At 68.2% G+C, this 57,671-nt stretch carries 51 protein-coding genes, 3 tRNA genes and 1 pseudogene (1 of these 55 running past the window's edge); 31 read left to right on the top strand and 24 right to left on the bottom strand.

The features are described from left to right. On the bottom strand, positions 1-446 hold the start of the coding sequence (locus ACFWAY_RS28945) for a helicase HerA-like domain-containing protein (RefSeq protein ID WP_378513010.1). It extends 1,291 nt beyond the left edge of the window; only the first 446 of its 1,737 coding nucleotides appear in the window; it begins with the start codon at positions 444-446; its stop codon lies off the left edge, out of view. A gap of 85 nt (positions 447-531) precedes the next feature. Here ACFWAY_RS28945 and orn point away from each other — a divergent pair, with 85 nt between their 5' ends. Together orn and ACFWAY_RS28935 are read left to right on the top strand one after the other, a co-directional pair. Then, positions 532-1,131, top strand: coding sequence for an oligoribonuclease (gene orn, locus ACFWAY_RS28940; RefSeq protein WP_378452258.1), 600 nt, complete (start codon positions 532-534; stop codon positions 1,129-1,131). Positions 1,132-1,217: 86 nt separating this feature from the next. After that, a tRNA-His gene (locus ACFWAY_RS28935) sits at positions 1,218-1,293 on the top strand. A gap of 62 nt (positions 1,294-1,355) precedes the next feature. Here the strand turns inward: ACFWAY_RS28935 and ACFWAY_RS28930 are convergent. After that, positions 1,356-2,591, bottom strand: coding sequence for an Ig-like domain-containing protein (locus tag ACFWAY_RS28930; RefSeq protein ID WP_378452128.1), 1,236 nt, complete (start codon positions 2,589-2,591; stop codon positions 1,356-1,358). Between the two features lie 289 nt (positions 2,592-2,880). On the opposite strand from ACFWAY_RS28930, the gene ACFWAY_RS28925 reads away from it, so the two are divergent. Further along, positions 2,881-2,953, top strand: a tRNA-Lys gene (locus ACFWAY_RS28925). Positions 2,954-3,107: 154 nt separating this feature from the next. On the opposite strand, the gene ACFWAY_RS28920 is transcribed toward ACFWAY_RS28925, so the two are convergent. Continuing rightward, positions 3,108-3,329, bottom strand: coding sequence for a DUF3618 domain-containing protein (locus ACFWAY_RS28920; protein WP_378452127.1), 222 nt, complete (start codon positions 3,327-3,329; stop codon positions 3,108-3,110). A 161-nt stretch (positions 3,330-3,490) separates the two neighbouring features. Here ACFWAY_RS28920 and bcp point away from each other — a divergent pair, with 161 nt between their 5' ends. Together bcp and ACFWAY_RS28910 are read left to right on the top strand one after the other, a co-directional pair. After that, positions 3,491-3,964, top strand: coding sequence for a thioredoxin-dependent thiol peroxidase (gene bcp / locus ACFWAY_RS28915; RefSeq protein WP_007296587.1), 474 nt, complete (start codon positions 3,491-3,493; stop codon positions 3,962-3,964). Between the two features lie 149 nt (positions 3,965-4,113). Then, positions 4,114-4,803 (top strand): TetR/AcrR family transcriptional regulator, encoded by a 690-nt coding sequence (locus tag ACFWAY_RS28910; protein ID WP_378452125.1) that lies wholly within the window; start codon positions 4,114-4,116, stop codon positions 4,801-4,803. Between the two features lie 68 nt (positions 4,804-4,871). Here the strand turns inward: ACFWAY_RS28910 and ACFWAY_RS28905 are convergent, their stop codons facing one another. Both ACFWAY_RS28905 and ACFWAY_RS28900 read right to left on the bottom strand, forming a co-directional pair. After that, complete coding sequence (locus tag ACFWAY_RS28905) at positions 4,872-5,264, bottom strand: holo-ACP synthase (protein WP_005248288.1); 393 nt, start codon at positions 5,262-5,264, stop codon at positions 4,872-4,874. A 9-nt stretch (positions 5,265-5,273) separates the two neighbouring features. Then, the gene (locus ACFWAY_RS28900) at positions 5,274-14,597 is read right to left on the bottom strand and encodes a fatty acid synthase subunit beta domain-containing protein (protein ID WP_378513009.1); all 9,324 of its coding nucleotides are present in this window, start codon (positions 14,595-14,597) and stop codon (positions 5,274-5,276) included. A gap of 454 nt (positions 14,598-15,051) precedes the next feature. Here ACFWAY_RS28900 and ACFWAY_RS28895 point away from each other — a divergent pair, with 454 nt between their 5' ends. The 5 genes and pseudogenes from ACFWAY_RS28895 to ACFWAY_RS28875 all read left to right on the top strand — a co-directional run bounded on the left by ACFWAY_RS28895 (position 15,052) and on the right by ACFWAY_RS28875 (position 17,154). Continuing rightward, positions 15,052-15,711, top strand: a complete 660-nt coding sequence (locus tag ACFWAY_RS28895; protein WP_378513008.1) for a hypothetical protein — start codon at positions 15,052-15,054, stop codon at positions 15,709-15,711. Beyond that, positions 15,708-16,122: pseudogene (locus ACFWAY_RS28890) on the top strand (HNH endonuclease). Before ACFWAY_RS28895 ends, ACFWAY_RS28890 begins: the two are co-directional and overlap by 4 nt. A gap of 48 nt (positions 16,123-16,170) precedes the next feature. Then, positions 16,171-16,253, top strand: a tRNA-Leu gene (locus ACFWAY_RS28885). Between the two features lie 137 nt (positions 16,254-16,390). Continuing rightward, positions 16,391-16,792 carry a transcriptional regulator gene (locus ACFWAY_RS28880; RefSeq protein ID WP_378513007.1) on the top strand — a complete coding sequence of 134 codons (402 nt, stop codon included), beginning with the start codon at positions 16,391-16,393 and terminating at the stop codon, positions 16,790-16,792. Then, positions 16,789-17,154: a DUF3817 domain-containing protein gene (locus ACFWAY_RS28875; RefSeq protein ID WP_005248298.1), complete on the top strand. Its 366-nt coding sequence runs from the start codon at positions 16,789-16,791 to the stop codon at positions 17,152-17,154. The genes ACFWAY_RS28880 and ACFWAY_RS28875 overlap by 4 nt, the downstream gene beginning before the upstream one ends. 136 nt (positions 17,155-17,290) lie before the next feature. Here ACFWAY_RS28875 and rdgB read toward each other — a convergent pair whose 3' ends face one another. From rdgB to clpS, 10 genes are all read right to left on the bottom strand, one after another. Next, complete coding sequence (gene rdgB, locus ACFWAY_RS28870; RefSeq protein WP_378452121.1) at positions 17,291-17,908, bottom strand: RdgB/HAM1 family non-canonical purine NTP pyrophosphatase; 618 nt, start codon at positions 17,906-17,908, stop codon at positions 17,291-17,293. 3 nt (positions 17,909-17,911) lie between these two features. After that, on the bottom strand, positions 17,912-18,700 hold the full coding sequence (rph, locus tag ACFWAY_RS28865; RefSeq protein WP_378513006.1) for a ribonuclease PH: 789 nt from the start codon (positions 18,698-18,700) through the stop codon (positions 17,912-17,914). 45 nt (positions 18,701-18,745) lie between these two features. Next, complete coding sequence (locus tag ACFWAY_RS28860; RefSeq protein WP_378452119.1) at positions 18,746-19,504, bottom strand: cyclic nucleotide-degrading phosphodiesterase; 759 nt, start codon at positions 19,502-19,504, stop codon at positions 18,746-18,748. 132 nt (positions 19,505-19,636) lie between these two features. Next, the gene (locus ACFWAY_RS28855; protein ID WP_378452118.1) at positions 19,637-20,311 is read right to left on the bottom strand and encodes a rhomboid family intramembrane serine protease; all 675 of its coding nucleotides are present in this window, start codon (positions 20,309-20,311) and stop codon (positions 19,637-19,639) included. A gap of 19 nt (positions 20,312-20,330) precedes the next feature. After that, positions 20,331-21,293 (bottom strand): PLP-dependent cysteine synthase family protein, encoded by a 963-nt coding sequence (locus ACFWAY_RS28850; RefSeq protein WP_378513005.1) that lies wholly within the window; start codon positions 21,291-21,293, stop codon positions 20,331-20,333. 8 nt (positions 21,294-21,301) lie between these two features. Beyond that, positions 21,302-21,574 carry a MoaD family protein gene (locus tag ACFWAY_RS28845; RefSeq protein WP_009474135.1) on the bottom strand — a complete coding sequence of 91 codons (273 nt, stop codon included), beginning with the start codon at positions 21,572-21,574 and terminating at the stop codon, positions 21,302-21,304. Between the two features lie 62 nt (positions 21,575-21,636). Further along, positions 21,637-22,113, bottom strand: coding sequence for a Mov34/MPN/PAD-1 family protein (locus tag ACFWAY_RS28840; RefSeq protein ID WP_378513004.1), 477 nt, complete (start codon positions 22,111-22,113; stop codon positions 21,637-21,639). A gap of 56 nt (positions 22,114-22,169) precedes the next feature. Further along, entirely contained in the window at positions 22,170-23,240 is a 1,071-nt protein-coding gene (locus tag ACFWAY_RS28835) for a P1 family peptidase (RefSeq protein ID WP_378452116.1), read from the bottom strand. Next, the gene (locus ACFWAY_RS28830; RefSeq protein WP_378513003.1) at positions 23,237-23,824 is read right to left on the bottom strand and encodes a DUF2017 domain-containing protein; all 588 of its coding nucleotides are present in this window, start codon (positions 23,822-23,824) and stop codon (positions 23,237-23,239) included. Before ACFWAY_RS28830 ends, ACFWAY_RS28835 begins: the two co-directional genes overlap by 4 nt. Before the next feature lie 36 nt (positions 23,825-23,860). Beyond that, on the bottom strand, positions 23,861-24,199 hold the full coding sequence (clpS, locus tag ACFWAY_RS28825; protein WP_378452114.1) for an ATP-dependent Clp protease adapter ClpS: 339 nt from the start codon (positions 24,197-24,199) through the stop codon (positions 23,861-23,863). Here clpS and ACFWAY_RS28820 point away from each other — a divergent pair. From ACFWAY_RS28820 to ACFWAY_RS28795, 6 genes are all read left to right on the top strand, one after another. Continuing rightward, entirely contained in the window at positions 24,198-25,577 is a 1,380-nt protein-coding gene (locus tag ACFWAY_RS28820) for a nicotinate phosphoribosyltransferase (RefSeq protein WP_378513002.1), read from the top strand. The two genes, clpS and ACFWAY_RS28820, sit on opposite strands and share 2 nt — an antisense overlap. Then, complete coding sequence (locus ACFWAY_RS28815) at positions 25,574-26,206, top strand: isochorismatase family protein (RefSeq protein WP_378513001.1); 633 nt, start codon at positions 25,574-25,576, stop codon at positions 26,204-26,206. The genes ACFWAY_RS28820 and ACFWAY_RS28815 overlap by 4 nt, the downstream gene beginning before the upstream one ends. A 9-nt stretch (positions 26,207-26,215) precedes the next feature. Beyond that, a complete protein-coding gene (locus ACFWAY_RS28810) occupies positions 26,216-28,264 on the top strand; it encodes an ATP-dependent DNA helicase (protein WP_378513000.1) in 2,049 nt (682 codons plus the stop codon). 56 nt (positions 28,265-28,320) lie between these two features. Beyond that, positions 28,321-29,241 carry an ATP-binding cassette domain-containing protein gene (locus ACFWAY_RS28805; protein ID WP_378512999.1) on the top strand — a complete coding sequence of 307 codons (921 nt, stop codon included), beginning with the start codon at positions 28,321-28,323 and terminating at the stop codon, positions 29,239-29,241. After that, the gene (locus ACFWAY_RS28800) at positions 29,238-30,830 is read left to right on the top strand and encodes an ABC transporter permease (protein WP_378512998.1); all 1,593 of its coding nucleotides are present in this window, start codon (positions 29,238-29,240) and stop codon (positions 30,828-30,830) included. The genes ACFWAY_RS28805 and ACFWAY_RS28800 overlap by 4 nt, the downstream gene beginning before the upstream one ends. Before the next feature lie 61 nt (positions 30,831-30,891). Next, the gene (locus ACFWAY_RS28795) at positions 30,892-31,884 is read left to right on the top strand and encodes a cupin domain-containing protein (protein WP_378452108.1); all 993 of its coding nucleotides are present in this window, start codon (positions 30,892-30,894) and stop codon (positions 31,882-31,884) included. 6 nt (positions 31,885-31,890) lie between these two features. On the opposite strand, the gene glgP is transcribed toward ACFWAY_RS28795, so the two are convergent. Beyond that, positions 31,891-34,488 (bottom strand): alpha-glucan family phosphorylase, encoded by a 2,598-nt coding sequence (gene glgP, locus ACFWAY_RS28790; protein WP_378512997.1) that lies wholly within the window; start codon positions 34,486-34,488, stop codon positions 31,891-31,893. Between the two features lie 160 nt (positions 34,489-34,648). On the opposite strand from glgP, the gene ACFWAY_RS28785 reads away from it, so the two are divergent. The 3 genes from ACFWAY_RS28785 to ACFWAY_RS28775 are packed head-to-tail and all read left to right on the top strand — an operon-like array spanning position 34,649 to position 40,333. Then, positions 34,649-36,667, top strand: a complete 2,019-nt coding sequence (locus ACFWAY_RS28785; RefSeq protein ID WP_378512996.1) for a maltotransferase domain-containing protein — start codon at positions 34,649-34,651, stop codon at positions 36,665-36,667. Then, positions 36,667-38,865, top strand: a complete 2,199-nt coding sequence (gene glgB, locus ACFWAY_RS28780; RefSeq protein WP_378452105.1) for a 1,4-alpha-glucan branching protein GlgB — start codon at positions 36,667-36,669, stop codon at positions 38,863-38,865. The genes ACFWAY_RS28785 and glgB overlap by 1 nt, the downstream gene beginning before the upstream one ends. 46 nt (positions 38,866-38,911) lie before the next feature. Next, a complete protein-coding gene (locus ACFWAY_RS28775) occupies positions 38,912-40,333 on the top strand; it encodes a neutral zinc metallopeptidase (protein ID WP_378512995.1) in 1,422 nt (473 codons plus the stop codon). Between the two features lie 34 nt (positions 40,334-40,367). Here the strand turns inward: ACFWAY_RS28775 and ACFWAY_RS28770 are convergent, their stop codons facing one another. After that, complete coding sequence (locus ACFWAY_RS28770; RefSeq protein WP_378512994.1) at positions 40,368-41,153, bottom strand: IclR family transcriptional regulator; 786 nt, start codon at positions 41,151-41,153, stop codon at positions 40,368-40,370. Positions 41,154-41,204: 51 nt separating this feature from the next. Here ACFWAY_RS28770 and ACFWAY_RS28765 point away from each other — a divergent pair, with 51 nt between their 5' ends. The 4 genes from ACFWAY_RS28765 to ACFWAY_RS28750 are packed head-to-tail and all read left to right on the top strand — an operon-like array spanning position 41,205 to position 45,359. Further along, on the top strand, positions 41,205-42,215 hold the full coding sequence (locus ACFWAY_RS28765) for a 2-dehydro-3-deoxygalactonokinase (RefSeq protein ID WP_378512993.1): 1,011 nt from the start codon (positions 41,205-41,207) through the stop codon (positions 42,213-42,215). Then, positions 42,212-42,838 (top strand): 2-dehydro-3-deoxy-6-phosphogalactonate aldolase, encoded by a 627-nt coding sequence (locus ACFWAY_RS28760; protein ID WP_378512992.1) that lies wholly within the window; start codon positions 42,212-42,214, stop codon positions 42,836-42,838. The genes ACFWAY_RS28765 and ACFWAY_RS28760 overlap by 4 nt, the downstream gene beginning before the upstream one ends. 53 nt (positions 42,839-42,891) lie before the next feature. Further along, a complete protein-coding gene (dgoD, locus tag ACFWAY_RS28755; RefSeq protein WP_378512991.1) occupies positions 42,892-44,040 on the top strand; it encodes a galactonate dehydratase in 1,149 nt (382 codons plus the stop codon). Between the two features lie 5 nt (positions 44,041-44,045). After that, positions 44,046-45,359, top strand: coding sequence for an MFS transporter (locus ACFWAY_RS28750; protein ID WP_378452099.1), 1,314 nt, complete (start codon positions 44,046-44,048; stop codon positions 45,357-45,359). 58 nt (positions 45,360-45,417) lie between these two features. Here ACFWAY_RS28750 and ACFWAY_RS28745 read toward each other — a convergent pair whose 3' ends face one another. From ACFWAY_RS28745 to ACFWAY_RS28735, 3 genes are all read right to left on the bottom strand, one after another. Beyond that, positions 45,418-46,344, bottom strand: a complete 927-nt coding sequence (locus ACFWAY_RS28745) for a tetratricopeptide repeat protein (RefSeq protein WP_378512990.1) — start codon at positions 46,342-46,344, stop codon at positions 45,418-45,420. Positions 46,345-46,462: 118 nt separating this feature from the next. After that, positions 46,463-46,834, bottom strand: a complete 372-nt coding sequence (locus ACFWAY_RS28740) for a DUF3817 domain-containing protein (protein WP_378512989.1) — start codon at positions 46,832-46,834, stop codon at positions 46,463-46,465. A gap of 64 nt (positions 46,835-46,898) precedes the next feature. Beyond that, positions 46,899-48,092 (bottom strand): acetyl-CoA C-acetyltransferase, encoded by a 1,194-nt coding sequence (locus ACFWAY_RS28735; protein WP_378512988.1) that lies wholly within the window; start codon positions 48,090-48,092, stop codon positions 46,899-46,901. 95 nt (positions 48,093-48,187) lie between these two features. Between ACFWAY_RS28735 and mce the strand changes: the two genes are divergently transcribed. Next, the gene (mce, locus tag ACFWAY_RS28730) at positions 48,188-48,661 is read left to right on the top strand and encodes a methylmalonyl-CoA epimerase (protein WP_378512987.1); all 474 of its coding nucleotides are present in this window, start codon (positions 48,188-48,190) and stop codon (positions 48,659-48,661) included. Positions 48,662-48,729: 68 nt separating this feature from the next. After that, positions 48,730-49,815 (top strand): hypothetical protein, encoded by a 1,086-nt coding sequence (locus ACFWAY_RS28725; RefSeq protein WP_378452094.1) that lies wholly within the window; start codon positions 48,730-48,732, stop codon positions 49,813-49,815. Here ACFWAY_RS28725 and ACFWAY_RS28720 read toward each other — a convergent pair. Together ACFWAY_RS28720 and nucS are read right to left on the bottom strand one after the other, a co-directional pair. After that, complete coding sequence (locus ACFWAY_RS28720; protein WP_378452093.1) at positions 49,812-50,138, bottom strand: ATP/GTP-binding protein; 327 nt, start codon at positions 50,136-50,138, stop codon at positions 49,812-49,814. The genes ACFWAY_RS28725 and ACFWAY_RS28720 overlap by 4 nt on opposite strands. A gap of 16 nt (positions 50,139-50,154) precedes the next feature. After that, the gene (gene nucS, locus ACFWAY_RS28715; protein ID WP_378452092.1) at positions 50,155-50,829 is read right to left on the bottom strand and encodes an endonuclease NucS; all 675 of its coding nucleotides are present in this window, start codon (positions 50,827-50,829) and stop codon (positions 50,155-50,157) included. Positions 50,830-50,865: 36 nt separating this feature from the next. Here nucS and ACFWAY_RS28710 point away from each other — a divergent pair, with 36 nt between their 5' ends. After that, entirely contained in the window at positions 50,866-52,467 is a 1,602-nt protein-coding gene (locus ACFWAY_RS28710) for an adenylate/guanylate cyclase domain-containing protein (RefSeq protein WP_378512986.1), read from the top strand. Here the strand turns inward: ACFWAY_RS28710 and ACFWAY_RS28705 are convergent. After that, positions 52,414-53,196 (bottom strand): TetR/AcrR family transcriptional regulator, encoded by a 783-nt coding sequence (locus ACFWAY_RS28705; RefSeq protein ID WP_378512985.1) that lies wholly within the window; start codon positions 53,194-53,196, stop codon positions 52,414-52,416. The two genes, ACFWAY_RS28710 and ACFWAY_RS28705, sit on opposite strands and share 54 nt — an antisense overlap. Before the next feature lie 89 nt (positions 53,197-53,285). Between ACFWAY_RS28705 and ACFWAY_RS28700 the strand changes: the two genes are divergently transcribed. From ACFWAY_RS28700 to ACFWAY_RS28685, 4 genes are all read left to right on the top strand, one after another. Then, on the top strand, positions 53,286-53,708 hold the full coding sequence (locus ACFWAY_RS28700; RefSeq protein WP_378512984.1) for a hypothetical protein: 423 nt from the start codon (positions 53,286-53,288) through the stop codon (positions 53,706-53,708). After that, a complete protein-coding gene (locus ACFWAY_RS28695) occupies positions 53,621-54,055 on the top strand; it encodes an SNF2 helicase-associated domain-containing protein (RefSeq protein WP_378512983.1) in 435 nt (144 codons plus the stop codon). Before ACFWAY_RS28700 ends, ACFWAY_RS28695 begins: the two co-directional genes overlap by 88 nt. Before the next feature lie 80 nt (positions 54,056-54,135). Beyond that, on the top strand, positions 54,136-55,071 hold the full coding sequence (locus tag ACFWAY_RS28690) for an SNF2-related protein (RefSeq protein ID WP_378512982.1): 936 nt from the start codon (positions 54,136-54,138) through the stop codon (positions 55,069-55,071). Positions 55,072-55,079: 8 nt separating this feature from the next. After that, positions 55,080-55,466: an SWIM zinc finger family protein gene (locus tag ACFWAY_RS28685; RefSeq protein WP_378452085.1), complete on the top strand. Its 387-nt coding sequence runs from the start codon at positions 55,080-55,082 to the stop codon at positions 55,464-55,466. Here the strand turns inward: ACFWAY_RS28685 and ACFWAY_RS28680 are convergent. After that, on the bottom strand, positions 55,432-55,806 hold the full coding sequence (locus ACFWAY_RS28680; protein WP_378512981.1) for a UBP-type zinc finger domain-containing protein: 375 nt from the start codon (positions 55,804-55,806) through the stop codon (positions 55,432-55,434). The genes ACFWAY_RS28685 and ACFWAY_RS28680 overlap by 35 nt on opposite strands. A 140-nt stretch (positions 55,807-55,946) precedes the next feature. Between ACFWAY_RS28680 and ACFWAY_RS28675 the strand changes: the two genes are divergently transcribed. Next, positions 55,947-57,557, top strand: coding sequence for a PucR family transcriptional regulator (locus tag ACFWAY_RS28675; RefSeq protein ID WP_378512980.1), 1,611 nt, complete (start codon positions 55,947-55,949; stop codon positions 57,555-57,557). Positions 57,558-57,671 lie beyond the last annotated feature (114 nt).

Here is a 57,671-nt window from a genome sequence, read left to right as displayed (position 1 = left end):
AGGCCCGACAGGTCGCCCTTCACGTCGGCCATCACCACGGGAACCCCTGCAGCCGACAACTGCTCGGCAATACCCTGCAGCGTCTTCGTCTTTCCCGTCCCGGTGGCGCCGGCGACGAGACCGTGCCGGTTGACCGTCGCGAGAGGGAAACGCACCCGGGCCGACCGATCCACGGCGCCGTCGAGAACCACGGTCCCCAGCTCCAGAGCCGCACCCTCCGACGAGTATCCGGCGGCGATGTCCGCGGCGGCGCCGGAGGGGGCCGCGACGCCTGCGGGAGCACGGTTCTCCGCAGCCTCCGCGTCCCGGGCTTCCTGCTCCGCCGTCTCTGCCGCTGCCGCGGCCTCCGCCGCGATCCTGGCAGCTTCGGCGGCTGCCGCCCTCGCCGCCGCCGCCCTTTCCGCCGGAGTCGAGGTCGCGCCGCCGTCCTGCGATTGCTGGGTCATCCAAGCCCTCCTCGGATCACGCACGTCGGGAGAAAGTGTCCACCGCAGACCTTATCCCGTCACTCACGTGACTACTGTGTTCCTGGTGCAGGACAAACTTGTGTGGATCGACTGTGAAATGACCGGGCTCCGGCTCGGCACCGACAAGCTGATCGAGATCGCAGCTCTGGTCACGGACAGCGAGCTGAACGTGCTCGGTGAGGGTGTCGACATCGTCATCCACGCCGACGACGACGCGCTCGCGGCCATGCCCGACGTGGTGACCAAGATGCACGAGAACTCGGGGCTGACAGACGAGGTCCGGAAGTCCACGGTCACGCTCGCCGAGGCCGAGCAGCAGGTGCTCGCCTACATCCGCGAGCATGTGCCGGTCGCCGGGACGGCACCGCTCGCCGGCAACTCCATCGCGACCGACCGCGGATTCATCGCCCGCGACATGCCGGACCTCGACACCTACCTGCACTACCGGATGATCGACGTCAGCTCCATCAAGGAACTGTGCCGCCGGTGGTACCCGCGGATCTACTTCGGTCAGCCCGAAAAGGGCCTCGCCCACCGTGCCCTTGCGGACATCAAAGAGTCGATCCGGGAACTGAAGTACTACCGGAAGACAGCGTTCGTGGCCGAACCAGGGCCGTCTACCAGCGACATCACCGCAGTCGTCGAGGAACTCGGACACGCCTGAGATACCGATTGGCGTTTTGCGCATCGAACGCGCTAATATCTTCCTCGCCGAAGTTACTGCCCTCGGGCGGTGACAGAAGCGCAATGGTGGGTGTAGTTCAGCTGGTAGAGCACCAGGTTGTGATCCTGGGTGTCGCGGGTTCGAGTCCCGTCACTCACCCCACACGGAAAGCCCCCGGCCTCGGCCGGGGGCTTTCCTCTTTGCGATTGGTCTGACGCCCGCTGTCAGGCGTTGGCGTTGCCGGCCTTCCAGACATCCCATGGGATGTTCCAGTCCCCGAGGCCGTCCGTGCCCGACAGCGTGCCGCCCAGCGTGTTCTCGACGATCACGATGTCGCCGCGCTTCGTGTTGTCGTACACCCACTTCGCGTTGGACGGACTGAGGTTCAGGCAGCCGTGGCTCGCATTCGAGTAGCCCTGCTGCCCCACCGACCACGGCGCCGAGTGGAAGAAGATGCCGCTGTAGGACATTCGCGTGGCCCAGTCGACGGGAGTCTTGTATCCCTGCGGGGAGTTGACCGGCACGCCGTAAGTGGACGAGTCCATGACGAGGTTCGCGAACCGGTCGCCGATGATGTAGACGCCGTTATCGGTGGGTGTGTCGTCCTTACCCATCGACGTGGGCATCGTCATGATCACTTCGCCGTTGCGCTCGAACGTCACCTGTTTGGTGTTGTCGTCCGCCGTCGCGATCACGGCGTCGCCGATGGTGAAGGCCGTGTGGACGTCCTCCTGGCCGTACAGTCCGTCACCGAGATCACGGCCGTACACGGCGACCTTGACGTCCACGGCGGTGCCGGGTGCCCAGTAGTTCTGCGGACGCCATCGCACCTCACGGTTGTTCACCCAGTAGAAGGCGCCCTCGACCGGCGGATTGGTCGTGACCGTGATGCCGGCCTCGGCGGCCTTGCGGTCGGGGATGTTCTCGTCGAACTGGACCGCGATCGGCTGACCGATTCCCACCACGTCGCCCTCGGACGGCATGACGTACGGCTTGGTGACGTTGCCGGGCGCGCTGGTGGTGAACGCGGATGTCGAGGTTGTGCCGCCACCCAGGCCGTTCGCCTTCACCTCGAGCCGGTATTCCTTGTCGTAGCCCAGCGGCTCCGTGTTGACCCAGGACAACCCGTCGGGGGCGATGGCGCCGTCGACCGGCACGCCCTCCGGGTTGAACATGGTGACCGCCGCCAGCGTGCCGTCGGCCACCGTCACCGTCACCGGTTGCCCGGGCGAGAACCCCACCGCACCATCGACGGCCGACGCCGTCAGCTTCGGCTTGATGAGTTCGGTGACCGGATTGGAATCGATCGGCGCCTCACCTTCCGTGACGCTGTCTGCACCGGAGACGGTGCACCCTGCGATCGACACTGCGAATACGAGTGATGCCGCCACAATCGTCGCCGTCTTCGAGACGGATCTCACCGATTGCGCACGCATGCGCCCGCCACGCCCCACACCCATGGATAACCCCACTTCACGTCCTCGCTCCGAATACACGTTCAAGCCGGCACGTCCCTCGCCTTCGCAAGACGAATCAGCACGTCGAGACCGTGTGGTCTCCAATGATGCCAGCCACTGGAGACCGGTTCCGACCAAGCGCCGAGCCGCTCAATAACGTTCGAATATCAATCGTGACCAGCGGCGCTCTTGTTACTCCCCACCGTGCGAATCGGGTCGCCACGGGCAGTCGCCACCAGGCGATTTGCATTCCCGAGAAGCGACCCGCTAATGTTCTGTCTCGCAAGAGCGAGCGCCTATAGCTCAGTTGGTAGAGCAAGTGACTCTTAATCACTGGGTCCGGGGTTCGAGTCCCTGTGGGCGCACTTGCACGAAGGCCCCCATCCTCTCACAAGGATGGGGGCCTTTCTCGTGTCACGATCTCAACGCACCGAGCGGGCGGTCAGATGACGAACGGGCCGCCGGAACGTGAAGTCACTACGAACTTCACATCCGACGGCCCGTTCCCACGACGGTCGTTCAGCGCAACGCTCTGCGGAGCACCAGGAGCCCTGCCACCGCACCCACGGCGATCAGTCCGTACTTGACCGCCGGCTCGTTCAGCTTCGCGATCAGCGTGCGCTTCGTGTTCTCCACGAGACGCTTCGGGTTGGTGCGGACCGTCAATTCGTCGAGAGTGCTCGCGAGCTGACTACGCGCGTTCTCGATCTCACGCTCGATGCTCTCGGTGTCCCTGGGCACGTGTCCTCCAACTTGTTCGACTTGTTCGATCAGCGAGAGCGACGCTACCGCGACGATCCCACACTTGCGTCAACCGTAGACGAGAACTCCCGACCTGCGACTTGGTCTCCCCCAATCACGCTTCGGGCCACGTCCACCCCTTCCCGGTAGCCTGACTTCTCGTGACCGACAACAACAGACTCGCCCCCGGAGACACCGCACCCGCCTTCACGCTGCCCGACGCCGACGGCAACGACGTGTCGCTCGCCGACTACCGCGGCCGCAAGGTCGTCGTGTACTTCTACCCGGCGGCGAGCACGCCGGGCTGCACCAAACAGGCCTGCGACTTCCGCGACAACCTCGCCGACCTGAACGGCGCAGGCCTGGACGTGATCGGCATCTCGCCCGACAAGCCGGCGAAGCTGGCCAAATTCCGTGACAACGAGGAACTGACGTTCCCCCTCCTGTCCGATCCCGACAAGGCCACACTCGAGGCCTGGGGCGCGTTCGGCGAGAAGAAGATGTACGGCAAGACGGTGCAGGGTGTCATCCGCTCCACATTCCTCGTCGACGAGGACGGGAAGATCGAAGTGGCCCAGTACAACGTCCGCGCCACCGGCCACGTCGCGAAACTGCGGCGGGATTTGTCCGTCTGATCGGCGCGACGGGCGGCTGCGTGTCGTCAGCCGCCCGCTGATCCATCGACACGGTAAACGGCGCGACGAGTCTCCGCGCCCAGGTGAAAGCCGACGCGTCACCGGGAGGGATCTTCGGAATCCGGACGAAAGACGGATAGCCTGGGGCGGTGGAGTCTTCAGTCAGCAAGCAAGCGCCGCGCCGAGTGGACCCGGCGTTGGAGGCTCAGTCGGACCCGCAGGAACTCCTGCCCCGCAGACGTCCGACACAGGAACGTAGTCGCCGTAAGTTCGACGCGCTGCTCACGGCATCGCGGGAGTTGCTGGTGGACGTGGGATTCGAATCGTTCACGTGCGAGGAGGTCGCCGCACGCGCGGACGTCCCGATCGGCACCCTCTACCAGTTCTTCGCGAACAAGTACGTGATCGTCTGCGAACTCAACCGACAGGACCTTGTCGGAGTCCAGCACGAGATCGCCCAGTTCAACGGTGAGGTCCCGTCCCTCGACTGGCTGCGGTTCCTCAATTCCTTCGTCGACCACATGGCGGGCCTGTGGACGTCCGACCCGTCGAGGCGCGAGGTGTGGCTGGCAATGCAGTCGACGCCCTCGACTCGCGCCACCGGCGCCATCCACGAGAAGGCGTTCGCGGAGCAGGTCTCACGGATGCTCGCGCCGCTCACCCCGCAGACATCGCGGGAGCGACGCACGATGATGGCCGAGGTGCTCGTCCACGTCGTGTACTCGATGCTCAACTTCTCCGTGCAGGACAACCAGAGCCACGCGGACGCCGTCGCCGAACTCAAACGGCTGATGGTGGCATACCTGCTGGTCGCCGAGAAGGAATCGCGCACAACGTAGGCGCTACGCGCTTGTGCGCCCTTCCGGTTGCCGGAGCTACCAGAAAGGCGCACGAGCGCCGGAGGCGCCTACAGGGACTCGATGACGGCGAACGCGCCCGCCATGTCTCCGTCGTGTGTGAGGGAGATGTGAATCTTCACGTCGGTCAGATGCTTGGCGACGTCTCCGCGTAAGCGGATACTCGGTCGCCCCCACGCATCCGTCACCACCTCGATCAGGTGGTGGATCATCTCGGGCAGCACCGGCGGGCTGGCGAAGAGAGACGTGGACCAAGCCTTGATCACTGCCTCCTTCGCAGCCCACCGGGCGGCGAAATGTCTAGCCGGATCGGAGCTCCGGGTCACGGCGTCCCGACGCTCGCCCGGTGTGAAGTTGTCGAGCATTGCCGTCCCTGGCCGGTCCAGCTGCTCGGCGAACTCCGACACCGTCACGAGATCGAAGCCGATCCCCAGAACTCCCATCCGTCGTTCCTACTTGCAGCCGGGCAGACCCGAGCTGTACACGTCGTCCGCTCCCAGGCGCGCGGCCTCGGTGAGCAGGACGTCCGCCTCGAGCTGACGGGACGCCGCGGCCGGGACGCTGTCGCCGCCGAAGCGACGATCCGCCGGACGCTCGTACAGGCTGCCGCCACCGACCATGGCCTTCGCCAGACGACGCTGACCCTCGACGGTGCGCTTGCGTGCCTGCTCGAGGTACGCCTCACGCTTGTCTGCCGGGATGGCCTCGACGAACGCCTGCGAGTGCACGACCGCGACCATGCCCGACACGTGCCCGAAGCCGAGGCTGGTCAGCAGACCGGCCTTCAGCGCGAACTGCTCGCCGAAGCGGAGCGGCTCCCGAGCCCACACGAGGTGTTCGAACTCGGCCATCTTCTCGTCGACGCAGTCGAGGCTGCGGTTCGGCGGCACGATGCCCTGGTCCAGCACCTGGCAGAGACCGATCAGCTGGAATGCTGCGGCACCACCCTTGGCGTGTCCGGTAAGGCTCTTCTGCGAGACCACGAAGAGCGGCGCACCTTCGCTGCGGCCGAGTGCCCCCGCGAGGCGCTCGTGCAGCTCCGCCTCGTTGGGATCGTTGGCCGCGGTGGACGTGTCGTGCTTGGAGATCACCGAGATGTCGTCGGCACTGACACCGAGCTTGCCGAGGGACTTGGCGAGCTGCGAATCCGCTCCCCCACGACCCGCACCGAGCGCACCGATTCCGGGAGCCGGGATCGACGTGTGGACACCGTCCGCGAACGAGCCGGCGTAGGCGACCACACCGAGGACGGGCAGGCCCATCTCGAGTGCCAGGTCACCGCGGGCCAGCAGGATCGTGCCACCACCCTGCGACTCGACGAACCCGCCGCGACGACGGTCGTTGGCCCGGGAGAATCGACGGTCGTCGATGCCCTTGGCCCGCATGTCGTCGGTCTTGGCCGTGGCGGACATGTCACCGAATCCGATGATGCCCTCCGCGCTGAGGTCGTCGAACCCGCCGGCGACCACGAGCTGGGCCTTGCCGAGCTTGATCTTGTCGACGCCCTCTTCGACGGACACCGCGGCCGTGGCGCATGCCGCAACCGGGTGGACCATGGCGCCGTAACCGCCGACGTAGGACTGGACCACGTGCGCCGCAATCACATTCGGCAGGGCTTCCTGCAGGATGTCGTTCGGCCGGTTCTCGCCGAGCAGCGTGTCGATGTACAGCGACCTCATGGAGGTCATGCCGCCCATGCCGGTGCCCTGGGTGTTGGCGACCAGCGAGGGGTGCACCCACCGCAGCAGTTCGCTGGGCGTGAACCCACCGGTGAGGAACGCGTCCACTGTGGCGACGATGTTCCACAGGCCCACGCGGTCGACGGAGTCGGCCATGTCGGCGGGGATGCCCCACTTGGTGACGTCGAATCCGGTCGGGATCTGACCACCCACGCTGCGCGTGAGCTTCATCTTCCGGGGGACGCGGATCTCGGTGCCCGCACGGCGGGTGACCTGCCAGTCACCGCTGTCCGGAACCGGACTCGCGACCGTGTTCTCCGGGTCGGCCTCGACGAAGGCCAGCGCCTCCGCCTCGGTGCTGACGACGAAGCTCAGGTCCTTGTCGAGGAAGACCGACGTGAGGAGCGGTGCGGTGTTCTCGACCATGGAGCCGTCGTCCACGTAGCGGCGGATGCCGCAACGCTCGACGACCGTGTCGTGGTACTTGTCCGCGATCTCGGCCTCCGGAACCAGTTCCCCGGTCTCGGCGTCGTACCAGCCTGCGGACGGCGTGGTCTCCCACACGACGAGTCCGGTGTTCCAGGCGAGTTCGAGAACGCCTGCCGCCGAAAGCTCTTCGTCGACCTCCATCTCGAAGCGGGTACGCGAGGAACCGAACGGTCCGAGCTCACCTGCGCCGACGATGACGACGAGGTCCTCCGGAGCCGCCGTGACGCCGGACCAGGCCGGTGCCACCGACGCGGAGACCCGCGGCGGGGCGGGCAGAGCCGCGATGGTGTCGAGCTCCACGGCGTCCTCGTCGGCCTCGGCAGCAGCGGTCGCAGCTTCCTGAGCCTGCTTCGCCAGCGCGGGCAGGTCCAGGTTCGCCTGGGCGAGCCCACCGGTCAGATCGGCCGCGAGCGGCTCGCTGGAGGCGAGGCGACGTGCCTCGGGCTCGCACCACTGAAGCAGCTCGGTGGCCATTTCCTGGGTGGACCAGGTACGGACTCCGGCACCTTCGACAGCCTCGACCAGCGGGTCGTTGCCGCCCATGAGGCCGGTTCCGCGGACCCAGCCGATGAGAGCGTGCACCAGGGTGACGCGCTCGGCCCAGTTGCGCTCGGCCTTCCAGCGGCCGACCACTGCGTCCAGCGCGGCCTTGGCCTCGCCGTACGCACCGTCGCCACCGAACAGACCGCGGTTCGGGGAACCGGGCAGCACGACGTGCAGGTGAGTGTCGACGTCACGGTCGTAACCGATCTTCGACAGTCCGCCGATCAGGCGCTCCACCGACCACAGGAGAACACGCATCTCCATTTCGGCGCGGGCGCCGGCGTCGGCGAGGTCGCCTGCCACGCGGGGCGCGGCGAACGGGAACAGCAGCGTCGGGGTGACCGCTTCCTTGACGAGCTTCTTCGATCCACCGGCCGTCTCGTACTGCGCTTCACCGATCCACTCGATGAGCGCGTCGATGTCCGTGTAGGACGCCATGTTCGCGGGGACCACCCACAGGGCGGCACCGGCGCGAGCATTGCGGCGGTAGAGGTCGCGGTAGAAGCCGAGACGCTTGTCGTCGAGACGCGAGGTGGTCACGAAGACCGTCGCGCCGCCGGCGAGGAGCTTGCCTGCGACCGAGGCCGCGATCGAGCCCTTGCTGGCACCGGTGACGACGGCGACCTGGTCTGCCCATTCCGGGGTCTCGTCGGTGACGACGACTGCCGCCTCCGCGATACGCCCGTACTTCTCGGCCAGAGCCGTGCGACCCTCGTCGGTTGCGCGGGCCTGCCACCATGCGGCCTGCGCCGCAACGGACTTGCCTGCACCGGCGAAGCCTTCGATCTCGAGAGACTCCACGCCTGCCGCGTCGATCCACAGACGAGCCAGATCCTCACGTGCGCTCGCCCAGCGGTCGTCGAGCAGGACCGCCCGCTTGGCGTCGAACGCGGGAGCAACCAGTCGCGGCCAGTCGGAACCGAGTTCCGCCGACACGAGGTCGACGAGTTCGGTGTCGGTCGGCTGCGCTGCCGTCGCCGTGTCGCCTGCGAAGCCGAGCTGCTCGAGCACGAGGCGGGCGGCCGAGGCCAGCACGCCGTCGCGGCCCGTGATGTGCTCGGTGAACTCGCCCAGCGCCGCGGCGTCGACGGTGCCACCGGCTCCGCCACCCGAGGACGGGAGGGAGACGCTGATCCCGCGGCGCGAGGCCACTGCGGCCACTGCGCTGTCGATGACGGCGTCCACTGCGGCGCCGTCGGCGAGACCGCCGCCGGCCAGGCCGCCGAGGTCACCACCACGGATGCTGGAACCGTCGCGGGTTCCGAGAGCCACCTCGGCGGTGACGTGGTACGCCCAGCCGTCGCCGAGTTCCCAGACCTTCTTCACGCGGTCCGCGATGGCCGCCGGACGACGACCCGACGGGCCGAAGACCTTGCGAAGGTGATCGTTGATCGAGTCGGACAGCACCGGGCCGAACGGCTTGTACGTGCGGGCCAGGGAGTCGACCGTGCCGGCGAGCGAGCCCATGTCGGCGTCGGCGGCACCGTCGATCGCGCCGAGCGAGAGCTCGGAGCCGAGGTCGACGAGCAGCTGGTTACGCCGCGAGGACACGCCGTCGCACAGCGCCTCGATCGTGTCGACGGGGCCGACCTGATCGGGACGGAGCTTGGTCCACAGGCTGATCAGGACCTTGGTGGCGTCGGCGGCCTTGAACGCGATGTCGTCGGGACGCGGTCCACCGGACGGTGCAGCTGCCGGGGCCGGAGCGGCGGCAGGTGCGGCCGATGCGGCGGGCGCCGCGGCTGCGGGCGCTTCCGGCTCGTCGTCCTCGACCGGCGCCGGATCGACGTCGGTGGAGTACACGATGGACGCTTCACGCTCGATGTTGAGGACCTCGACCGGGTAGCCGAAGCGGCCCGGCAGCTTCAGGGTCTGCGACGCGAGGTTCGCGACGGTCGGGACGGAGCCCAGGCCGATCTCCACGAACCGCTCGACACCCAGTCCACCTTCGGACTCGTCGGCGAACAGCAGATCCTGCGTCTCGATCCAGCGCACCGGGCTGGCGAACTGCCAGGCCAGGAGCTCGGTGAGAACCACGCGGGTGAGCTGGACCGGCTTCTTCGCCCAGGAGTCGAAGTCCTTCAGCACCTTGTCGAGGGGCTTCGACGGAACCAGGTCGGCGATCTCCTGCACGAACTCCTTCTTCAGGGAGAACGGCTTGGGGACGAGGTTCGGGATGTAACGCCCGATCAGGATGGCCGGGTCGATGTCCTGCGGAAGCAGTTCCTCGAGACGTCCACGGAAGTCGTCGACGCCGCCACGCAGCACCGTCGAGTGGAACGGGACGTCGATGCCCGGAACCATGATGTACGCGCGCTTGCCACCGAAAGCCTCACGGCGGATGTCGATTTCCTTCTCGAGCGCGTTGAGCCCGGTGACCGTGCCCGCGATGGCGTACTGCGAGCCACGCAGGTTCAGGTTCACGATCTGCATGAACTCACCGGTCGCCTCGGCGACACCGGCGACGAACGCCTCGACGTCGTCGTCGGCCAGACCGATCTGCGACGGGCGGATGGCAGCCATCCGGTAGTCGGAACGGCCGGCCTCGTCGCGGGGAACGAGTGCGTGCATCGCGGAGCCACGCTGGAAGACCACCTCGAGAACGGCTTCGAGAGGCAGCACACCGGCGACGGCGGCGAGAGCGTTGTACTCACCGACCGAGTGGCCTGCGAGCAGGGCACCCTCGACGAAGGCACCGGATTCGCGGAGCTCGGCGACCTGAGCCACACCGAGCGTCGCCATTGCGACCTGGGTGAACTGGGTCAGGTGCAGGACACCGTCCGGGTGCTTGTGCTCGACACCACGGGCCTTGACGACCGTCGGGTTGTCGCGGACCACGGCGAGGATCGAGAAGCCGAGGGCCTTGCGGGTGTGCTTGTCGGCGCGGTCCCAGATCTCACGGGCGGCCTTGGAGCGGGCACGGGCGTCGAGGCCCATGCCGGGACGCTGGATGCCCTGTCCGGGGAACGCGTAGACGGTCTTCGGGGCGGCGGTGCGACCCGTTGCGACCATCACCAGTTCACCGTCGATGCGGCAACCGACCTCGACGATCTCGGCGCCACGGTCCACTGCGACGCGGTCGACGCGGACGTCGATCTCGGCGCCCGGGCGAACCATGCCCAGGAAGCGTGCGGTCCAGGCGGTGAGTCGACGCGGCGGCGTCTTGGTCTCGGCCGGGTCCACGGCGGTGACGACCTGCTGGGCGGCGGCGGAGAGCCACATGCCGTGCACGATCGGGCTGCCGAGGCCGGCGAGCAGTGCCGCGTTGTCGGAGGTGTGGATCGGGTTGTGGTCGCCCGACACCTGGGCGAAGGAGCCCATGTTGCGGGGAGCGACGATCGTGGTGTCGCGGCGACGACGACGCGGGGTGTCGACGGCCTCGTCACTCAGCGAGCCACCGGCGCGGGCCGGGTCGGACAGTTCGCCCTTGCCGGTGCGGCCGCGGATCGCGAAGCGCTCCGACAGGGTGACGACGGCAGGCGCGTCCAGGCCCTCGCCGAGCATGGCGCCGACCTCGACCTTGACCTCGACGACGCGGCCCAGGTCGGTGTCGAGAACCGAGGCGACCTCGGCCTTGACCACGAGAATGCTTGTCTCCGAAGGCAGTTCGCCGACGAAATCGACGCTGTGGTCGAGGTGGACCAGGTCGAGCATGCCCTCGATGACGGAGAGCGAGTCTTCGGTCTTGGCAGCTCCGAGCGCGGCGAACACGGCCGGCCAGCAGGCGCCGACGACCACGTCCGGGACGGCCTTGCCGCTGACGCTCAGCGTCGTGGGCAGACCCGAGCCGGTGACACCGGCGTGGTCGGCGACCAGGTCGGGCGTCCAGGCGAGGTTGAGCCGTGCGACACCGTTCTTGACGGCGGGCAGTTCCTGACCGGCCGCGACCGCGAGGAGTGCGGTCATCGACTTCTCGGCGTCGGCCTCGGTGACCACGGGAGCGCCACCGTCCGCGACGGACGCGGGAACGGTGATGGTGATCTGGACGGACTTGGCTGCCACCAGCGGGACGGTGAGGAGCACCTGCTGTTCGTCGATCACGGACAGCTCGGCACCGGTGGTCTCGTGCACCGCGAGGGTGTCGGACTCGATCGACCACTTGTCGAGGTCACCGAGCCGGCGAACCGGGTTCAGGGTCAGGCGCGAGGCCCACTGGATGTCGGGAGCCGACAGGACGATGTCGAGGAGGCCGCGGGCGATGTCCGCGTGACGGCGCGCGGGCAGCGACAGCGGTGCGGCACCGGCGGTGACCAGCTCGTCGTAGGTGGCCTTCTCGAAGCGGTCCAGCAGCTCGCCGACAGGCTCGTCGACGCGCGTGATGCCGGCGACGGCGACGGTGCCGGGGATGACGCAGACCTGGTCGGCCGTGTAGCGGGGATCGTGCGCCTGCCACAGCGAGTCGGAACGCCACCAGCGGCGAACGTCACCGTCGACGACGGGCACGAAGTTCACCGGCTTGCCGGGGGTCTTGCACAGAGAGACGAAGAACGAGACGTCCGCGGGGTGCAGAACCGTGGAGGCGTAATCGGGGTACTGCGCCTGCAGGGCGCAGATGGCCGCCTCGGGACGCTCGAGGATCGCGTCTTCGGCGAACAGGGTGGGGATGGGACCACGGTCGACCGGGTGCAGACGCGACTCGGTGCGCTGCAGCATCTCACCGAAGCGCGCACGCCAGGTGATGTCGATCCACGGGCTCTCATTGGCCTCGGTGATGGCGTCCTGGAGGTCGGTGCCGCAGTCGAATGCCTTCGCCGCGTCGATGCCGACGGCCAGCTCGAGGTAGCGGCGCAGCCACTGCTCGTACGTCATGGTCGCGACGTCGCCGAAGTACGGCTTGGCCGTGATGTTCAGTGCCTCGATGATCTCGGCGCGACGCTCGGCGACGGCGTCGGCGTCACCGGCGACCTCGTCGAGCAGACGGCCGGTGCGGGACGCGGCGTTGTCGATCTCGTGGATGTCGGCGCCGAGCTGGCTACGACCGGAGGCCATGCCGCCCTCGGCGGTGCCTGCTCCGACCCAGTCCGGAGTACCGGGGGTGTCGACGAGAAGCTGCTTCACCTCGGGAGACGTGGTTGCCTCGAGGGTGGCCATGGCGGCGGTGCCGACCAGGATGCCGTCCAGCGGCATGGCCGGGAAGCCGTGTGCGACGGACCAGCGGCCAGTCAGGTAGTCGGCAGCCTGCTCGGGCGTGCCGATGCCGCCACCGACGCACAGGACCAGGTTCGGCCGGGTACGCAGCTCGGCGTAGGTGTCGAGGAGGAGGTCGTCCAGGTCTTCCCACGAGTGGTGGCCACCGGCGCGGCCGCCTTCGATGTGGGCGATGACGGGGAACGAGGGGACCTCGTTGGCGATGCGGATGACCGAGCGGATCTGCGCGACCGTGCCCGGCTTGAACGCGACGTAGCTGAAGCCTGCCTCGGTGAGGTCACCGATGATCGAGACGGCGTCCTCGAGCTCGGGGATACCGGCGGTGACGACGACACCGTCGAACGGGGCACCCGCGGCGCGGGCCTTCGGCACGAGGCGCTTGCCACCGACGTGGAGCTTCCACAGGTAGGGGTCGAGGAACATCGAGTTGAACTGCACGGCGCGGCCCGGCTCGAGCAGCCCGGTGAGCTTCTCGACGTTGTCGGCGAAGATCTGCTCGGTGACCTGGCCACCGCCGGCGAGCTCGGCCCAGTGGCCTGCGTTGGCGGCTGCGGCGACGATCTTCGGGTCGACCGTGGTCGGGGTCATGCCGGCGAGCAGGATCGGCGAACGACCGGTCAGCTTCGTGAAGGCGGTCTCGACTCCGATGCGGCCGCCCGGCAGCGACACCGGCTTCGGGAGGAACTCGGTCCACGCGGCGGGAACCTCGGGGGTTGCGCCCGGGGTGAGCAGGTTGCGGTGACCGCCACGGGTCGCGGCGGCGACGATGCCGACGCCCTGCCCGCGGACACTGGCGGACGTCATGCGGGTGAGGAGGTCACCGGGTCCGAGGTCGAGGATCCACGCGGCACCGGCTTCGAGGGTGCTGTCGACGGCCCCGACCCAGTCGACGGGATCGACGAGGCAGGCGCTCGTGAGAGCGCGGGCCTTCTCTTCGTCGAGACCGCAGCGCACGGCCCACTGGCCGACGATGTCGATCGTCTCCGCGAGTGCGGGGTGGTGGAAGCCGATCTCGACCGCGAGGGGCTCGAAGACGGGCGCGAAGATGGAGCCGCCACGCTTCTTGGCGTCGCGCTCACGGGCCTCGTCGGCCTCGATCTGCTCGCACCGCTGCTGGACGCGTGCCAGCTGGGCGGGCGGGCCGGACAGCACGACGCGGCGACGGGCGTTACGGATGCCGAGGACGGCGGCACGCTCGGGCTCGAGGCCCTCGGCGAGCTCCTCGACGATCTGACGGAGTCGTTCCGGGTCGACGTTGGAGACAGCCAGCATCGGGGTGGAGTCGGCGGCAGCGATCACTCCGCGACGACGGCCGACGAGGCCGGCAGCCGCACCGATGAGCTGAGCGAGGGCGAGGAGTTCGCCGTCCTTCTGACCCGAGGAGGCAACGGCCTCCGCGGCGAGGAGTCCCTGGGAGTGGCCGATCACCGACACGGGAGCCGTAACCGCGGGATCGAGGCCCTGAGCTGCCAGCGCACGCAGCGCTGCGATCTGGGTGAGGAAGACGCCGGGGAGAGACACCGCCGCCGAGGTGAGCGCTGCCGCGGAGGGTCCGGCCGCCTGGGCGCCGTCCTCTTCGTCGGCGAGTTCCTGCTCGAGGATCCACGCGATGGGGTCGAATCCGACCGGGCGCACGACCAGGAGTTCCTGCGCCACGGGGGCGAGGTAGTCGGCCGCGTCGTTGACGATGGTGGTGAGTGCCGGCTCGAGTCCGTTGTCGCGGCTCAGTTCCTCCAGCGAGCTCAGCCAGGGCGCGCCCTGACCACCGAAGGCGAGCGCGTACGGCTCACCTCCGAGCAGACGATCCACGAGGGTGCTCTTGCTCGATGACCGAGTGTCGTCCCGGTCTACGCCGATGCGCCGCGAACCCTTCGAGTTTTTTCCGTTTCCTGCGGGTGTCGTGTCGTCAATCGTCACGCGTATGTCCTCTCCTGGTCCCCTCTAGGGGGAGGTGGGGATAGTGTCTGCCGCCCTCGGCATCGTGTGCCAGCTGTATCGGCTCTGATCAGCTCTTCCGGGCTGCTCAAGGTTGACACAGAATCATGAGGATTTCCTCACGTTCAAATGGCTCCGGGGTGTCACAGGCATGCATCGGAGAAATATCGCGTGATGTCTCTCACAGCCCTCCCGCGAAGTGACCGGTGAGTAGATCGCGTCCGCGCTGGACGCGGGCGGTGCAAGGACGTCCAAGAACCTGAGGAAAGCCTCATATTAATCGTTATCAATCTGTTACCACCTTGACGAAGTCCCAGGTTCATGCAGGTCCGCGCCCTCGAATCCGGGTCCGCGACCAGCGAAAGCGAACCTGTCGGACCCTCGCACTAATGTTCGACTCCAGGAACTGCCGACAGCCATTCTCCGGGGGGAAGAAATGAGCACAGCCCACGTCCGCGCCCTACTCGATCACGTCGACGCCCGACTGCCACGAGAGTCGTGGCCGCATTGGACGGAGGGCTGGCCGCACGAGATCGAAGCCGGTCTGCTCGATGCCGCGTTCTCGGCCCGCGCGACGTACGGAACGCCCACCACAGGGGTCCGCGCCGTCATCACCCGCTGGCGCGACCACCGGGCCGCACCTCTCGACGACCTCACGGCACTCGCCGCGCACGCCGATGACCCCGAAGGCCTCCTGGCCGTCCTGAACAACCGGCAGCGAGTACCGGGGAACTACACCACCAAGGCCGAGGCCGTCGCCTCGGCGGCACGCTCGCTCGCCGAGCTGGGGTGCACCACCTCGGCGGATCTCCGCGACGACGAGGCCCAGCGGAACGCGCTCGTCGCAGTGCCCGGGTTCGGTGTCGCCACCTGGGAGTGCTTCACCGTGCAACTCGGCGTCCGCACCGCCGGATCTCACCACTTGGTGTGTGTTTTCCTCGGCGAGGCACTCGATCTCGATTCCCCCCCGTCGACTTCAGACGCCGAAGATCTCGTCGCCGCGGCAGCAGCGCAGCTGGAGATCACGCATGCCACATTCACCCATGCCGTCTGGCGATACCAGCGCGCGCAGCGGCGGGTGGCGGGTGCGAGATGAAGTACACGCGAGAAGTGCTCGCGCAGGCGGTCGCAGAATCGACGAGCGTCGCTGACGTCATCCGCCATCTCGGGCTGCGTCCGTCCGGGGAATGCAAGCCCGCCTGAGTCGTCGAATCAAGAAGTTCGGGATCGATACGACGCACTTCACCGGGAGTGCACACACGAAGGGCAAACCGGCTCGCAATCGCATGTCGTGGGAGCAGATTCGCTAGAACGACCACCAGGGAGCGCACGAGTGAAGCCACACCTGTTGCGCCGCGCCCTGATCGAGGCTGGAGTCGAGTACATACGGGGAGGCCCGTTGGGCTCCCGCTTGGAGGAAGTTCGATTCCTTTGCCCCAACTGCCACAGCCAGACTGCGACGTGGGCAGGGCGAAAGAGCGGGAACGGAGGCAAGCACACCGGCTGACGCCATGTGCGCCAGAGTGTCGCGCACATGGCGTAGTCTGTGCTTCGCGCGCGAGTGGCGGAAGGGTAGACGCGTCAGGTTTAGGTCCTGGTGTCTGAAAGGACGTGGGGGTTCGAATCCCCCCTCGCGCACTTCTCGGCTCTTGCTGATTCGGCGGCCGTGTTCCGACTAGCTCGACGGCCCGTCGGGCGCTCGCGACGGCTGTGACCGTCGCCATAGCGGCAACCTCTCCTAGCAGCGCATTCAGCGATTCAGGTACCGTCGTTACGTGTCCGGTAACCGTAAGCAACGCCGCCCCGCGCTGATCCTGTTGGTGGTCATCGGGGCTGTCGGGTGCCTCGCACTCGGCTGGTGGCAGTGGATACGTTTCGAAGCGGTGGGCGGGACCGGCCAGAACCTCGGATACGCGTTCCAGTGGCCGCTGTTCGCGGCGTTCCTCGTCTACGCCTATCGGCGATTCGTGCAGCTCGAGGACGCCGAACCGGCTGACACCGCCGACGTCCCGGACGCTCCCACCGAACTTCGGGAGATCCCGGCCGACGTCTTGCCCCCTCGGCCCTCGGTGGCCGAAGACGACGATCCGGACGACCTCGAGAGCCGGCAGATTTCGCAGTACAACCAGTACCTCGCCGAGCTGTCTGCTCGCGAGACCGATAGGAGCACCACGTGAGCACGGGCCAAGACGAGACGACTGCCGGTTCGGTCGCAGACACCGCGAAGCAGAAGAAGATCGCCCCCGCGCTCCTGCGCTACCGCGTCCTCGCCTACGCCACCGGTGTGTGGCTGCTGGTCCTCACCGCAGAGATGGTGGCCAAGTACATCTTCAAGGTCGACAACCTGCCCACCTGGATCGCCGTCGTCCACGGCTGGGTGTACTTCGTCTACCTGCTGGTGACGCTCGACCTGGCGGTCAAGGTGCGCTGGCCTGCGGGCCGAACGGTCGGGACGCTCCTTGCGGGCACCATTCCGTTCCTGTCGTTCTACGTGGAGCACCAGCGGACCAAGCAGGTCCGCCGCGACTTCGGTCTCTGATTCCACCGGTCGACTCCCTCACATGATGACCGGCTGCCCGGTAATCATCGCGATCACGTAGGTCAGCCAGCCGAGCGGTGTCTGCGGCACCATCATCGGCGACACGCGAACCTCCTCCCGTGAACCGTTGCGAGTGTCAGCGCCCGGTGAGCGCCGCCAGGGCGGGGACGAGCTGCACGAGCGCCCGCCCTCGGTGCGAGGACGCGTCCTTCTCCTCGGGTGACAGCTGCGCGGCCGATCGGGTGTCCCCGTCGGGCACGAAGACCGGGTCGTAACCGAATCCGCCGTCGCCGACGGGCTCGCGGGCGATGCTCCCCCGCCATGCGCCGCGGACCACCGATTCCTCGCCGCCGGGCACCACGAGCGCGCACGCCGAGACGAATGCCGCTCCCCTGCGGCCGTCGGGCACGTCACCGAGCTGAGCCAGGACCAGGGCGGTGTTCGCGGGATCGTTTCCGTGCGTGCCCGACCACCGTGCGGACAGAATTCCGGGCATGCCGTTCAGCGCGTCCACCTCGATTCCGGAATCGTCTGCGACACAGGGCAATCCGGTTGCGGCGGCGCCGTCACGCGCTTTCGCCAGGGCGTTATCCTCGAACGTCGCACCCGTTTCGGGGGCCTCGGGGTATTCGGGCACGGCATCGAGCCCGATCAATTCGATTCCGTCGACGCCGGCCGCCGCGAGCACGCGATGCAGTTCCCGGAGTTTCTTCGCGTTGCGGCTGGCCACCAGTACTCGTGTGGTTTCGGGCACGATCTAGCCCCCGAACTTCTTCTTCGACGGCTCCGGGACTTTCGGCTCCGGAAGCACACCGGGGTAAGGCAGTTCGAGTGCGGCCTTCTGGATCTCGAAGAGCTGCTCGCACCCCGCGAGCGCGGAATCCAGCAGTTTGTCGAGCGTGGTCCGCGGGAACGTCGCACCTTCGCCGGTGCCCTGGATCTCGACGAGGGTGCCGGTGTCGGTGGCCACCACGTTCATGTCGACCTCGGCGCGCGAGTCCTCCTCGTACGGCAGGTCGAGGCGCACACGTCCGTCGACGACGCCCACACTCACCGCGGCGATGCCGCAGGAAATCGGCTGGGGGTCGGCGAGACGGCCGGCGGCTCGGAGGTAGGTCACCGCGTCGACGAGGGCCACGTACGCGCCGGTGATGGCGGCGGTGCGGGTGCCGCCGTCGGCCTGCAGCACGTCGCAGTCGAGGGCGATGGTGTTCTCACCGATGGCGGCGAGGTCGATGCAGGCGCGGAGGGAGCGTCCGACCAGCCGGCTGATCTCCTGGGTCCGTCCACCGACCTTGCCCTTGACGGACTCTCGGCCGCTACGGGTGTGGGTCGCGGCGGGCAGCATGGCATATTCGGCCGTCAGCCAGCCGAGTCCGGAGCCCTGACGCCAGCGGGGAACACCGTCCTCGACGCTGGCCGTGCACATCACCCTGGTGTTTCCGAATTCCACCAGCACCGATCCCGCGGGATGAGTGGTGAAGCCCCGGGTGATCTTGACCTCGCGGAGTTCGTCGTCCGCCCTACCGTCTTCTCGTGTGGTCACGGCAGAGAGCCTAGTCGCCCCCGCGCGGGGCGCGGGCACACGGCTTCAGACGGTGTAGACGCCGCCCGCGGACACTGCGTGCACGGGGCCGGAGAATTCGGCCTTGGCCTCGGCGATGACGTCTTCGCGGGACGTCCACGGCGGTATGTGGGTGAGCAGCAGTTCGGCGACACCGGCGCGGTGTGCGACCTGTCCGGCCTCGGTACCCGACAGGTGGATCCCTTCGGGCCGATCCGGGCTGTGCGTCCACGACGCCTCGGCGAGCAGTACGTCGGCCGCGCGGGCGAGGTCGATCACTTCTTCACACATGCCGGTGTCGCCGGTGTAGACGAGGGTGCGCCCGGCACCGTTGGTCAGGCGGAACCCGTACGCCTCGGGCGGGTGGTTGACCCGGCGCGCGGTGATGGTGAGATCGCCGAACGTGACCGGTTCGCCGTCGATCCAGTGGTGCAGGTCGATCGTGTCGGAGATGTCGTCGATGTCGCCGCCGCACTCCGCGGACGCCACGCCGATCCGGCGGGCGGTGTCGGACGGGCCGTAAATGAGTGCGCGACCCTTCGGCGGGTGCGGATGATAGCGACGCCAGACGAGCAGTCCGGGGAGGTCCAGGCAGTGGTCCGCGTGCAGGTGGCTGAGGAGGACGGACACCTCGCCGGGATCGGCGAACCGCTGGAGCGCACCGAGGACACCGGGTCCGAAGTCGAGTACCAGCGGCGGTGTGTCCGGCGCGGTCAACAGATAACCCGATGCAGGTGAGTCTGGTCCGGAGACGCTCCCTGAACACCCCAGGACGGTAATGCGCATACCCGCCATGCTGCCACGACGACCCGTTTGGGAAAAAGCTTCCGACGGAATTGGCGCGTCGACGTCACAACCGATGGGGAACTGTGACCTGATCACCCGCGTCGGGGGCTTGCGCCGACCGGGCTGGGCCGATCACCCGAACGATTGTGGCCCCACCGCTTTCCGGGCCCGCTGCTTCCTGGCGTCCGCGGAGAGCAGCCAGGCCGCGACGACACCACCGACCGCGCCGAACAGATGTCCCTGCCAGGACACACCGGGCGCGCTGGGCAGCACACCCCACAGCAGGCTGCCGTAGACGACGAACACCACCACGCCGACGAGAATCTGGCCGAGGCTGCGCGCGAAGATTCCCCGGACCAGCAGGTAGGCGAGCCAGCCGAAGATGAGGACGGAGGCGCCGATGTGGTTGGAATAGGATCCGCCGGTCAACCAGGTGCCCAGACCTCCGACCACCCAGACGATCCCGGTGGCGGCGAGGCCGCGGGCGATGCCCGACAGCAGCACGAGGAACCCGAGGACCAGCAGTGGGACGGTGTTCGCGGCAAGGTGTGCCCAGTCGTCGTGCAGGACCGGGGCGAACAGAATCCCCCACAGCCCGTCGATCGAGCGCGGTTCGACGCCGTTCTGTTCGAGTCGCTCGTCGGACAGCACGTCGACGATCTCGATGACGTACAGCAGCATCGTGAAGGTGCCGACGAGGATCGCGGACTGCAGCCACAACGGCTTCGACTTCGACGAGGGCGCCGGCGACGCGCCACCCCGCGGTACCGGCGAGTCGAATCGCGAGGAGTCGAACGGCGAAGTCATGATCCACACACCCCTGTTGTCATGCCCACAACTGCCCTTCCAATGCTTCTTCTGCTTCCTCGACCGTACCGCCGTATGCGCCGGTCGACAGATATTTCCATCCACCGTCGGCGACGATGAACGCGATGTTCGCCGCGCGTTCGGCCTTGACGGCCTTGCGCGCCACCCCCAGCGCGGCGTGGAGGATCGCGCCGGTCGAGATGCCCGCGAAGATGCCCTCGTTGTCGATCAGTTGCCGGGTGCGGCGGACGGCGTCGGCGGGGCCGACGGAGAACCGCGAGGTGAGGACGGATTCGTCGTACAACTCGGGAACGAAGCCCTCGTCGATGTTGCGGAGGCCGTACACGAGTTCCCCGTAGCGGGGCTCCGCCGCCACGATCTCGATGCCGTCGACGTGTTCTCGAAGGTAGCGTCCCACACCCATCAGGGTTCCGGTGGTGCCGAGACCCGCGACGAAGTGGGTGATCTCGGGAAGGTCGCGCAGGATCTCGGGGCCCGTGGTCTCGTAGTGGGCCAGCGCATTCGCGGGATTGCCGTACTGATACAGCATCACCCACTCGGGATGCTCCGCGGACAGCTCCTTGGCCACGGCCACAGCCTGATTCGAGCCACCGCGCGCGGGTGAATCGATGATTTGCGCACCGAACATCGTCAGCAATTGTCTGCGTTCCACGGACGTGTTCTCGGGCATCACGCAGATCAGGTGGTACCCCTTGAGTTTCGCGGCCATCGCGAGCGAGATCCCGGTGTTCCCGCTGGTCGGTTCGAGGATCGTCGCCCCGGGCGTCAGGGTGCCGTCTTTCTCGGCCTGCTCGATCATGCGGAGGGCCGGCCGATCCTTCACCGAACCGGTGGGGTTGCGGTCCTCGAGCTTCGCCCACAGGCGGACCGGCGTAGCGCCGTTCCAGCTCGGCGACAGCCGGGGCAGCCCGACGAGGGGTGTGTCGCCGAGGGTGTCGATCAGCGAATCGAACCGCGCCACGACCGCGATCAGCCTCCGGCGACGGCGGGCAGGATCGTCACGGAGTCCCCGTCGGCCACCTCGGTGTCGAGTCCGCCCGAGAATCGGACGTCCTCGTCGTTGACGTACACGTTGACGAAGCGGTGCAGACGGCCGTCGTTGATCAGGCGGTCCTTGATGCCGCCATAGTTGCCGTCGAGATCGTCGATGACGGCGGAGAGTGTGGGACCTGTTGCCTCCACCCGCTTTTCACCGCCGGTGTGGGTACGCAGGATGGTGGGGATCGAAACTGTGACAGCCATGGTCGGCTCCTCGGGATGTGGATGTCTTAGTTGCCGCGGGCCCGTCGCGAGGGACGGCACCGTCACTTGTCGGGGATGTCTGCCACGGACGTGTGGGCGAACTTGTAGCTCTGGACCACGTCGACGGGTTCCTCGGTGACGACACCGTCGACGATGCGGTAGCTGCGCAGTTCGTGAACGTCGGGGTCGCGGGTGGAGATCAGCACGTAGTGGGCGTCCGGTTCGGACGCAAAGGAGACGTCGGTCCGGCTGGGGTACGCCTCGGTGGCGGTGTGCGAGTGGTAGATCACGACGGGCACCTCGTCGGCGTCGTCCATCGCGCGCCACACTTTCAGTTGCTCACCCGAGTCGAATCGGTAGAACGTCGGCGAACGCTCGGCGTTGATCATCGGGATGTGGCGTTCGGGGCGGTCGGAACCCTCCGGCCCGGCGATGACCCCGCACGCCTCGTCCGGGTCGTCGGCGCGCGCATGCGCCACCATCGCCTCGACGAAGTCCGATCGAATCACCAGCACGTCATCCACCTCCGTGAGCGCCATCCTAGGTGCGGACCGTCGAGTCGGCCACCGACCCGATATCTCCGGACCGCCGTACCTCAGGAACGCAATGCAGAAGGGAACAGTTCGCGATAGGTGGGAATTCCCGCGACGGGGGTGGCGCTCAGGACGGCGTCGACGATGGCCTTCTCCACCACTTCGGCGGCGGCAGTGCAGACGGCGTCGACGACGGGCAGATCAGGCGGGAACGCGTCGGGTACCCCCTCCGGGTGGTGAACCGGGTGGATGCCGGTGGAGAGCGCGAAGATCGTGTCGCCGTCGAGCGGCGAATGCGCCGGCCGGATCGCGCGGGCGAGCCCGTCGTGGCCCGCAACGGCGACGCGGCGTAACGCCGCCTTCCCCAGGACGGCGTCGGTCGCGACGACGCCGATGGTGGTGTTGAGGACGGTGCTCTTGGCGATCAGTTCGCGCGCCGCCGACACCTCGGCGGCGACCGGCGGTCTGAGCCCGAAAGCGGCTGCACCCACGGTGGCGACGCCCCAGGGCAGTCCGGTCGCCGGATCGAACACGGTTCCGACGGGATTGGCCACCATCAGCGCGGACACCGTGATGCCCTTCGCCGGACCGTCCGTGACGACGACGCTCGCCGTTCCGACACCCCCTTTGAGTGCGCCCGCACGCGCCCCGACCCCGGCGCCCACCGAACCGGAGAGCACGGTGTGCGACGCAGAATCTGCTGCCCGATAACCGAATTCGGCGGTGGGACGCGTGCGCCAGTCACCGACCGGCAGATCGAAGATCACGGCGGCGGGAACGATCGGAACCACCTGATCGGGCTCCCCCATGGCGATTCCGTGACCGCGCTCCTCGAGCCACCGCATGACGCCGTCCGCGGCGGCGAGTCCGTAGGCGCTGCCGCCGGTCAGGACGATCGCGTGAACCTTCCGGACACTGTGGCTGGGGTCGAGGAGGTCGGTTTCCCGGGTGCCCGGGCCCCCGCCACGGACGTCAACCGCACCGGTCGCGCCGTGCGGCGCGAGGACCACCGTGCACCCGGTGGCCGCACCGCTTCCCAGCGTGGCGTCCGCGTCGAGCTCGTGGTGGTGTCCGACGCTCAGACCCACCACATCGACGAGCGAATCGGTGCGGCCCGGCGTCGTGGTCGTCACGGTGCCAGTGCCTGAACGAGCGAGTCCTGCATCCAGGTCAGCCAGTGGTAGATGTCGAGGTGCGGTGCGCGGGGATCGGCGGGATCGAGTTCGTCGGGTGTGTCGGCGTCGATGCCCAGGTTGGTGCCCAGCGCCAGCCGGACGTCGTTGAGCCCGCTGAGCCAGGCGTCGGCCTGTTCCGGCGTGAGCAGCACCTTGCCGCCGTTCTCGGGCACCGTGTGGAGAATGACCGAGCCGGCCGCCACTTTGGCGTCGATGATCTCCGGTTCGTGGAGTCCGCGCAGCGCACCGTTGATGTCGGCCTTCGATTCGGCGCGGATCTCGTCGTCGTCCGGCGCGTCCATGTCGGGACGGTGGAAGTCGGGCAGCAGCCGCGCGAGGACCTCCTCGTCGGGTGCCGTCGTGTTGCCCGTCCGCATCCCGGTCAGCGCCGCGAGTTCGTCCTCCGGGGCGGACGCGGCCCGCTCCTCGAGAAGACCGAGGACGGAGGCGACCAGCGATCGCAACACCGTCGCCTCGTGCGCGTCCATCTCCGAACGCAGCTTCACACCGCCGAGCGAGTTCTTCCTGCTCCACATCCGCACGTCGTGTACCGAGTTCCTTACTGTCCGAACGGAAAGTTAGCTGCCGTCACGCTGCATCGTGGCCCACAGGCCCGCCGCGTGCAGCTTGCGTACATCGTTTTCGACCTTGTCCCGGGAGCCGCTCGACACCACGGCCTTCCCCTCGGAATGGACCTGCATCATCAATTCCGTGGCCTTGGCTTTGCTGTAACCGAAGAGCTTCTGGAAAATGTAGGTGACGTAGTGCATCAAATTCACCGGATCGTCCCACACGACCGTGACCCAGGGACGATCATTGGCTTCATCGACCTCGACGACCTCCGACTCTGCAGGGGTGACCTGCGGCGATGCCGGCATGGCATCCACGAATGGAGCTGTCGTCGAGCAATGAGCCATGACACCAGGGTACGACGCTGCTCCACTGCGCGACACCGCGGCTTACAGTGGCCGAGTGTCCAGAGACAGCACCGCCTTGTTCACCGACCAGTACGAGTTGACGATGCTGTCGGCGGCCCTCGCCGACGGTTCCGCCCATCGACGCTGCAGTTTCGAGGTGTTCGCCCGCCGGCTGCCCGACGGTCGCCGGTACGGAGTCGTCGGCGGCACCGCCCGTCTCGTGTCCGCGCTGTCCAACTTCCGTTTCGGCGAGCCGGAACTCGGGATCGTGTCCCGCTTCCTCGACGAGGCGACCGTCGAATGGCTGCGGGACTATCGCTTCGGCGGTGACATCGACGGCTACCGAGAGGGTGACTTCTACTTTCCCGGCTCCCCGATCCTCTCCGTCCGTGGAACGTTCGCCGAATGCGTCCTGCTCGAGACGCTGAGCCTGTCGATTCTCAACCACGACAGCGCGATCGCGTCCGCCGCCGCACGCATGGTCAGTGCCGCCGACGGACGCCCCATGATCGAGATGGGTTCGCGGCGCACCCACGAGGAATCCGCGGTGGCGGCCTCCCGCGCCGCCTATCTCGCGGGTTTCACGGCCACGTCGAATCTGGAGGCGGTCCGCAGGCACGCAGTGCCCGGTGCGGGTACCAGCGCGCACGCGTTCACCCTGTTGCACACCACCCTGGACGGGCCGGACGAGGCGGCGGCGTTCCGCGCGCAGGTCGCGGCACTCGGAGTCGGAACCACGCTCCTCGTCGACACCTACGACATCACCGAGGGCGTCAAGACCGCAGTCGAGGTAGCGGGCCCCGAACTCGGGGGCGTCCGGATCGACTCCGGTGATCTGGGTGTCCTGGCCCGGCAGGTCCGCAGGCAACTCGACGACCTCGGTGCGACCGGGACGAAGATCGTCGTCTCCGGCGACCTCGACGAATACGCCATCGCCGCGTTGCGGGCCGAACCGGTCGACGTCTACGGCGTCGGCACGTCCGTCGTCGTCGGCTCCGGCGCGCCGACCGCCGGAATGGTCTACAAACTCGTCGAGGTGGACGGCATCCCCGTCGAGAAGAGGAGCAGCAACAAGGCGTCGCGGGGCGGCACCAAGCGGGCGTTGCGATTCGCCCGTGACACCGGAACCCTGGTGGAGGAGGTCGTGTACTCGGCCCACTCGGACGCACCCGGCGCGGCCGGCCTCGAGGCGCGGGAACTGCTGGTTCCGCTGGTGCGGGGCGGTGAGACCGTCTGCGACACGACTACCCTGGAGGACAGCAGATCCCTCCTGGCTGCGGGTCTTGTCAGCCTGCCCTGGGAGGGCTTGAAGCTCTCCCACGGCGAGCCCGCGATCCCGGTGCGCTTCGCCGAACCCGAATCCAGGAGGGCACCATGACCGACACCGAGAACACCGACGTCCGGCGGGCGCTGCTCGTGGTCGACGTCCAGAACGACTTCTGCGAGGGCGGCTCCCTCGCCGTCGACGGCGGTTCCGCGGTCGCGGCCGCGATCAGCCGCTTCCTGACCGCGACCGAATACGACGTCGTCGCGGCGACGATCGACCACCACATCGACCCGGGCCACCATTTCTCCGAAGAACCGGACTACGTCGACACGTGGCCGGTGCACTGCAAATCGGGAACGTCCGGCGCGGGCTTCCACCCCGACCTCGACCTGAGCGGCATCGAATCGGTGTTCTCCAAGGGCGAGTTCTCGGCGGCCTACTCGGGCTTCGAGGGCAGGAACTCCGACGGCCAGAGCCTGGAGAAATGGCTGCGTGCGGCCGGAGTCACCGAGGTCGACGTCGTGGGGATCGCCACCGATCACTGCGTGGTCGCGACGGCACTCGACGCCGTGGCCGCCGGGTTCCCGACGCGTGTCCATCTCCCCCTCACTGCAGGTGTCGCCCCCGCGACCGTCGAGGCCGCGATTTCCGCGATGCGGACCGCCGGGGTGCGCCTCGTGGGCCGCGACGCGGACGCCCCCTCGGACCGCGTGACGATTTCTGACGTAGGTCCCGAGTAACCTGCTCGGGTGCCTGAAAACCTCCCCAACGTCCCCGAGCTGTTGCGCACGGCGGTGCGGTCGCTGGGCGGTGCCGAGCGGTCCAACCAGCTGACCATGGCTTCCGCCGTTGCGCATTCGATCGACACCGGGGAGCATCTGGCCGTCCAGGCCGGGACGGGCACCGGCAAGTCCCTCGCCTATCTGGTGCCGAGCGTCCGGCACGCGGTGCAGAGCGGGAAGACGGTCATCGTCTCGACGGCCACCATCGCACTGCAGCGTCAGCTGATCGACCGCGACATGCCGCGGCTCGCGGACGCGCTCGAGGGTTCGCTCGGCCGGAGACCGCACTTCGCGATCCTCAAGGGCCGCAACAACTATCTGTGCATGAACAAGATCCACACCGGGTCCGCCGAAGAGCCTCCCACGGACGAGCTGTTCGACCCGTTCGCGGTGTCGCGGCTCGGACGTGAGGTCCAGCGCCTCACCGAGTGGTCCTCGGACACCGAGACCGGGGACCGCGACGACCTGGCCCCCGGAGTCAGCGACAAGGCGTGGCGCCAGGTCAGCGTCACCGCCCGGGAATGCCTCGGCAAGTCCCGGTGCCCGGTCGGCGAGGACTGCTTCGCGGAGCGTGCCCGCGCGGAGGCCTCGCAGGTCGACGTCGTCGTCACCAACCACGCTCTGCTCGCCATCGACGCCATCACCGGAATCGCGATCCTGCCCGAACACGACGTCGTGGTCGTCGACGAGGCGCACGAACTGGTCGACCGGGTCACGAACGTCGCCACCGCGGAACTGGCGGCGTCGACGATCAGTGCCGCGGCCCGGCGCTGCGCGAAGCTCGTCGAGGAGCAGGACGCAGACCGTCTCGAGGCCGCGGGCGAGGGCTGGGCGGCACTGCTCGAGGAGTTGCGGCCGGAACGGTGGGAGGCGCTGCCGCCCGGCGCGGCCCCCGCGCTCGCCGCTGTCCGCGACGCCGCGTGGTCGCTGCGCACGGCCATCGGCCCGTCCCGTCCCGGCATGGCGTTGAGCGACCCGGAGGCCGCCGCGGCGCGCAACACCGCACTCGCTTCGGTCGAGGAGGTGCACGACAGCGCCGTCCGCGTTCTCAGCGCCTTCGACGAGCCGGATCCGGCCAAGCGTCACGACGTGGTGTGGCTGGCCGCCGACGACAATCGCGGTTCGATCCGCCGGGTGGTGCGGATGGCGCCGCTGTCGGTCGGCGGGCTGCTGCGTTCCCGGTTGTTCGCCGAATCGACCGTGGTCCTGACGTCCGCCACGCTGACCGTGGGCGGGTCGTTCGACGGTCTGGCGGTCAACTGGGGACTTCCGGCCGAATCGTCCGTCGTGATCGATCCGGCGATGGCCACCGGCTCCGAGGCACCGTCCGATTCGGGCACGTTCAAATGGAACGCCCTCGACGTCGGGTCGCCGTTCGACCATGCCCGCGCCGGCATCATCTACATCGCGAAGCAGCTTCCGCCGCCGGGGCGGGACGGGCTCTCCCCCGCGTATCTCGACGAGATCGCCGAACTCGTCGAGGCGGCCGGCGGGCGCACGCTGGGACTGTTCTCGTCGATGCGGGCCGCGAAGGCCGCATCCGAGGCGATGCGCGACCGGCTCGACACCCCGATCCTGTGCCAGGGCGACGACTCGACGGGCGCCCTCGTCCGGGCGTTCGCCGGCGACGAGCCGACGTCGCTGTTCGGCACGCTGTCGCTGTGGCAGGGTGTCGACGTGCCGGGCCCGTCCCTGAGCCTCGTGATCCTCGACCGCATCCCCTTCCCCCGCCCCGACGATCCGCTGCTGGTCGCCCGGCAGAAGGCCGTCGAGTCGCGCGGTGGTAACGGGTTCCTTTCCGTCGCAGCCAATCACGCGGCGCTGCTGCTCGCACAGGGTGTGGGGCGTCTGCTGCGCAGCGTCGACGACAAGGGTGTGGTGGCCGTCCTCGATCCGCGGCTCGCCACCGCCCGCTACGCCGGGTATCTGCGAGCCTCGCTACCACCGTTCTGGGAGACGTCCGATCCGGAAGTCGTGCGTAAGGCGTTGGGGCGGATCCGCGATTCGCGCCCGTGAACCGCGGCCGCGCACTGAGTCGGACAGTGGATCGGTGCGCACCCTATGCTCGACCGATGGACCATGCGATCTCAGTCCGCGGACTCACCAAGAAGTTCGGCGAAGTCCGCGCCCTCGACGGCCTCGATCTGGAGGTGAAGTCGGGCGAGGTGCACGGATTCCTCGGACCCAACGGCTCGGGCAAGTCCACGACCATCCGGGTGCTCCTCGGTCTCCTGCGCGCCGACGGCGGTTCGGCGTCCGTTCTCGGTTCCGATCCGTGGCAGGATTCCGTGCCCGTACATCGGCGACTCGCTTATGTTCCGGGTGACGTGAACCTGTGGCCCAATCTCTCCGGTGGCGAGGCGATCGACCTTCTCGGGCGCCTGCGCGGCGGACTCGATTCGGTCCGCCGCGCGTCGCTGATCGAACGCTTCGAACTCGACCCCACCCGCAAGGGCCGCACCTATTCGAAAGGCAACCGGCAGAAGGTCGCCCTCATCGCTGCCCTCGCCGCCGATACCGAACTCCTCATCCTCGACGAGCCGACATCGGGCCTGGACCCGTTGATGGAGGCGGTGTTTCAGGAGTGCATCACCGAATTCGCCCGCGGCGGACGCACAGTGCTGTTGTCCAGCCACATCCTCGCCGAGGTCGACGCGCTGTGCCACGCCGTCACCATCATTCGCGCGGGCAAGACCGTGCAGGCGGGAACGCTGTCCGAACTGCGCCACTTCACCCGCACCACGGTGACGGCGACCACCCGGATCAAGCCCACCCCCATCGCGAACGTCCCCGGCGTGCACAACCTGCAGAAGGGCGAGGACGCGAACACGGTGACGTTCGACGTCGATTCCGATCAGATCGATCCGGTCATGACCACGTTGACCGGGCTGGGCATCGTCTCGATCACCGCCAACCCGCCGACGCTCGAGGACCTGTTCCTCCGCGAGTACCGCGACGAGGTCGAGGCACTCGGGATCGGACGGCCGCAGTGAGTCGCCTGAGCGGAACGGGTGTGCTCGCCGAACTGGCGGTGCGCACCGACCGGGTCCGGATTCCGGTGTGGACGGTCGCGGTGGCGGGCCTCACCGTCCTGATCGCGTCGAGCTATTCCACCATCTACCCGACCGCCGAATCCCGGCAGGCCCGTGCCGATCTCATCTCGTCGCCGGCCGCCACGGCACTCGCCGGGCCGGGGTACGGCCTGGACGACTACACGCTCGGTGCGATGGTGGCCAACGAGATCGCCGGCATGACGATGGTGGCCGTGGCGATCATGTCGGTGCTGCTGGTGACGCGGCATCTGCGGACGGAGGAGGAGACCGGGCGCACGGAGCTGGTACGCGCCGGCGTCGTCGGTCGGTATGCGGGAATCACGGCGGGACTGATCTCCGCGGCGCTCGCCAACGTGTTCGTCGCGCTTCTGCTCGTCATCGGGCTGCTCGCCGTGGGTCTGCCTCCTGCGGGTTCGCTGAACATGTCCGCGGGTGTGCTGGTGGTGGGCCTGGTGTTCACCTCGCTGTCGGCGCTGGCGTCCCAGTTCACCGAACACGCCCGCACCGCAAGCGGTGTCGGGATCTCCGCGATCACCGTCGCGTATTTGCTGCGTGCGGTGGGCGACGTGCAGCAGGGACACAGCGGGAGCCTGCTGACGTGGGTGTCGCCGATCGGCTGGTCGCAGGCCACCCGCGCCTACGTCGACGAACGCTGGTGGCCGTTGCTGATCGGCATCGTCGCGGCGGCGCTGACCGTCGGATGCGCGTATGCCGCCATCGGTCGCCGGGACGTCGGGTCAGGGCTCCTTCCGCCGCGGGGCGGGCGCGCCGAGGCCTCCTCCCGTCTGACCGGTGTCACGGCGCTGGCGGCCCGTCAGCAGCGCGGCCAGATCCTCGCCTGGGGTGTCGGCGTGTTCGCGCTGTCGCTGCCCATCGGTTCACTCGGCAGGCAGATCAGCGACTTCATCGACCAGGATCCCGATCTCGCACAGCTGCTGCCGGGCGGGGCCGCGGCGGCCGCCGACGGTGCGTTCGCCCTGTATCTGGTGTTCCTGGTGGTGATGGCGGCGATGTACGCCGTCGGCGCCGTCATATCGATTCGCTCGGAGGAATCGTCCGGTCGCGCCGAGGAGGCACTGGCCACCCCCGTGTCGCGGGCGTCGTGGCTCGGTGGCCAGCTGGCGGTGATCGCCGGTGCGGCTGTCGCGATCACGGTGGCGGCGGGGGTCGGCATGGGGATCACTGCGGCGTTCACGCTGTCCGATGCGGGCGCGCTCGGCCGGTTGATCGGCGCGGCCCTGAACACCGTGCCGGCAGTGCTGCTGATCGTTGGTTTGTGCGCGGCCGTCTACGGCCTGATGCCCCGCGCGCTGCCGGCGTTGTGGGCATTCCTGGGCTACGTGCTCGTCGCCGGAATGTTCGGGGAAGTGCTCCCGGACTGGTTCGGGGTGTTCTCCCCCTTCCACTACACGCCGGCCCTGCCTGCCGAGAGTTTCTCGGTTACGCCCCTCGTGGTTCTGCTGCTTCTCGCGGCCGCCCTGTTCCTCGCCGCGGTCACCGGATTCCAGCGCCGGGACGTCGGCCGGTGACCCGTCCGCGGGTATCCCGGTTCGCCTGAAAACGAGACCACCCGGTTCCTACGATTGGGTGATGGAACTCCCTGCGCGTTTCGACGACCCCTACCGCGCGCGACACCGGACGGCCGCGCAGATCCGCGCCGCCGGAGCGATCGGGTCGCTCAACGACGGGGTGGAGGTCCAGATCCACGGCGTCGCGACACGTCTGATCGCGTGGCCCGGCACGGGCTTCCAGACGCAGAGCGTGCACGTCCTCACCCTGGAACCTGGCCAGGAGATGGACATACATGCCTACGGTCTCGCCGAGGAGTCGATCCTCGCGCTGCAGGGTGAGGGGGAGGTGTTCGTCCGCGACCAGTGGGCGCGATTCCGGCCCGGCGACATGGGATTCTTCCCGCCTCCCGTCGAGCACGCGATCCGCGCGACACCGGGCGGGCCCGGTCTGGTGGCCGTCGCCGCGGTCTCGCCACCCGAGTTCGAACTATACGAACCCGCAGGCTTCTACAACCGGCAGTACGGCGTCGTCAACCAGGAAGCAGCCTGGTTCGCCAGGAGCAACGCGGCACCGGGCTCGCTGTCGGGTCCGTCGCAGCTCGCCTACCACGACGCCGACCCGGCCGTGCGCGCGTGGAACCTCACGGTCAGCGAGATCCGCACGCACGGGGCACTCTTCAACGTGTTCCGTGGCGCGAAGATCGATGTGATCGACGCCCCGATGGTGTTCGTGCTCTGGCCCGGATACGGCGCGCGGTCCACCGGGTTCCACTTCGCCAACGGCGACGACGGGCTGACCACCGCCGTGCACACCCACCCCGCCTCGGACGAGTGCGTGGTCCTGTGGGACGGCACGGCCCGGGCGTGGCAGCAGGGCGGGTGGCACGACATGGACGTGTTCGACGTCGTGTTCGCACCGTGCGGGGTCGAGCACGGGATCAGCTCGGTGACGGGCGAGGCGCTGTGGGGAGGCTTCGCCGCCCCGCCCCAACTCGACCTCTACGCGCGCACGCCCTACTACAACCCGCCCGGCACGTTCGCCGAGGTTCCCTTCGGCCGGCTCGACCGGTAGCGCACGTCAGGGGTTCGGCACCGTCACCAGACCCAGCTCCGACGGGTCGACGAGCAGTCTGTGGTGCGGAAGGACCCGCACCGTGTATCCGACCGATCCGGACAGCGGCAGTGCCAGGTCGGCGGCGAACAGCTCCCCCGACTCGTCCGATCCGGAGTGGGTCATCGGGACCGTGACGATGTCGGTGAGCTCCTCGTCCGGTCCGGCCTTCCCGATCACGGCCTGCACGGTGACGTCCGAGACGGACAGTTCGCCGAGGCGGATGCGGGCGCGGAGCACCAGATTGGCGCCGATCTCGGGAGTGTCGGGCAGCCCGGCGCCGTCGACCTGCAGAACCGCCACCGACGGCCAGGCGGCCTCGACGCGGAGACGGAACGCGGCGAGTTCGCGGGCGCCGGCGTAGTTCTCCTCAGCCACCGTCCGGGCCGATTCGGCGGCCGGCGCGTAGTACTGGACGGCGTAGTCGCGCACCATCCGCGACGCGAGCACCTTGGGGCCGAGATTCTGCAGCGTGTGACGGACCATCTCCACCCAGCGCACCGGCAGGCCGTCCGCACGGTCGTAGAACCTCGGCAGGACGGCGCGCTCGAGCAGTTCGTACAGTGCGCTGGCCTCGAGATCGTCCCGCCGTGTCTCGTCGACGACGCCGTCGGCGGTCGGGATGGCCCAGCCGTTCTCGCCGTCGAACATCTCGTCCCACCAACCGTCACGGATCGACAGGTTCAGTCCGCCGTTCAGGGCGGACTTCATCCCCGACGTGCCACACGCCTCGAGCGGGCGCAGCGGGTTGTTGAGCCACACGTCGCAACCCCAGTAGAGGTACCGCGCCATCGACATGTCGTAGTCGGGCAGGAAGGTGATGCGGTGCCGGACGTCGGCGGCGTCGGCGAAACGCACGACCTGCTGGATGAGGGCCTTCCCGCCGTCGTCCGCGGGGTGGCTCTTCCCGGCGACCACCAGCTGCACGGGACGCTTCTCGTCGAGGAGCAGGGCCCGGAGCCGCTCGGGGTCGCGCAGCATCAGCGTCAATCGCTTGTAGGTGGGCACCCGCCGGGCGAAGCCGACGGTGAGCACGTTCGGGTCGAACACCTCGTCCGTCCAGCCCAGTTCGGCGGACGTCGCACCGCGTTCGATCCAGGACGCGCGTACCCGTCGGCGCACCTCCTCGACCAGTTTCCCGCGCAGCGCGTTGCGGGTCGACCACAGTTCCTCGGCGGACAGGTCCTGCAGCCGCTCCCAGCCGCGGGCCTCCTCCACCAGTTCGGGGCCCAGGATGCGGGTGGCCAGATCGATCCACTCGGGTGCGGCCCAGGTGGGCGCGTGGACACCGTTGGTCACCGAGCCGATCGGCACCTCCCCTGCGTCGAATCCGTGCCACAGCGGCTGGAACATCTCCCGACTGACGATGCCGTGCAGCTTGGACACACCGTTGGCCCGTTGCCCGAGCCGCAGGCCCATGTGGGCCATGTTGAACACCGCCGGATCCGATTCGCGGCCGAGTCCGAGAATCCGGTCGATCGTGAGCCCCGGCAGCAGCGAGGATTCGTTCACACCGTTGTCGCCACCGAAGTAGTGCCGCACGAGGTCGGCCGGGAACCTGTCGATTCCCGCGGGAACCGGGGTATGGGTGGTGAACACCGTACCGGCCCGAACCGTGGCCAGCGCCTCGTCGAAGTCGAGCCCGCCGGTGGTGACCAGTTCACGGATCCGCTCGATGCCGAGGAAACCCGCATGTCCCTCGTTCATGTGGAAGACGGCGGGATCGGGCAGGCCGTAGGCGTGGGTGTACGCGCGCACGGCACGGACACCGCCGATCCCGGCGAGGATCTCCTGTTTGATGCGGTGGTCCTGGTCGCCGCCGTACAGGCGGTCGGTGACGCCCCGCATCTCGGCGTCGTTCTCCGCGATGTCGGAATCGAGCAGCAGCAGCGGGACGCGTCCCACCTGCGCGATCCACACGCGGGCGCGCAGAACCCGGCCACCGGGGATCGCGACATGGACGAGGACGGGTGCCCCACCCGACGACTGCAGCCCGGACTCGGTGAGCAGACGCAGCGGCAGTCCCTGCGGGTCGTGCGGCGGGTAGTGCTCGGCCTGCCAGCCATCCGAGGTCAGCGACTGCCGGAAATAGCCCGAGCGGTACAACAGGCCGACACCGATCAGCGGCAGGCCCAGATCGGACGCAGCCTTCAGGTGGTCGCCTGCGAGAATTCCGAGTCCACCGGAGTAGTTGGGCAGCACTTCGCTGACCCCGAACTCCATTGAGAAATACGCGATCCCACCGTCCAGCGACACTCCCTTGGCCTGCTGGTTCTGATACCAGCGGGGCCGGGACAGGTAGTCGTCGAGGTCGGCGGCCGCGGCGTCGAGCCGGGCCAGGAACGCGACGTCCTCGGCCAGTTCGTCCAGGCGGGCGGGATCGACCTCACCGAGCATCCGGACCGGGTCGAACTGCACCTGCCGCCACAGTTCCTCGTCCAGCAATCCGAACAGTTCCTGCGTGGCCGGATGCCACGACCAGCGAAGATTGGTGGACAGCGGACCGAGGGCAGCGAGCCGCTCCGGAAGGTGGGCTCGGACAGTGAACCGACGCAAGGCTTTCACCTCGCGAACGATAACGCACTACGGGCGTGGTTGCGCCGTGTCGGGGCGGGTAGACGCCAGATCTCCAATACGGACAGGAACCGGTCGACTCCATTACGGTTGAACGGGCGGCCCAGCCCACGAGCCGCCGGCAACTTCCGGCTATGGAACGGAGCCCAGTGTGACAGGTCGACTCGGTATCGACGACGTGGAACCGAACATCGGGTGCGGTCGGTATCCCGCCAAGGCCGTTGTGGGTGAGGTGTTTCCCGTCCGGGCAACCGTGTGGCGTGAAGGTCACGACGCCGTGGCCGCCACGCTCGCGGTGCGGGGACCGCGCAGTGCCGCGTCGGGCGGCTCGGCGACCTTCCGCATTCCGATGACCGGCGGTCCGGTGCCCGACACCGTCGACGGTTCGTTCACCCCGACCGGCGAGGGCGCCTGGACGTTCCGGATCGAGGCCTGGAGCGATCCGGTCACCACTTGGAAGCACGCGGTCGAGGCCAAGCTGGCGGTGGGACAGGGGCCGGCCGAACTGGCCAACGACCTCGAGATCGGTGCGCGGTTGTTCGAGCGTGCCGCGAAGGGCGTCCCCCGCGCGGACCGCTCGCGGCTGGCCGGGGTCGCGGCGTCGCTGCGTTCCGACCGTCACCTCTCCGAACGTGTGGCCCCGGCGTTCGGGTCGGACGTCACCGAGCTGCTGCGCGCACATCCGCTGCGCGATCTCGTCACGAAGAGCGAACCGCACACCGTGCTCGTCGATCGCACCCGTGCCCTGTTCGGGTCGTGGTACGAGTTCTTCCCGCGGTCCACCGGCGGCTGGGACGAGAACGGCACGCCGCGGCACGGCACGTTCGCCACATCCGTGGCCGCACTTCCCCGCATCGCGTCGATGGGATTCGACGTGGTGTACCTCCCGCCCATCCACCCGGTCGGCAAGGTCAACCGGAAGGGCCCCAACAACACGCTGACCCCCGGCCCCGACGACGTCGGCTCGCCGTGGGCCATCGGCTCGGACGAGGGCGGCCACGACGCGATTCATCCCCAGCTCGGGACGATGCGCGATTTCAAGGCGTTCATCGCTGCCGCCCGGAAGCTGCACATGGAGGTGGCGATCGACCTGGCCCTGCAGGCCGCACCGGACCATCCGTGGGCGAAGAAGCACCCCGAATGGTTCACCGTGCTCCCCGACGGCACCATCGCCTATGCCGAGAACCCGCCGAAGAAGTACCAGGACATCTACCCGGTCAACTTCGACGACGACCGCGACGGGATCTACGCGGAGGTCCTGCGGGTCGTCCGGCACTGGGTTGCGGCGGGCGTCAAGATCTTCCGGGTCGACAACCCGCACACCAAGCCGCCGGACTTCTGGGAGTGGCTGATCGCCGAGGTCAAGAAGTCGGATCCGGACGTCCTGTTCCTGTCCGAGGCGTTCACCCGTCCCGCGCGGTTGTACGGTCTCGCCCGCCGCGGTTTCACGCAGTCCTACACGTACTTCACATGGCGGACCGCCAAGTGGGAGCTGACGGAGTTCGGCAAGGAGATCGCCGCCAAGGCCGACGAGGCGCGCCCCAACCTTTTCGTCAACACCCCGGACATCCTGCACGAGAGCCTGCAGACCGGCGGCCCGGGAATGTTCGCCCTGCGCGCCGCGCTGGCGGCGACCCTGTCTCCCACCTGGGGGGTGTATTCGGGATACGAACTGTACGAACACGTTCCGGTGCGACCGGGCAGTGAGGAGTACCTCGACTCGGAGAAGTATGAGCTGCGTCCCCGCGATTTCGAGGGCGCCGCCGCGCGGGGCGAGTCCCTCGAACCGTGGATCACGGCGCTCAACCGGATCCGCAGGCAGCATCCGGCGCTGCAGCAGTTGCGCAACATCCATTTCCACCACGTCGACAACGACGCCCTGATCGCCTATTCCAAGTTCGACGCCACCACCGGGGATGCCGTGCTGACGGTGATCAACCTCAACCCGTACGGCGCCGAGCAGGGCAACGTGTGGCTGGACATGCCCGCGCTGGGCCGCGACTGGCACGACCACCTGACCGTGCTCGACGAGGTCACCGGGGAGCAGTATCACTGGGGGCAGACCAACTTCGTGCGCCTGGAGCCCTGGCGTGCGGTGGCCCATATCCTGGCATTACCGTCGATCCCCTATCCGGCCAGAACGAAGCTGGCCTACCGCGGAGGTACATAGTGACCGTCGAACCGCCTGTCGCCATCGCACCGGACGCCGCCGACCTCGACCTGCTGGCCCGGGGCGAGCACCACAATCCGCACTCGATCCTGGGCGCACACCCGCACCCCGACGGCACGGTGATCCGCGCACTGCGCCCCCACGCCGAGGCCGTCGACGCCGTCATCGGCGGGACGAGTTTCTCGCTCGAACACCTCGCGCACGGTGTGTGGGGGGCACTCGTCCCCTACCGGGATCTGATGGACTACCGGCTGTCCACGACGTGGCCGGGTGGTCACAACGACGTCTCCGCCGACGGATACCGGTTCCTGCCCACGCTCGGCGAACTCGACCTGCACCTGTTCGGTGAGGGCAGGCACGAGCGCCTCTGGGAGATCCTCGGCGCGCACCGCCGCCGCTACGACACCCCCGACGGCACCGTCACCGGCACCTCGTTCGCCGTCTGGGCTCCCAACGCCCGCGGGGTGAGTGTGATCGGCGATTTCGACGGGTGGGGCGGGCGGAACTACCCGATGCGGGTGCTCGGGTCAACCGGGGTGTGGGAGTTGTTCATCCCCGGTATCGAGGTCGGCGACCTGTACAAGTTCCGGGTCCACGGACCCGACGGCAGTGTGCGCGACAAGGCCGACCCCATGGCCTTCGCGACCGAGGTCCCGCCCGCCACAGCGTCCCGGGTGTCGGTGAGCACATACGAATGGAACGACGCCGAATGGCTGGCGCAGCGCGCGGCCACCGAGCCGGCGCAGTCCCCGATGAGCGTGTACGAGGTTCATCTCGGTTCGTGGCGGCCCGGGCTGAACTACCGCGAGATGGCCGAACAACTCGCTGCCCACATGACGGAGACGGGATTCACGCACGTCGAACTGCTGCCGGTGGCCGAGCACCCGTTCGGCGGTTCGTGGGGGTACCAGGTCACGTCGTACTACGCGCCCACCTCACGGTTCGGCTCCCCCGACGACTTCCGGTGGTTCGTCGACCACCTGCACGCCGCCGGCATCGGGGTCATCGTCGACTGGGTTCCCGCCCACTTCCCCAAGGACGAGTGGGCGCTGGCACGTTTCGACGGCACACCGCTCTACGAGCACAGCGACCCCCAGCGCGGCGAGCAACTCGACTGGGGAACGTACGTGTTCGATTTCGGCCGGCGCGAGGTGCGCAACTTCCTCGTCGCTAACGCGCTGTACTGGCTCGACGAGTTCCATGTGGACGGTCTGCGCGTCGACGCGGTCGCGTCGATGCTGTACCTCGACTATTCGCGGCCGGAGGGCGGGTGGACGCCGAACATCCACGGCGGCAGGGAGAACCTCGAGGCTGTCGACTTCCTGCAGGAGACCAACGCCACGGTCCACAAGCAGCACCGCGGAGTCGTCACCATCGCCGAGGAGTCGACGGCGTGGCCGGGTGTCACCCGCGCGACCAACGTCGGCGGTCTCGGGTTCAACATGAAATGGAACATGGGGTGGATGCACGACACCCTCGGATTCATGGCACACGATCCCGTCCACCGCAGCTATCACCACCACGAGATCACGTTCTCCCTGATGTACGCGTGGAGCGAGAACTATCTGCTGCCCGTCAGCCATGACGAGGTGGTGCACGGCAAGGGCACGCTGTGGACGCGGATGCCCGGCGACGACTACGCGAAGGCTGCCGGTGTTCGTGCACTGCTGGCGTACATGTGGTCGCACCCCGGCAAGCAACTGCTGTTCATGGGTCAGGAATTCGGACAGACCGGGGAGTGGTCCGAGGAGCGTGGACTCGACTGGTACCAGCTCGACGACCCGTACACCGGCGGCTTCCACCGCGGTCTGCTCCGGCTCGTCCACGACCTCAACGCCACTTACCGCGAGCGCCCGGCGTTGTGGACTCTCGACACGTCACCGGGCGGGTTCTCCTGGATCGATGCCAACGACACCGCGAACAACGTCCTGAGCTTCCTGCGCTACGGAACCGACGGGTCGATCCTGGCCTGCCTGTTCAATTTCTCGGGTTCCCCGCACGCGAATTATCGTGTGGGCTTGCCAGAACGGGGCGAATGGCGTGAAATTCTCAACACCGACGCCGAGATCTACGCAGGATCGGGTTGGGGAAATCTCGGTGCGGTGACGGCAACTTCGCAGCCGTGGCACGGCCGTCCCGCCTCCGCAGAGGTGGCACTGCCCGCGAACGGCGCGATCTGGATGAGTCTGGAGCGTTGATGAAGGCACGGCCTTGCTGACCCGACGGCGGCAGTGGGCTGCGAGCATGGGCGTTCTGGCCGTGGCCGCCGTCGTCCTGTCCGGGTGTACGCGTTCGGTGGACGGCGAGGCCGCGTCCATTTACGACGATCCGTTCAAGGTGGCAGGCCTGGATGCCACGTCGGGTCCGAGCGGTGCCCGCAAGGGCGTGCCCGACGCCGACCTCCCCGTCACCGGCACCGACGGCGGTGAGGTCGACACTATGGTCGCCAACGCGGTGAGCGACATCGAGGACTACTGGCGGACGGAATTCCCGGCACTGTTCCAGCGCAAATTCGAGCCGGTCGAGGAACTGATCTCCTGGGATCCGCGCGAGTCCGGCGGCCCGCGCTTCTGTGGGGACGGCACCGAGGAAGTCCTCAACGCCGGCTACTGCAGCACCGACCACACGATCGGCTGGGACCGGGCGCTGCTGCTGCCCGAGGTCGTGGAGAAGTTCGGCGTTGTCGCCGCCGTCTTCGTTCTGGCACACGAGTACGGGCACGCCGTCCAGACGAAGGCGGGAATCGCCGACGAGAACGTGGGCGGCGGCATCGTGCGGGAACAGCAGGCCGACTGCTTCGCAGGGGCGTTCATGCGGTACATCGCAGAAGACAAGGCGTCCCACTTCACGCTGAACACGTCGGACGGGCTGAACAAGGTACTCGCGTCGGCGGTGGCCATCGGTGACACCGACCCGAATGATCCCGACAACGTGCACGGCTCGGCGTTCGAACGCGTCACCGCCACCCAGATCGGATTCACGGACGGTCCGGCAGCGTGCACGCGCATCGACGAGAAGGAGATCGACTCGCGTCGTGCGGATCTGCCGCAGCGGTTCGCCGACGAGAGCGACGACGGCGAACTCCCCGTCACCGAGGAGTCCCTCGAGGCGTTCTTCACGTCCTTCCAGCAGATCTTCGATCTCAGCGATCCCCCCACGCTGCAACTCGACGGTGCCGACCTCGACTGCGCAGACGCCGACGCGACCGAACCGGTGTCGTACTGCCCGGCCACCAACACGATCGGCGTCAGTGTCGACGCCCTCGCCGAACGCGGCACACCGGGACGCCCGGGCAGGCGTGAACTCTTCCAGACCAAGCTCACCGGCGACTACAACGCGTACGTCCTGCTCGCGTCGCGGTACACCCTGGCGTTGCAGCGGGACCGGGGCAACGATCTGCACTCACCCCAGACCGCGCTGCGAGCCGCCTGCCTGTCCGGCGTCATCACCAGCGCGTTGAGCCCGGACAGTCCCGCCACACTGGAGGCGGGCAGCGTGTGGTTGTCCCCCGGCGACCTCGACGAGGCCGTGTCGGGGCTGCTCACCGACGGTCTCGCCGCCAGTGACGTCAACGGGGAGACCGTGCCGAGCGGATTCTCCCGGGTGGACGCCTTCCGCACCGGAGTGCTCGGCGGCGAGCAGGCCTGCGAGGGCCGGTACCGCTGACCGTCCCACCGCGTGACGTGGTCCGACCGCCGTCTCAGATCTCCCGGTAGCCGAGCGCCGCGGAGATCCGCCCGGCGGCCCGGCACACGACCGGCACGAGGCCGCGCATGCGCTCGTCGGGCATGTACGGGCTCGTGGCCGACACGCTGATCGCGCCGACGATCGCGCACGACGCGTCCCGCACCGGCGCCGCTACACAGCGGATTCCGGGTTCGTTGTCCTCGAGGTCCATCGCCGCGCCCCTTCGCGCGTAGTCCTGCATGCGCGCGCGGAAGTCCGCCAATCCGCGGGGGCTCGGTGGCCGCTGCCCCTGCGCGGCGTCGCTCTCGTACAGCGCATCCCAGCGCTCGGCCGAGTCCAGCAGCAGAGCCTTCCCGACACCGGCGCGTGTCAGCGGCATGCGGTGACCGATACGCGAGCGCATCTCGGCACCCCGCGACCCCGGCAATTTGTCCAGATACAGCACGGAACCGCCGTCCTCGACCGCCAGGTGCACGGTGTCGTGGACGTGCGCCGACAGCTCCTCGAGGATCGGGCGCGCGACGACGGGCAGCGGGTTGCCGTGCAGCGCCTTGAAACCCAGTTCGATCAACGTCGGACCGAGGGTGTACCCCCGGCTTCCGCTCCGGACATAGCCCTCGTGGACCAGCAACTGGACGAGACGGTGCGCGGTGCTGCGCCCCAGCCCGGTGCTCTCGACGACCGCGCGGAGATCCTGCGCCCCGTCGGAGACGGCGCGGATGACCGCCAGCCCCCGGGCGAGGGTCTGCGTGCCGGGTGGAATGTCGTACGGAGGATTCGCCACACCCCACTGTCCCACATATAGGGACCGTGTTCGTCATTATGGGATTCGCGTCCGATAGTGGTTCGCGTGATCCAGAACACCCCCGACCCCTCGACACCACGTCTGATCGCCCTCGACTGGGGCACGTCGTCACAGCGCGCCTGGCTCCTCGGCGACGGCGGCCGCATTCTGGACGTTCGCCGGCCGGACTTCGGATTGCTCGGCACCACCGGCGACGACCCCGCGTCGCGCACTCGTGACTACGAAGCCGCCTTCGACGAGGCCTGCGGCGACTGGATCGCGGCCGCCCCCGATATCCCGGCGATCGCCTGCGGCATGGTCGGCAGCGCCCAGGGTTGGCGTGAAGCCGGCTATCTGACCACGCCGACCGATCTCGCGATCGACGCCGACGACCTCACGACGGTCCCCCACCCACGCGGAGTGCTGCACCTCGTACCCGGCCTGCGCGTCGCCTCCGCCGCCGACGGCACCGTGGCCGGCGACGTCATGAGGGGCGAGGAGACGCAGATCATCGGGGCACTGGGCCTGCTCCCGCCGACCGACCGCCCACTGACGATCGTGCTTCCCGGAACACACACCAAGTGGGCACGAGTCGAGAACCGCAAGATCGTCTCGTTCGCGACGTCGATGTCGGGCGAGTTGTACGGCCTGGTGACGCAGCACGGCATCCTCGGCCGCACCGCCACCGCCGCCGTGCGCGACGACGCCGCGTTCGAGCGGGGCCTCGCCACGGGAACGTCGACGCCGTCACGCGGACTGCCCGCGGAGCTGTTCGGAGCACGAGCGCTCGTGCTCGACGGACTCCTCGATCCGGCGTCGCTTCCCGACTACGTCTCCGGCGTGATCATCGCGGACGAGATCCGGCATCTCCTGCCCCACTACGCCGACGGAAACCGAATCCTCTTGTGCGGAAACGCCGATCTCTGCAGACGCTACGCAGCCGGACTGCGCGTTCACGGCGTGGTCGCCGACATCGTCGCCGAGGAGGCCGCAGCACAGGGTTTGTGGCGCGTGGCGATCGATGCGGGGCTGGTCGACCCGGCGCCATCCACGAATCCCGAGAAGGAGTCCCTATGAGCACCACAGCCACTGCCACCACGACCGGACTGATCGCCATTCTGCGCGGCATCACCCCCGACGAGATCGTCGCCGTCGGTTCAGCCCTCGTCGACGCCGGGTTCACGGCGATCGAGGTCCCACTGAACTCGCCGCGACCGTTCGACTCGATCGAGCGGTTGGCGGCGGCCGTCGGCGACGTCTGCGTCGTCGGAGCCGGGACCGTACTGAGCGTCGGCGACGTGATCCGATCCGAAGCGGCCGGCTCCCGGATCATCGTCTCCCCCAACACCGACGTCGAGGTCATCGGCGCCGCCGTCGCCCGAAACCTGCACCCGTACCCGGGAGCGGCCACTCCCACCGAGGCGTTCCGTGCCGTCGGTGCGGGAGCGCGCAGCATCAAACTGTTTCCCTCCGACTCGGTCGGGCCAGCCGGGATGCAGGCGTGGCGGGCCGTCCTGCCGACGGAGGTCGAGTTGCTCCCCGTCGGCGGCGTCGATCGCACCAACCTCGCCGAGTGGGCCGCCGCAGGTGCGGGAGGCGCGGGACTCGGAACCTGCCTGTACCGGCCCGGGGACGGCGCCGACACCGTCCGCGACCGCGCCCTCACCTTGATGAACATCTGGTCGGCCGAAGCCGCCTGATCGACACCTACGACCACCGGGGCCACCACCACAGCCCCACACAGGAGGACTCCATGAAGATCAAGTCACTCACCACGTACGCCGTACCCCCCAGGTGGCTGTTCCTGCGAATCGAGACGGACGACGGCGTGGTCGGCTGGGGCGAACCGGTGCTCGAAGGCCGGGCCGCGTCCGTCGCCGCCGCAGTGGAGGAACTGTCCGACTATCTCGTCGGACAGGATCCGACGCAGATCGAAGACCTGTGGACGGTCATGTACCGGTCGGGGTTCTACCGCGGCGGCGGCATCCACATGAGCGCGCTGGCCGGCATCGACCAGGCCCTGTGGGACATCAAGGGCAAGGCCCTCGGCGTGCCGGCATACGAACTTCTCGGCGGCCGCGTCCGGGACCGGATCAAGGTCTATTCGTGGATCGGCGGCGACCGCCCCTCGGACACCGCGAAGGCGGCGCGCGAGGTGGTCGACCGGGGGTTCACCGCCGTGAAGATGAACGGCACGGAGGAACTGCAGTACCTGGACTCGTGGGACAAGGTGGACCAGTGCCTCGCCAACGTCGCCGCGGTACGGGATGCAGTGGGTCCGAACATCGGCATCGGCGTCGATTTCCACGGCCGAGTGCACAAACCCATGGCCAAGGTGCTGCTGAAGGAACTCGAACCGTTCCGGCTGATGTTCGTGGAGGAACCGGTCCTCTCCGAGCACGTCGACGGTTTCGTCGACGTGCTGCGACAGTCGCCGATCCCGATCGCACTGGGTGAGAGATTGTTCTCCCGTTGGGATTTCAAAACCGTCCTGGCGTCCGGAGCTGTGGACATCATCCAGCCCGACCCGTCGCACTGCGGCGGCATCACCGAGGCGCGGAAGATCGCGCACATGGCCGAGGCGTACGACGTGGCACTCGCTCTGCACTGCCCCCTCGGGCCGATCGCCCTGGCCACGTGCCTGCAGATCGACGCGGGCTGTTACAACGCGACGATCCAGGAACAGAGCCTCGGCATCCACTACAACACGTCGAACGATCTTCTCGACTATCTCGTCGACCCGTCCGTGTTCACCTACGCGGACGGTCAGGTCCGAATCCCCACCGGTCCGGGGCTGGGCATCGAGGTGAACGAGGAGTACGTCATCGAACGGGCCGCCGAAGGACATCGCTGGCGAAACCCGGTCTGGCGCCACAGCGACGGATCCTTTGCGGAGTGGTGAGGGCAATGGTGCAGACCCAGAAGATCGGCAAGTCCACGCCGGTCGCCGCGCAGGCGTCGAAGGCGCGCGTTCTCATCGCGGTAATGCTGTTCGTGACCGTCGTCATCAACTACATGGACCGCGCAAACCTGTCGATCGCGATGCCCGCGATCGCGGACGAAATGGATCTCTCCAAGGCGCAGCAGGGACTGCTGCTGTCGGCGTTCGGCTGGACGTATGCGGCGCTGCAGATTCCCGGCGGATGGCTCGTCGACCGGATTCCCCCGAGACTGCTCTACCCCGCCTGCCTCATCCTGTGGTCGGTCGCGACCGCGTTCATGGGGGTCATCGGCGGCTTCGTGGCACTCATCGCGTTGCGCCTGCTCGTCGGTGTGTTCGAGGCGCCCGCGTATCCGATCAACAACCGGGTCGCGACGGCCTGGTACCCCGAGCGCGAACGTGCGACGGTGATCGGCTTCTACACGTCCGGACAGTTCATCGGATTGGCCCTGCTCACTCCCTTCCTCTCCTGGCTGCAGTCCGTGCTGTCCTGGCACTGGGTCTTCATCGTGACCGGAGCGGTCGGGGCGCTCTGGGGTGCCGTGTGGTACGCGTTCTACCGCGAGCCACGCGACTCGCGGGCGAACGACGCCGAGATCGACCTGATCCGCGACGGCGGCGGACTCGTCGACCTCGTGGACGAGCAGCAACCCGAACGTCCGGCCGTGACCCGGAACGATGTCGCCACCGTTCTCGGCCGGCGCAAGCTGTGGGGAATCTATCTGGGGCAGTTCTGTCTCACGTCGACGCTGTGGTTCTTCCTCACCTGGTTCCCCACCTACCTCGTCGAGTACCGGGACATGGACTACATCAAGTCCGGATTTCTCGCCTCGCTGCCGTTCGTCGCGGCGCTCGTCGGCGTGCTGTTCTCCGGAGTGTTCTCCGATTTCCTGCTGCGCAAGGGAGTGTCTCTCGGAGTCGCGCGCAAGGGTCCCATCATCGTGGGACTGTTGCTGACCGTCGCGATGATCGGCGCCAACTTCACCGACTCGACCGCGATGGTGATCGTGTTCCTGTCCATCGCGTTCTTCGGCAACGGACTCGCGTCGATCACGTGGTCGCTGGTCTCGGCACTCGCACCGGAACGACTGCTCGGGCTCACCGGTGGAATGTTCAACTTCATCGGCAACCTGTCGTCGATCGCGACACCCATCGTGATCGGGTTGCTCGTCACCGACGACAGCTTTGCGCCGGGATTCGTCTACATGACCGTGGTGACCGCGGTCGGGATCGCGTCCTACGTCCTCCTGGTCGGACGGGTGGAGCGCGTTCGGAGCTGACCGACCCGCCGGCGGGGTGACCGGGGTGAGTGCCGACAGCACTCACCCCGGTTCCTCGTCAGTACAGCGCGGCGGCGAGTTTCCGGCGCGCGGTCATGACGACCGGCTCGGCCGGGTCGAACAGTTCGAACAGTTCCAGCAGACGAGTCCGTACCCGCGTCTTGTCGTCGCCGGCGCTGCGGGCGACGACACCGATGAGGCGGGCGAATGCCGCGTCCGGGGCCTGGGAGTAGAGCTCGACGTCCGCGGCCTGCAGCTGGGCGTCGATGTCGTTCGGGGCGGCATCCGCCGCGGCGACGGCACCGGGATCGGCGGACTGGACGCGGGCGAGGAAACGCACCTGACGGATCGCGCCCTGCGCCTCGGCGTTGGCCGGTTCCTCGTCGAGGATCTTCTGGAACTCGGCTTCGGCTGCCGACAGGTCGCCTTCGTCGAGCGCGGCCTCGGCGGCGACGAAACGCGGGTCCTCCGGCTCGGGCTCGTCCTCGTTGCCGTCACCGGCCGGCGGTCCGGACAGCTTTCCGGCGGTTGCCTGCTGGACGGCGGCGAGCCACTGACGCAGTTGCGGTTCGGGCTGCGCACCCTGGAAGTCGGCGAGCGGCTGTCCGCCGGCGATGGCGACCACGGTTGGGACGGACTGGACGCCGAAGGCCTGCGCGATGCGCGGGTTGGCGTCGACGTCGACCTTGGCGAGCACCCAGGTGCCGCCTGCCTCGTGTGCCAGCTTCTCGAGCAGGGGTGAGAGTTGTTTGCACGGCTCGCACCAGGTGGCCCACAGGTCGACGACGACCGGGACCTGCTGGGACCGGACGAGCACCTCCGCCTCGAACGTCGCCTCGGTGACGTCGATGACGGATGCGAGTCCGGTGCCGCCGGGGTCGGCCGGAGCGACGGCACCGTCCCCGGAGGGTGCGGGTGCGGGTGCCGGCGGGGGCGGAGCGGCCGCACGCTCCTTGAGGGCGGAGAGATCGACTGCTCCGCTCATGGCTGCGGCCACTGCTGAGGAACGCGCTGACGGACGAGAACCTGGTCGAGTCACGTCCACCAGTTTGTCACGATTTGAGCGCGCACCGGAATGCGGGCCGTGCCTACCGCGGTGCGGATCAGACGAGCGACGGTTCGCTCTTCGCTGCGCTCGACCGGGACAGTTCGCCCATCCGGCCGGTGCGGGCCGCCCAGACCTCGAACACGACGGTGCCGAACGGCGGGACGCTGGCGACGAGCGCCCAGAAGGTGGTGACCAGATTCCAGCTCAGCTTGCGCGCGGTCCACAGCGAGATGAGCAGGTACAGGACGAAGACACCGCCGTGGATGGGCCCGAAGATCTTCACGCCGATCTCGTTGCCGTCGGCAGGCAGGTACTTGAAGGCCATGCCGATGAGGAGGCCGAGCCAGGTGAATGCCTCCAGAATTGCGACAAATCGGAAGCGCTTGGCCGTGGTGCTGAGATCGAAGACGTTCGCCATGCCGACCATTGTGCCCGACCATCTACGACAGTCCGTAGTGGTGTGAGATACACCACCGCGGACTGTCGTCCTGTCAGGCCTTGGGGACGCGCACGATCAGGGCGTCCCCCTGACCGCCACCACCGCACAGTGCCGCGGCGCCCACACCCCCACCACGACGACGCAACTCCAACGCCAGATGCAACGCGATCCGCGCCCCGGACATCCCCAGCGGATGCCCCATCGCAATCGCCCCGCCGTTGACGTTCACGATCTCCGGATCCAGCCCCAGCTCCCGCGTCGACGCGATCCCCACCGCCGCGAAGGCCTCGTTGATCTCCACCAGATCCAGATCCTTCGGCTCGATCCCCTCCTTGGCGCAGGCCTTCGCGATGGCCCGCGCCGGCTGCGACTGCAACGTCGAGTCCGGACCCGCCACCACCCCGTGCGCGCCGATCTCCGCGATCCACGACAACCCGAGTTCCTGCGCCTTCGCCTTGCTCATCACCACGACAGCGGCCGCGCCGTCGGAGATCTGCGACGCCGACCCGGCGGTGACCGTGCCGTCCTTGCTGAACGCCGGACGCAGCCTGGCCAGCGATTCCACCGTCGTATCGCCGCGCACGCCCTCGTCGGAGCCGACCAGCACCGGATCGCCCTTGCGCTGCGGCACCGGCACCGGCACCACCTCGTCGTCGAACACCCCGTCCTTCCAGGCCCGCGCCGCCTTCTGATGCGACGCCGCCGCGAATGTGTCCTGCTCCTCGCGGCCGATCCGCTGCCCGTCCTCCGCGTTCTTCGCCTCCGTCAGACTCCCCATCGCCTGGTCGGTGAAGATGTCGTACAACCCGTCGAAGGCCATGTGATCGCGCATCGTGACGTCGCCGTACTTGAAACCCTCCCGCGACTTCTCCAGCAGGTGCGGGGCCCGCGACATCGACTCCTGACCCCCGGCGACCACGACGTCGAACTCGCCGGCCCGGATCAGCTGATCCGCCAATGCGATCGCGTCGATCCCCGACAGACACACCTTGTTGATGGTCAACGCCGGCACATCCATCCCGATGCCCGCGGCCACCGCGGCCTGCCGCGCCGGGATCTGCCCCGTTCCCGCCGTGAGCACCTGACCCATGATCACGTACTCGACCTGCTCGGGAGCGACGCCCGCCTTCTCCAACGCACCACGAATCGCCACCCCACCCAGATCCGAACCCGACACATCCTTCAACGAACCCAGCAACCGGCCCATCGGGGTCCGGGCTCCGGCGACGATCACAGAACTGGTCACGATTTCCTCCGCGTGAGACGAGTTGGGCAGGTGCGGGGCGACGGAAGTCACATCCCGACGAGAACTACCGAAACGGTAGCGCTAACGTCGGGACCATGACACAGTCCTCCCCCACCCAGACCACGTCGCCGCTGTCCTCGGACCTGGTGACCGCCATCGACCACGTCGGCATCGCCGTTCCCGACCTCGACGCCGCCATCGCGTGGTACTCCGAACACCTCGGCATGGTGTCGACACACGAAGAGGTGAACGAGGAGCAGGGCGTGCGCGAAGCGATGCTGAGCGTCGTCGGCTCTCCCGAGGGCAGCACCGCGCTGCAGCTTCTCGCACCGTTGAACGAGAGCTCGACCATCGCCAAGTTCATCGATCGCAGCGGACCCGGTCTCCAGCAGCTCGCGTACCGCGTCACGGACATCGACGCCATCTCCGCTCAGTTGCGCGAGCACGGTGTGCGGCTGCTGTACGACGCACCCCGCCGCGGAACCGCCGACTCGCGCATCAACTTCGTCCACCCGAAGGATGCAGGCGGAGTTCTCGTCGAGCTCGTCGAGCCGTCGGCGACCCACTAGAGCTGTGGCCGGCCGCCGGGTACCAGGCGCAGAGACAAGTTCTACTTTGCCCAGGTAGATTGGCGGCCATGGTAAACGAGCAGGACCGTGGTTCGATCCCCCTTCCTTTTTCCACCGTGCGCAAGGGATTCGACCGGGACGAGGTACGTAACTACTTCGAGCGATTCGACGCGGAGCTCCGCGTCACTGCCGCCGACCGCGACGCCGCGGCGGCGCAGGCGCGGGATCTCGCCAAGCAGCTCGACGATGCGCGGGACGAGATCGACGATCTCCGCAAGGATGTCGACCGCCTGTCCGTTCCGCCGACCACCGCGGAGGGAATGAGCGACCGCATCTCGCGCATGCTCCGGCTCGCGTCGGACGAGGCGTCCGAGGTGCGCGCGAAGGCCGAGGCCGACGCCGCCGAGATGATCTCCGTCGCCGAGCAGGAGGGCGCGCAGCTTCGCGGCCAGTACGAGTCGCTGGTCGCGGAACTCGAAGACCGCCGCAGTGCTCTCGAAATTCAGCACGAGCAGACGATGGCGAAGGCCCGCACGGAGGCGGCGAAGATCGTCGAGGCCGCTCAGTCCGAGCGCGACCGCCTGGCCGCCGAGGCCGAACTGCGTCGGTCGCAGGTGCAGGAAGACTTCGACCTCGCGATGTCCGAGCGCCGCCAGAAGACGATCACGGCCGTCAACGAACTCGAGTCCACCAGCAAGGCCGAGGCGCATCGTCGTCTCGCGGATGCCACGCACGAGGCGGAGCGCAGGTTGCAGGCGGCCACCGACCAGTCGGAGCGCAAGATCGCCCACGCCAAGGAGCTCGCGGAAGAACTTCGTGTGCTACGCGGCCGGATCCTGGCGCAGCTCTTGGGAATTCGGGGGCAGCTCGATTCTGTTCCGGCGATGTTGGCGTCGGTCAACCGGGAGAGCGAACTCCTGGACGCGCAGCCCGACACCGCGGCGTCGAACTCGCAGAAGCGCTCGGACGAGAACACCAACAGCAAGTCGGCTCCGGGCGGTGCCGCGGACCGGAAGACCGCGCAGAACGAGTCCGGAAAGAACTCCGCGGACGAGACGGACAACTCGGACGAGGACACTGCGGTGCTGTCCACCGTCGAGAAGAACCCGGCGAACCGGCCGGCGAATCAGCGGACCGTGAAGACGGGAAGCTAGGACCACCTGCGCGTGAGGCCCCGAGTGCTGCGTCCCGACCAGCACCCGGTGTGCCAGTGCCGCCGGTCCTCGGCTCCGCCGTATTCGGCCGGCCAGGTGACGAGGTGGGCGACGCCCGGCCGGATGTCGTGATCGCAGCCGGGGCACCGGTAGGACTTGGTCGCCCGGGCCCCGGGGATCGTGCGGACGACGAAGCTCTCGTCCGCGTAGCCAGCGGGCCCGGATTCCTGCCGCATCATCGCACTGCCGAACAGCGACCCCTCGGAGTTGTCCGGGGGCGCACTGCGGCGTGTGTTCTTCCGCTGGGGTTTGCGACGGGGCACGGGTTCAGCCTAGGCCTCAGAAGAGCCGGAACTCGGTGCTCTCGGTGCCGCGCAGCGCTTCGTAGTCGAGCACCAGGCACCGGATCCCGCGGTCGGTGGCAAGGGTTTTGGCCTGCGGCTTGATCTGCTGGGCGGCGAAGACACCGCTCACCGGCGCCAGCAGCGGATCCCGGTTGAGCAGTTCGAGGTACCGCGTGAGCTGCTCGACACCGTCGATGTCTCCGCGGCGCTTGATCTCCACGGCGACGGAAGCCCCGTCGGCGTTCCGGCACAGCAGGTCGACGGGACCGATGGCCGTCATGTACTCGCGCCGGACGAGCGTGTAGCCGCTGCCGAGCGTTTCGACGTGTTCGGCGAGCAACTCCTGAAGGTGTGCCTCGACGCCGTCCTTGATGAGCCCCGGATCGACACCGAGTTCGTGACTGGAGTCGTGCTCGATCTCCTCGAGGGTGATCCGCAGTTCCTCACCGGCCTTGTTGGTCACCACCCACAGCGCTTCGGCGTCTTCCACGGAGTCTTCGACGAGCCAGCAGGGCGGGCTCATCCAGTTCAGCGGCTTGTAGGCGCGGTCGTCGGCGTGGATGCTCACGGAACCGTCGGCCTTGATCAACAACAGGCGACGAGCGGTGGGCAGATGTGCCGTCAAACGGCCTACGTAATCGACTCGGCATCTGGCAATCACTAGGCGCACCCGCCCACCCTAAGGGATCGCGCCGACTAGTCTCGAATGACCATGCGCAGCCCCCGCCGATCCGTCGCCCCGATGGGGTCGTGGTTGCTCGGATCGCCGGACGAGAGTCCCCGCCGGCGCCGTATCCGCGTCCAGCTGCTGCTGACCGCCCCCCTGGTATTTACCAACCTGGTCGGCGCGGTGATCACCTGCCTGCTCGTCAGTGTCGTCGTCCCCGGCCCGAGTGTGTGGTCGAGCGAGTTCACGATCGCCAATTTCGTCGCGGTGCCCGTGTTCGTGCTGTGCGCGGTCCTGGTCGGTGTGACCTGGGGCACCAAGCGACTGGTGTCGGATCTCCGGTGGGCGACGGAGGACGACGCGCCCACCGACCACGACCGGTCGGCGGCGTTCCGCGCACCGTGGCGTCTGACACGTGTTCAGGCGGCGTTGTGGGGCATCGGGCTGGTCTTCTTCACGACGCTGTACGGCATCATCGATCCCCAGACCATTCCGAAGGTCGCGTTCACGATCGCCTTGGCCGGGATCACGGTATCCGCGTTCTGTTACCTGCTGACGGAGTTCGCGCTCCGCCCCATCGCCGCCCGGGCACTGGGATCGGACGGACCGCGACCCCGCCGAACCCTCGGCATCACCGGCCGCACCGCACTGGCGTGGATCCTCGGGACGGGTGTTCCCGTGCTCGGTCTGATGCTCATCGCGATCTTCAGTTTCATCCGGCCCGCGAGCCCGACCAGCCTCGCGGTATCGATCCTTGCACTGGGTGGTGTGATCCTGCTCTTCGGCCTGCTGCTGGTCGTGATCAGTGTGCGCGCCACCGAGGCGCCGATCCGCTCGGTGTCGCTGGGCATGGCGAAAGTGGCGGAGGGCGATCTCGACGCCGAGGTCGTCGTGTACGACGGCACCGAACTCGGCGCGCTGCAGACCGGGTTCAACCGGATGGCCGAGGGACTCCGCGAACGTGAGCGGATCCGCGACCTGTTCGGGCGCCACGTCGGGCAGGAAGTGGCGTCCCAGGCCCTCCGGCACAACTCCGAACTCGGCGGGGAGGAACGTGACGTAGCGGTCCTGTTCGTCGACATCATCGGGTCCACCACGATCGCGGCCACCCGGTCGCCCGCGGAGGTCGTGGACCTGCTCAACCGGTTCTTCAACGTGGTCGTCGACGAGGTCGATCGGCGAGACGGATTCGTCAACAAGTTCGAAGGTGACGCCGCGCTGGCCATCTTCGGGGCACCCGTGGCGCTCGACGACCATGCAGGTGCCGCGCTCTCCGCTGCTCGGGCCCTCCGCGAACGGCTCACCGCCGAGGTACCGGAGTGCGACGCGGGGATCGGAGTGGCGGCGGGTCGCGCCGTGGCCGGAAACATCGGCGCCCACGAACGTTTCGAGTACACGGTGATCGGCGATCCGGTCAACGAGGCGGCGCGGTTGTCCGAGCTCGCCAAGAACGTGTCCGGACACGTCGTCGCGTCCGAGCGGGCGATCGACGCGGCAGCCGATGACGAACGCACGCGGTGGCAACTCACCGACACCGTCACCCTGCGCGGCCGCGTCGAGCCGACCACGCTGGCCGTTCCCGCCGAGCTACTCCCCGCCGGTTCCGCCGTCGACGATGAGGGCGCCGACTCCGTCGAGTAGCCGGGCGAGCCCGAATTCGAAGGCGTGGGCGGGCGCGTACGCGGCGTCGTGGTGTTCCCCCGCCGAGGCCCCCACCCGGGCCGCCAGCGGGAACCGGTCGGGGTCGAAGACCTTCTCGAAGTGCGGAGCGACGCGCTGCCACCATTCACTGTCCGCCTCCCCCTGGGCGGCAAGCGCGGCCGCGTCCACCGCGGCCCGCGCGGCGCCCGCGACGAAACTGTCGAGGAGCGTGACGACGGAGTCCATGTCGAGGTCCGACAGTCCCAGCCCCTCGACCGCGCGCAATTCCCGCTCGTACTTGGCCATCCCGCCGGGCCCCAGAACCGGCCGGCTCAGTGCGACGACGCCGAGCATCCACGGGTGGACGCACAACAGTTGAAAGTAGTCGTGAGCGGCGGCCGCGAGTCGCTCCCGCCACCCCACATCGGTATCCTCGGCCGGCTCGAGTGTGGACAGCGCGCGATCGAGCATCACCTCCACCAGTTCCGTCTTCCCGGGGACGTGCGTGTACAGCGACATCGCCCCGGCGCCGAGCTCGGCTGCCAGCCGGCGCATCGAGACGGCGTCCAGCCCTTCCGCATCCGCGACGGAGACGGCGGCCTCGACGATCCGGTCGAGCGTCAGGCCCGGCTTCCCGTTGCGGGGGCGCGAGATCGGCGTGCTGCCACCACCCCACAGCAGCTCCATGGTGCGGGCGGGGTCGCCCTCCGGTGTCGCGCTTCTACCCATGCCGAGATCTTCCCACGGCGCCCGGGAACAATTCCGTCCGCCGCCTCATTGACGTACGGCGTACCGTAAACCAGGCGAAAGGCGCAGTAGTGACAGCGGAGCCCATCCTCGCCACCCGTGCGGCCACCTTCGCCCCCTCCGATCCCCTCGCGACTCCGCCTGGCGTTCTGGCGCGACTCGCCGGACGGACCGCCGCCGCCGTCGACACGATCCCGCGGCTCGAATCGCCGGCCGACGCCGGGCCCTACCTGGACTGGAACGCCGAGACGTCCCCCGAACTCCGGGTGTGGACAGGCGCCCTGGCACCCGACGCGATCGCGTTGTCGTTGCGGATCGACCCCGTCGATCCCGGCGCGGTCGACCTCTCGGACAGCGAGTTCGACGCCACGGTCCAGGTGCACGGTCTCGCCCGGCCCGGGGTGGTGTGCGATGCCGTCGACCTCTGGCCGGCATCCGACGCTCGCCGCGAGCCGAGGCGCCGCACCGCATCCGACTCGAGGACGACGACCTGACTTCCCTCGCCGGGGACGCCGGCCGTCGGCTGCGCCACCGAGGAGTCGAGATCCAATGGCCGCGCAACCTGGTGGCGCGTACCTCGACCCGCATGATCCTCGGCGAGCCCGGGTCCGGCGAGGGGGCAGCCGCTTTCGGTGGCGACCGCGCCTTCGACTTCGACTGGCGTGTCGCGGTGGGCGACGACGTGCTGACGCGGGAAGAGATGGAAGAACTCGTGTCGGCGGAGCGCGCCGTCGTGAAGCTCCGCAACCGATACATCGTGGCGGACTCGGCGTTGATACGAAAGACCCTCCAGCGGCGTACCGGAACGATGACGTCCATCGAGGCCCTGCGGTCTCGCTGACCGGCCGGGCCCGGCACGGGGAGGAGGTCGCCGGACTCACGGGCGCCTGTCTCGCCGACGACATCGTTCTGGGAAAGACGTTGACCCTCATCGCGGTTCACCTGCACCGCCAGCAGGCACCCGTAACGGCAGGACCCACCTTGGTGGTCTGTCCGGCGTCGCTGCTCGGGAATTGGCGACGGGAGATCGAGCGCTTCGCACCGGGCACCGGTGTCCTCGTCCACCCCGGTCCGAAGCGGCGTCCTCCCGGTGAGACGGTCGCGGGCGGCAGCGACGAGGCGCAACACCTGAAGAACCGCGCGGCGTCCGTCACCCGCGCCCTGCGCACGATCACTCCAGAGCTTCCGCCGAAGACCCAGATCGACCTGGACGCCACGCTCACCCCGGAACAGGCGGGAATGTACGAGGCCCTCGTCCGCGAGGCCATGGAGCAGATCGAGAAGAGCGACGGCATCGGGCACGCGCGGCAGCATCGTGTCAGTGCTGACCGGTCTCGAGCAGATCTGCAATCACCCGCCCAGTACCTCGGCCAGGAGCACTCCGCGCTCGCCGGTCGTTCCCGCATGATCGGTCTGCTCGACGAGCTGATCGACACCAACCTGTCGGAGGGCGGGCGTTCGCTCGCGTTCACCCACTTCACCACGATGAGACGGCTGTTGCGGCGGCACCTGATGGCGCGCGGGGTGGGCTGCGAATTCCTGCACCAGGGGCACTTCCGTCGCCGCCCGGGAGAAGCTGGTCGAACGCTTCCAGAACGGCGACATGCCGACGCCTTCACCGAACTGACCCGCGGACTGGTCGGGCCGCTCACGTTCGCGGCCGGGCTTGTCTCCGCGGACGTGCACACGGACGAGGAGAGACTGCACGTGCGGATCCGGGTGGACCAGCTGGACGAGCGCCAGTGGCGCGAGGTGCTCGCGACACTCGCGTCCCGGAGCGGTCACGTCGCCCAGTTGTCGAGTGGGACGCTTCCCCGCGAACTCGACGACGACTCGCTGCCGTCGACGTGTCCCTAGTACCGTCGATGTTCGATGCCGACGCGACGTGCACCTGCGAGGAGTGGGATGTGCCTTGCCGCCACGCTGCCGCGGTGCTGTATCAGGCAGCGTGGGTGCTCGACGACGACCCGTTGCTCTTCTTCCTCCTGCGCGGACGGGTGGGGCAGGAGGTTCTCCGACTCAGGCACGGCGCGCACGAGGAGTCGTCCCAGTTCTCCTTCGACGCTTCGTACACCCCGGTGTCGGCGTCGGATGCCTACGCCGCAGTTCCCGGACCGCTTCCGACGCCGCCGCGCCCCGGCGGAACCCCGGTACGCCCAGGCTGGCCGGCCGACGCTCCCCCCGAGGTTCGGGCGGACGCCGTCTGTTCTGCGATCGTCACTGCGATTTCGCGATACGGAGACCGTGCCTGACGTCGTCGGACGGTCCGGGCACCAGGCTCGGTGCGACCACCCGGGCCCCGGTCGCCGGATACGGCGTGCAGATCTGGGCGTCGTGCACGAAGCACCAGCGCCAGTTGTCCCCCGGGTGGAGGGACTGGACGATCGGATGACCGCTGCGTTCGGCGTGGTGTCGCGCGTGCCGCATCGGTGATCCGTCATTGCATCCGACATAGCCGCACGTCAGGCACAACATCAGGTGCTCCCAGCGGGTACCGAGTGCAAGACAGCCCTCGCACCCGTCCGACGTGTGCGCGACGACATCGCGAATCATGTTCAGATCGGGATCGTGCCAACTATTGGATTGGGTCATAGTGCCACCCCTCAGTAACCAAGGTTGGCGGCTGATCCGTCTCTCCACATGGTCACGGCGGAACGAAAGAATCCCCCGAAATCCGGCCTCAATGGACAGCGTCCCGGTTTCGACGGCGCAAAACGGGGTAGTTCCAAGCCATGGATCTGGAAGCAGCCCCAGACCCGAGGGTGGATCACATGCCGCGGGCGACGAACCTGTCCGCGGTCGTGGCCGTCACCGCGCACATGCACGACTGCGGGAATCGGGACGAGATCCTGGCCCTGCTGGTCGAAGCCCTCCCCGAACTCGGTCCCTTCACAGTGGAACCCGTGTCGGCTCTGACGGGCGAACGCCACGACGACGACGTCTGGCGACACCGCGTGCTGCTCGACGATTCGTGGTCGAGGCCGGTGTCGCTCACCCTGCGGGCCGACTACCCGCCGACCCCGGTGCAGGCCACCCTGCTCGAGTTGTTGATTCAGCACACGGGGTCGGCCCTGCGCGCCGCATCGCTCCGCTCCCGGGCGGCCACACAGGAACGTCAGTTACGCGAGGCCGCGGACGAGATCACCGCGCTCGACGCAAGGGCCGTGCGACTCGAGGAGGAAGCGAAGATCCACAACACGTTCGGGCGCCTCGCCGCGACCGGCGCCGACGAGACCGCCATCGCCGAGACACTCCACCAGGTGACCGGACTCGCCGTCGGGATCGAAGACGCCTTCGGCAATCTCCGCGTCTGGTCCGGCCCGGACAAGGCCCCGCGGTACCGCAAGACCGGCGGCGGGAACCGAGTCGACGTCCTGCGCCGTGCCGCGATGGAAGGGCGCCCGCTGCGGCACGACAACCGGATCGTGCAGATAGTCCGGCCCGGCCAGACACTTCTCGGCGTCCTGTATCTGTCGGACCCGGAACATCGGGCCACCGACCTCGACACGGTCGCCCTCGAATACGCCACGACGATGCTCGCCGTCGACATGTCGCACCGCAGAGCGCTCGCCGAGACGGAGGCGCGACTGAGCCGCGACCTCGGCGCCGACCTGCTCGCCGGCACGGACGACGACAGCGCCTATTCGCGGGCCGACGCACTCGGCTACGACCTGCACACCCCGCAACGCGTTCTGGTGGTCCACTGGGGGCCGGACACACCCGTCGAGTCCGTCACGGAGGCCTTCCGGCGCCACCTGACGTCCACCGACTCGTCGGCCCTTCTCGTCCAGAGCAACGAGCACCGAACCGGGGTCCTCGCCGCCGTCATGGACGCAAAGACAGACGTGAACATCATCTTCACGGCATTGGAGAAGTCGCTCGGCCCCGCGGTCGGAGTGATCGGCGTCGGATCCGAATGCACCTCCCCCAGCGGCCTACCCGACTCCTACATCCACGCAATACGGGCGCTCGAGATCAGAAAGCAGTCGCTGTCGCCCCGCGGTGTGGCGCTGTTCGACGAACTCGGCGTCTACCGCATCCTCGACTCGCACAGCAGCACCGGAGACGTCGAGGCGTTCGTGCAGGAATGGCTCGGCCCACTGCTCGACTACGACCGGGAACACCGCAGCACGATGACGGCCACACTGGCCCAATACCTCGAATGCGGCGGGAAATACGACGAGACCGCGCAGGCGCTCAGGATCCACCGCAGCACCCTGCGATACCGGATGTCTCGCATTCACGAACTCACCGGGCGTGATCTCCGTAGCGTCGACACACGCCTGAATCTTCATCTCGCGTCCCGCGCGCTACAAGTCCTGGCCGGCGGTGCGCCGGGGTGAAAGGGTGTGCGGGGCACCGGTTGTGGTCGGTGAAGGGTGTCCGGGAATGCCGAAAGCCCCCCAACAAGGTTGGGGGGCTTTCGGTAACGGATGTTCGGCGGTGTCCTACTCTCC

This window comes from Rhodococcus sp. NPDC059968, assembly GCF_042738615.1.
Classification (GTDB): domain Bacteria; phylum Actinomycetota; class Actinomycetes; order Mycobacteriales; family Mycobacteriaceae; genus Rhodococcus_F.
This window is presented reverse-complemented; position numbering and strand designations above follow the sequence as displayed.

What these genes read in the sequence shown, in the direction of transcription:
- ACFWAY_RS28685 (WP_378452085.1), top strand. Translation starts at nt 55,080, where the DNA reads ATGTTCGATGCCGACGCGACGTGCACCTGCGAGGAGTGGGATGTGCCT.
- ACFWAY_RS28815 (WP_378513001.1), top strand. Translation starts at nt 25,574, where the DNA reads ATGACCGACACCGAGAACACCGACGTCCGGCGGGCGCTGCTCGTGGTC.
- ACFWAY_RS28750 (WP_378452099.1), top strand. Translation starts at nt 44,046, where the DNA reads ATGGTGCAGACCCAGAAGATCGGCAAGTCCACGCCGGTCGCCGCGCAG.
- ACFWAY_RS28680 (WP_378512981.1), bottom strand. Translation starts at nt 55,806, where the DNA reads ATGACCCAATCCAATAGTTGGCACGATCCCGATCTGAACATGATTCGC.
- ACFWAY_RS28860 (WP_378452119.1), bottom strand. Translation starts at nt 19,504, where the DNA reads ATGCGCATTACCGTCCTGGGGTGTTCAGGGAGCGTCTCCGGACCAGAC.
- ACFWAY_RS28710 (WP_378512986.1), top strand. Translation starts at nt 50,866, where the DNA reads ATGACCATGCGCAGCCCCCGCCGATCCGTCGCCCCGATGGGGTCGTGG.
- ACFWAY_RS28895 (WP_378513008.1), top strand. Translation starts at nt 15,052, where the DNA reads ATGAGCACAGCCCACGTCCGCGCCCTACTCGATCACGTCGACGCCCGA.
- ACFWAY_RS28745 (WP_378512990.1), bottom strand. Translation starts at nt 46,344, where the DNA reads ATGAGCGGAGCAGTCGATCTCTCCGCCCTCAAGGAGCGTGCGGCCGCT.
- ACFWAY_RS28705 (WP_378512985.1), bottom strand. Translation starts at nt 53,196, where the DNA reads ATGGGTAGAAGCGCGACACCGGAGGGCGACCCCGCCCGCACCATGGAG.
- ACFWAY_RS28905 (WP_005248288.1), bottom strand. Translation starts at nt 5,264, where the DNA reads ATGGGAGTTCTGGGGATCGGCTTCGATCTCGTGACGGTGTCGGAGTTC.
- ACFWAY_RS28820 (WP_378513002.1), top strand. Translation starts at nt 24,198, where the DNA reads ATGACACCAGGGTACGACGCTGCTCCACTGCGCGACACCGCGGCTTAC.
- ACFWAY_RS28930 (WP_378452128.1), bottom strand. Translation starts at nt 2,591, where the DNA reads ATGGGTGTGGGGCGTGGCGGGCGCATGCGTGCGCAATCGGTGAGATCC.
- mce (WP_378512987.1), top strand. Translation starts at nt 48,188, where the DNA reads ATGACACAGTCCTCCCCCACCCAGACCACGTCGCCGCTGTCCTCGGAC.
- ACFWAY_RS28840 (WP_378513004.1), bottom strand. Translation starts at nt 22,113, where the DNA reads ATGGCGCTCACGGAGGTGGATGACGTGCTGGTGATTCGATCGGACTTC.
- ACFWAY_RS28795 (WP_378452108.1), top strand. Translation starts at nt 30,892, where the DNA reads ATGGAACTCCCTGCGCGTTTCGACGACCCCTACCGCGCGCGACACCGG.
- ACFWAY_RS28845 (WP_009474135.1), bottom strand. Translation starts at nt 21,574, where the DNA reads ATGGCTGTCACAGTTTCGATCCCCACCATCCTGCGTACCCACACCGGC.
- clpS (WP_378452114.1), bottom strand. Translation starts at nt 24,199, where the DNA reads ATGGCTCATTGCTCGACGACAGCTCCATTCGTGGATGCCATGCCGGCA.
- ACFWAY_RS28725 (WP_378452094.1), top strand. Translation starts at nt 48,730, where the DNA reads ATGGTAAACGAGCAGGACCGTGGTTCGATCCCCCTTCCTTTTTCCACC.
- ACFWAY_RS28740 (WP_378512989.1), bottom strand. Translation starts at nt 46,834, where the DNA reads ATGGTCGGCATGGCGAACGTCTTCGATCTCAGCACCACGGCCAAGCGC.
- ACFWAY_RS28675 (WP_378512980.1), top strand. Translation starts at nt 55,947, where the DNA reads ATGGATCTGGAAGCAGCCCCAGACCCGAGGGTGGATCACATGCCGCGG.
- ACFWAY_RS28855 (WP_378452118.1), bottom strand. Translation starts at nt 20,311, where the DNA reads ATGACTTCGCCGTTCGACTCCTCGCGATTCGACTCGCCGGTACCGCGG.
- ACFWAY_RS28775 (WP_378512995.1), top strand. Translation starts at nt 38,912, where the DNA reads ATGGGCGTTCTGGCCGTGGCCGCCGTCGTCCTGTCCGGGTGTACGCGT.
- ACFWAY_RS28805 (WP_378512999.1), top strand. Translation starts at nt 28,321, where the DNA reads ATGGACCATGCGATCTCAGTCCGCGGACTCACCAAGAAGTTCGGCGAA.
- ACFWAY_RS28760 (WP_378512992.1), top strand. Translation starts at nt 42,212, where the DNA reads ATGAGCACCACAGCCACTGCCACCACGACCGGACTGATCGCCATTCTG.
- dgoD (WP_378512991.1), top strand. Translation starts at nt 42,892, where the DNA reads ATGAAGATCAAGTCACTCACCACGTACGCCGTACCCCCCAGGTGGCTG.